Consider the following 57,214-nt stretch of genomic DNA (forward strand, 5'->3'; position numbering starts at 1 on the left):
ACCAGCCGCGATCGGCGTAGCGCTGCTCGGTCGGCAGATCCGGGATGTTGATCCCCACCATCGCCTCCCCCAACCCCCGCGACACCTTCGCCAACACATCCGGATCGTCGTAGAACGTGGTGGCCTTCACGATCGCCGCCGCCCGCTGCGCCGGATCCCCCGACTTGAAGATGCCCGACCCCACGAACACCCCCTCCGCACCCAACTGCATCATCATCGCCGCATCCGCCGGCGTCGCGATCCCCCCCGCGGTGAACAACACCACCGGCAACCGCCCCGCCCGGGCCACCTCGGCCACCAACTCCACCGGCGCGGCCCACGCCTTGGCCGCCCCGAACAACTCCGCCCCGTCCAACCCGCCCAACCGGCGAATCTCCCCCCGGATCGCCCGCATGTGCCGGGTCGCCTCCACGATGTTCCCGGTCCCGGCCTCCCCCTTCGACCGGACCATCGCCGCCCCCTCGGCGATCCGCCGCAACGCCTCCCCCAGATTCGTCGCCCCACACACGAACGGCACCGTGAACGCCCACTTGTCGATGTGATGCGCCTCGTCCGCCGGGGTCAACACCTCCGACTCATCCACGTAATCCACCCCGAGCGCCTGCAGCACCTGCGCCTCGACGAAATGCCCGATCCGCGCCTTGGCCATCACCGGGATCGACACCGCCTCCACGATCCCGGCGATCATGTCCGGATCACTCATCCGGGCCACCCCACCCTGCGCCCGGATATCCGCCGGCACCCGCTCCAAGGCCATCACCGCGACCGCCCCGGCATCCTCGGCGATCTTCGCCTGCTCCGGAGTGACCACATCCATGATCACCCCACCCTTGAGCATCTCGGCCATACCGCGCTTGACCCGTGAGGTGCCTGCCACGGGAGCTGAATCGCTAGACATCGTCAACCTTTCGAGAGGGGGTGCCGCCGGTCAGCGGGCACGATCATGGTTCGCCGGACACCGGGCACGGAGCCGACGTGCAGAAGGCCCCCCAGCAGGAACCTGGAGGGCCTTCCGCGTCTCTGGGGTCAGCTGGTGGCGAAGCTCAACGCCTGGTCGAGGTCCCAGAGGATGTCGTCGATGTCCTCCGTGCCGATGCTGAGCCGCACGAAGTCCGGCGGCGCACCCGCCGCGATCAGCTCCTCCTCGGTCAGCTGGCTGTGCGTGGTGCTGGCCGGGTGAATCGCGAGGCTCCGGACGTCACCGACGTTCGCGACGTGCTTGAACAGCCGCAGGTTGTTGATGAACTTCTCGCCGGCTTCCTTGCCGCCCTGGATGCCGAAGCCCATGATCGCGCCCGAACCGAGCGGCAGGTACTTCTGCGCCCGGGCGTGGCCGGGGTGGCTCGGCAGGCTGGGGTGCTTGACCCAGCTCACCGCGTCGTGCTCGCTGAGGAACTTCGCGACGGCGACACCGTTCTCGACGTGGCGCTTCATGCGCACGTCGAGGGTCTCCAGGCCCTGGATCGTGGTCCACGCGTTGAACGGCGACTGGCAGGCACCGACGTCACGCAAGATCTGGACCCGGGCCTTGATGATGAACGGGGGCAGGGGGAGGTCGGCGTACACCAGGCCGTGGTAGCTCGGGTCCGGCGTGGTGAACTCGGGGAACCGGCCGCTGCGCCAGTCGAAGTTGTTGCCGTCGACGATGATGCCGCCGATCGTGCTGCCGTGACCGCCCATGAACTTGGTGGTGCTGTGCAGCACGATGTTCGCGCCGTGCTCGAACGGACGGCACAGGTACGGCGAGGCGAAGGTGTTGTCGATCATCAGCGGGATGTTGTTCTCCCGCGCGATCGCCGACACCTCCTCGAACGGGAACACGCTGATGTCCGGGTTACCCAGGGTCTCACCGTAGATGATCTTCGTGTTGTCCTGGATGGCCTCCGCGAAGCTGGAGGGCTCGTCCGGGTTGACGAAGGTGACCTCGATGCCCATCCGCTTCAGCGTGTACTTGAACTGGTTGTACGTACCGCCGTAGAGGCGGCTGCTGCTGACGATGTGGTCACCGGAGTTGCACAGGGTCAGGACGGCCATGGCCTGGGCACCGTGCCCACTGCTGGCGGCGAGGGCGGCCGCGCCGCCCTCCAGGCTCGCGACCCGCTGCTCCAGCACGTCCACAGTCGGGTTCATGATCCGGCTGTAGATGTTTCCCAGCTCGCGCAGCGCGAAGAGGTTGGCAGCGTGCTCGGTGTCCCGGAACTGGTAGCTCGTGGTCTGGTGGACGGGGATGCCGAGGCTCCCGGTCGCCGAGTCGGGCTCCCAACCGGCGTGAATCTGCCTGGTCGCGAATCCCAGGGTTCGATCGCCTTCCACTTCCTCGTTCTCCTCTCATTAGGCCTCGGGGCATGAGGACCCAACTCAACACGACCTGCGGTCCTCGTCGTCATTTCGGGGCGTGCGTCTGCTGTGATGGCGACCGCGGAGACGGAATCTCCCGTTCGACCCCGTATCGAAGTTGCTGTTTGCCTCCCAGGCGACAACGGAGTTGTCCGAGCGAGGCCCTGTAGAGCCTCGCAGACCACGACCACAGGCAGCCCCACCGGGGGCGTCCCCGCGCCACAGACCAACAGTCCGGTGATCCGTACAATTGGACACAGTACGGGGCCGTGATGGCCACCACAAGGTTCTCCTGACTGCCATCGCCCAGTCCGGTGAACCGCGAGCCGCGGCTACCCGGACGCTCGGACCTTACTCAAACCTCCCCACACCGCTCGCCGCGCACCCCGTTGACCGGGACGCCGTCGCCGATCCGGCTGCGCCGCAGTCACAGCGCGCCCGAACCAGCGTGTCGTGCCCCACCTTGGGTGATCAAAAGCCCAGGTCAGACCGGCAAGGAAGGTTTTGAGAAGGTTCCTTTGCCTATGATCTGCAACACACGACCCGGTACCCTCCGGTCTGTCGTCGGATCGACCCGGCTGGAGGTGCAGCCCATCCCGTTCCCCTGGACGCCGCGCGCCAGGTCACAGTTCCGCGCGGCACGGCAGTGAGCGCTGTTGATCGTCGGCAGCAATGCGCGTCGATAGGGAGCCCATCCCCTCTCGACACATCACATCGGACGCAGACTGGACGGAGCACTCGCGATGGACGTGGATCTCGGATTCGACAAGGGGAAGCTCGGATCGCTGATCAACCGAGTGAAGGAGGAGCCCGAAAAGGGGCAGACCGTATGGACCGCGACGACGCGGTGGGACAAGGGCTTCCGCAGTGAGGCGACGATCCGGTCGCACACCGTGCCGATGGACGAGCCGATGCAGCTCGGAGGGTCCGACACCGCACCCAACATGGTCGAGATGGTGCTCGGCGCCTACGGCTGCTGCCTCACCACTGGGTTCGTCGCGAACGCAGGCATGCTCGGGATCGAACTGGAGAGTGTCGACATCAACCTGGCCGGCGACCTCGACCTTCAGGGCTTCTTCGGCCTGAAGCCCCCGGAGGAGTGCCCGCCCGGGTACACCGAGGTGCGAGCGGAGATCAACCTCAACGCCCCGAAGGCCACCGAGGAGCAGCTCAAGCAGCTCTATGACTCCGTCATCGCCACCTCTCCGGTCGGCAACATCATCACGCGACCTGTGAAGGTCGTCACCGAATTCAAGTCCTGACCGCTCCCTGAAGTAGGGCCCCGGCCGGATCGACGGCCGGGGCCCTACTTGTGTCCGGGTCCCGACGCTCGATACGTACATTTAGACATATGACCGCCGCCGCTTCAAGCCTCGCTGCGCTTCGATCCGGGTGAGCATTCAGATGAGATGATCTTGGACGTGGTTGTTCGCCGGTGAGTCGATCGGCTTCCGGTGGCGGTCCGTGCGACGCGGTGAAGGCGGGTCAGGCCGGTGCGGGGTCGGGTGGCATCCAGGGTCGGCCGAGGATCGCCTGGCGCAAGGCGGTGATCATGTTGTGGCCGTGTTCGGCGGCGGTGGAGAGGTAGCCGCGGATGGTCTGGCGGTCGCGGGCGCGTTCCTCGCTGGTCAGCCGCCCGGAGACGTTCTGCTGGACCTTGGCCGGTCGCAGGTCGCGCTCAGCCTGGTTCGAGGTGGGCGGCACCTTCAGGTCGTGGGCGAAGCGCAGCATGTCGGGCCGGGGTCGCGTAGCACCTCCAGCAGCACGCGGGCCTTGCGGTCGCCGGGGCCGCGGGTGTCGGACAGCCCGACCAGCACTCCGTGCCGGAACCGGGTGAGCGACTCGTCGCGGACCTCGTCGGCGATGGCAGGCAGGCCGTGCTCGCGGGCCAGGTTCGCCTGATGGATCAGCCCGCGCAGGGCGTCGGCGGTCTGGACCGGCCAGACGGCGTCGGGGTAGACCTGCGCGGCGTCGTCGAGATCACGCAGGAGATGAGCACAGCAGAGCTGGTGGACCAGCGTCCCCAGCTGCGCGGAGTCGTAGTCGGCGTAGCCGGTCGTGCACGACGACGGAGCCGGCGAGATCGGCGAACACGAACGCCTTGAACGTGTCCAGAGACCGGTCCCCGGGGAGGTAGTGGGTGTAGAGCTCGGTGCAGCCGGGCACGACCCCCACCGACGGCGCCGCCCCGGTCAGCGACTCCAACACCTCGACCACGCGGTGCGCGGGCACGAAATGCACCACCATCGGATACACCGCAAGGCGGGCCAGGTTCGGGCCGTACCCGCCCGGCCCGGGCCGGCGCCCTCGGGCCGGGAGGCGGTGTGCACCGCCCCGCAGCCGCACGCCACCCGGTGCAGGTCGTACTGGGTGATCTTCAAGCTGAATGGTTACCGATCCGGGATCGGGAATCCGCGAGCCCGCCGGGCGCCGCGCCCGGCCGGGTTGCCTCGAGTAGCGAGCTCATCCGCGGGATCGGAGGCCGCCGTTCCTGCCGAGGGTTCCCGCCGCCGTTCTCGACGCCCACGGCCGTGACCGTCGGGAACGAGCCAGGGAGGTTGCAGGGAGGATCCAGCCGTTAGGGTGTGGCTCCCGACACACCGAAGCTGGCCCATGGCGCTCCGCCCGGAGCGCCATGAGAGGAACAACGACCATCCCCCGGCTTTCCTGGCACGGGTAGTTAGTCGACGAGACCGCCACCGACTGGGTGCGCGGAGATGGATCTCGCCATTCGGTGTTCGTCAGCAATGTCGTCAATGTCGTCGACCATCGGGAAGGCGCATACCGAATATGAGTGCTGCTGACCTTCAATCATCCATCCACCCGGAAACCCCCGTCTCCGAACCGCAGCTCAAGTACGCCCGCTCGCGGTCCGTGTGGGAGGGCAAGATGAAAAGCCGCCTGCAGATCCGACACTTCCCCAACTTTTACACAGGAGAGCCCGAGCACGTGGGCGGGGATAATTCGGCGCCCACCCCCATGGAGGTTGTGATCGCCTCCTTCAACGGCTGCCTGACGATCGTCATCGAGCTGGTGGCAAAGGAACTCGGGGTACCACTCGAGGCCATCGAGATGGAGACCGAGGGCGCCATCGACCAGCGCGGGGTGTTCGGCACGGCGCCGGTCTCCCCGCACTTCAGCCGGGTCGTCAACCGCACCCGGGTGCGCACGCCGGCCGGCCAGGAGGACCTGGACGAGATCCGGCGCAGGGTCATGCGCCGGTGTCCGGCGTTCAACCTGATCAGGGACGCCGGGGTGCCGATCGAGCTGGATTGGACCGCGGAGTCCGCGGCGTCGGAGTCCCTGCGCGGCGATCGCTCACCGGGAGCGGCGCGATGACCGCCGCGGGGGCGTGGACCCTCGGGCTCGCGCTCGTCTACACGCTGGCCCTGATCGCCGCGGGACAGGTCGCGAAACGCCGGGCCGGACGCGGTGACAGCTATTTCGTCGGCGGCCGGCAGTTCACCGCGCTCACCGTCGCGCTCTGCGTCACCGGGCTGTTCTCCGGATCCTCCTTCATCGCGATCCTGGAGCTGAGCTATCACACCGGGATATCGGCGATCTGGTACGGAATCGCCGAGACGGTACAGATTCTGCTGATCGCGCTCGTGTTCATCGGCCCCTTCCGCCGGCGGATGGTGGTCACGATCTCGGGAATGATCGGCGACCGTTTCGGCCGGGCCGCCCGCGGCGTGGCCGGGGCGATCACGGCGTTTGCGTTCCCGATGTGGTCGGTCGCGACCGCCATCGCGTTCGCCTCCGCCCTGCACGCCTTCACGGGTTTGTCGATCCACATCGCGGTCGTCTTCACCGCGCTGCTCCTGCTGCTCTACCTGTCCTCCGGCGGGATGTGGTCGATCGCGTTCACCCAGGCGGTCAATTGCGTGGCCTTCCTGCTGATGCTCCTGGTCGGGCTGGTCGCGTTTTTCATCGAGCCCGGCTGGGGCGGCTTCATGGCCGCGGCCGCGAGCCGACCGGAGTCCTTCGACATGGGGGCGGTCGGGCTGCCCTTGATCATCGCCTGGTTCGGCACGTTCATCGTCAACGTCATCCTGGCCCAGGCGACCTTCCAGATGGCCGGCTCCTGCAAGACCCCGGCGGAGGGCAGGCGCGGCCTGCTGCTCGCGGCCCTGTTCGGGGTCCCGCTGATCATCGGGGCCGTCGGCTTCGGGATGGCGGCGGAGTTCGTGCTGCCCGACCAGCAGCTCGGTCTGGTCGCGGTGCCGCTCTACATCTCCCAGGTGCTGCCCGCCCCGCTGGTCGGGGTGTTCTTCCTCGGCGTGTGGGCGTGCACCCTCGGCTGGGCGGCGCCGTGCCAGTTCTCCGGGGCGACCAGCCTCGGCCGCGACGTCGGCCAGGCGATCAACCCCAAGGCGAACGGCAGCGACCTGGTCCGCTACACCCGGTGGTCGCTCATCGCGATGACCGGTCTGATGATCGTCTTCGGGTTCCTCCGGACCGAACAGTCAGCATGGTGGAACGTGCTGGCCTGGACCCTGCGGAACGGGGCGACCTTCGCCCCGGTGCTCGGGGTGCTGCTGTGGCCGCTGGCGACCCGGCGGGCCGTGCACGCCTCGCTGATCACCGGGTTCCTCACGGGGATCCTCTGGTACCAGCTGGGCGACTGGCGGCCGGACAGCTTCTTCCTCGGCGTGCATCCGGTCTGGGTGGGTATGAGCGTCAACCTCTTCACCATGGTGGCGGTCACCCTGCTCGGGACCGGCGGGTCGGCGCGGCTCGGGGCGGAGAGCCCGGCCAGGCGCAGGGCCGGTCTCGGCTCCCTCGCCGCGTCGGTGGCCCTCGCGCTGGTGACCGGGTTCGGCTGGACATGGCTGCACCCCACCGGGATGTCCGGGCTCGCGGTGTTCTGCGTGCTCGTGACGGCCTCGCTGGCCGCCTTCCTGCTCATCCGGCGCGCGGAGGAACCGCCCGCGGACGTGGCGCCGGTCGAGAACGCGGCGCCCGCGGCAGGTGCCGTGACCTGACCCCGGGTGCGGTGGCCGCGCGGGATCTCGCGCGGCCACCGCACTTCCCCCGGACAGCTTTCCCGGATTGGATGGCGTGACCCCGAGAGACGTGAGGTGCGGTGGCCGGCGTCATGAGGATTCACATCGATCTGCTCGGCGAGTTCACGGTGCGAGTGGGCCGCCGGACGGTCCAGGACGCCTGGGAGCAGCGGCGCGCGCTGGACCTGGTCAAGGTACTCGCGATGGAGCCCACCCATCGGCTCCACCGTGAGCAGGTGGTCGAGGCGCTGTGGCCGCATCTGGCCGTCGAGGCCGCCTTCGCCAACCTCCATCGCGCCGCCTCCCACGCCCGCACGATCCTCGGCGCCAAGGAGTCGGTCGTGCTGCGGGCCGGCCACGTGCAGCTCTGGCCGGACGCGACGATCTCCACGGATGTCGAGCGGTTCGTGGCGGAGGCCGAGCAGGCCCTGCGCAGCGGCAGCCCGCAACGGTGCGTCGCCGCCGCGGCGCGCTACGGCCCCGGCCTGCTTCCCGGCGACGTCTATGCGGAATGGACGGCGGCCGCCCGGGAACGGCTGCGCCGCCTGCAGTTGCAACTGCTGCGCCGGGCCGGCCGCTGGGAGGACGTCGTCGAGCACGAGCCCGGCGACGAGGAGGCCCACCGCGAGCTCGTGCGCGCCATGGTCGCGGACGGGCGCAGGCACGCGGCGCTGCGGGCCTGCCAGAACCTGCGTGCCGCGCTGGCCGAGCTGGGCCTTGCGCCGAGCGCGGAGACCGTCCGGCTCTGGCGCGATCTGTCCCTCGTCGCGACGCCGATCGCGCCGGTGGTGCAGGACCGAGCGCCGATCGTGGGCCGGGAGCAGGAGCTCGCCAGGGCGCGGGCACTGCTGCACCATGCGGGACGGGGCCGGGCAGCCACCCTGCTCGTCGCCGGTGGAGCCGGAATCGGAAAGACGCGATTCTGCGAGTCGCTGCTCGCCTATGCGGGTGAACGCGGCTGGACCACACTGCACGGCGCCGCCAACCGGGCCGAGGGCGCCGCACCATGGGCGGCGGTCGCCGAGGCGTTCGATCGGCTGCTGATGCAGCGACCCGACCTCGCCGAGACCCTCACCGCACCGGCCAGGGAGGGTCTGGCCCAGCTGTTCGGGCGGTCCACCGCGCCCCATCCCGGGGGCCGTCCCCTGCTACCCGGGCGGCAGCCGGTCCTCTCGGCGGTCATGCAGTTGCTCAGCGGGGCCGCGCGGGAACGCGGCGTCGTGTTGTGGATCGACGACGTGCACGAGGCCGACGAGGCCACCGTACAGCTCCTGCACTACCTCGCGCGGGCCGTCCGCAGCGAACGGGTACTGATGGTGCTCGCCCATCGTCCCGAGCGACTGTCCCCGAGCGCGGCGGCGGTCCGGGCCAGCCTGCTGGCCGGGCAGGGTGCCACGGAGCTCGAGCTCGGCCCGCTGTCCGAGCCGGAGACCCGGGTGCTGGTGGACCGCCTCGCCGGTCGGCGCGTGCCCGATGCCGCGGTAGCCGCCGTCCACCGGCTCGCCGAGGGCAACCCGTTCTTCACCGAAGAGCTCGCGGCGGCGATCCGGCCCGACGGATCGCTGGAGATGTCCCGGCGTCTCTACGAGATCGTGGACGGCCGCGTGGGGGCGCTCGAACCGGGCCTGCGGGCCGCGCTGCAGAGCGTCGCCGTCGTCGGCACCCAGTTCACCGCCGACGAGCTGGCGGATCTGGCGGGGCTCGACGAGGCCGACGTCCCCGCCACGCTCGACGCCGCCCGGCAGGTCGGCATCATCGTCGAGTCCGCGGAAGGCTACCGGTTCCGGCACGCCCTCTACCGGGACGCGCTCGTCGCCCTGCTCCCGCCGCACCGCCGCCGGGCGGCCCACCGACACACGGCCGACACCCTGGCCGCGTGCCGGGCCGCGCCGGGGCGGGTCGCGCACCATCTGCTCGCCGCGGGAGCCGGAGACGAGGCCGTCCCGTGGCTGGAGCGGGCCGCGCGTGACGCCGCCGCCGCAGGCGCGGTGGCCGTGGTCCGCGGTCTGGTGGAGCGTGCGCTCGCGAACGCGCCGCGCCGTCCATCGTTGCTGGAGCTTCGGGCGGACTGCCTGTTCGCCTCGGGGACGCCGTCGTCGCTGGCCGCCTACAGCGAGGCGATCGCGGCGGCCCGAGGTCGCCGCCGCCGCGGCCTGCGCATCCGTCAGGCGCGCGCGGCGGTCGTGCTCGGGGATGTCGCCACCGCACGCCGTGCCCTCGAGGGACTGGTCCCCCAGGGCGCCGTCGAGACGGTCCGGCTGCTCGTCGCGCGCGGCTACGTCGCGCTGGCCCAGGCGGATCTCCCGGCCGCCGAACGCGACGCCACCGCGGCGCGGCGGATCTCGCTCGACGAGGGGCTGGTCGTCGATCTCACCGAGGCCGCCACGCTGCGCGCACTGGTCGCGCACAGCCAGGGAACCTGGCCGAGCCAGATCGAGGCCGACCTGCTCGACACCAGCCGCACGCCGCAGCTCGCCGCGAGCATTCACGACGGGCATCTCTGCGTGGTGGAGCACTACCTCTACGGCGACCGGTCCTACCAGAAGCTGATCACCTTCGCCGAACGGCTGCGGGAGACCGCGCGGCGCAACGGCGCCGAACGGGGTGAGGCGTTCGCGACGCTGGTGTTGGGCGAGGCCGAGCTGCTCGCCGGGCGAGCGGGCACCGCCGAGACTCACCTGCGGGAGGCCGTTGAGCTGCACCGCCGGATCGGGTCGTCGGCCGGTGAGGCGCTGGCGCTGCAGCGACTGGCCGAGGCGAGCCTGCTGCGCAACCGACCCGAGCAGACGGCGCAGGCCAGGGCGCTGCTGGTCCGGGCCCTCGATCTGGCGCGGGAGTCGTCGCTACTGGTCCGGCACCTGCTGCCGCGCATCTACGGCACCATGATCCGGGCCGCGAGCGGGCGCCACGATGCGCTCGCGGTCATCGACGAGGCCGAGTCGGCGACGGCCGAGGCCCGGGAGGCCTGCCGGATGTGTGCGATCACCTTCGCCGTCCCGGCCGCCTTCGCCTGCGTGCGCGCGGACGCTCTCCAGCGGGCCCGGCACTACCTGGCCGTGGCCAGGGATGTCGCGCCGCCGCTGGGCCGGGCCCAGGCGTGGAACGCGGCGATCGCCGAACTCGAGGCGGCGCTGGCCACCGCGGAGGGGGATAGCGCGGTGGCGGTGAACCGGTTGCAGACCGCCGCGGACCTGTTCGCCGCCGCGGGCCAGCTCCGCGACGCGCGACGCTGCCTCGGTGGGCTCGCGCTGTCCGGATAGCGGCCCACCCCCACCGTCAGCCACCTCCGTCGAGTACCAGACCTGCACCATTGACATAGGACGCAGCCGCCGACGAGAGCCAGAGCACAGCGTTGGCAACTTCCTCCGGAGTCGCAACGCGGCCGGCGGCCACACCGTCTCCGAACACCTCCACGAGCCCCTCGTCGCCGCCCACCATGCGGTCCAGCATGGGCGAGCGCACCGCACCGGGGCAGACCGAGTTGATCCGGATCCCCTGCCGCGCGTACTCCTTGGCGGCAGCCTTCGTCAGGCCCATGATGCCGTGGGCTGCAGCGCAGTAGGACGAGTACCCGGGGAACCCGACGAGCCCCCAGTTCCCGGCCATGTTGACCACGGCGCCGCCGCCATCCTGCCGCGTCATCTGCCGCAGCTCGTACTTCATGCACCGCCAGACGCCACTGAGCTTGGTGTTCACCATGCCCAGCCAGTCGGCCTCGTCGATATCCGCGGTCGGGGTCGCCGGCCCGTCCCAGCCGGCGTTGTTGAACGCGATGTCGAGCCGCCCGTACTCGGCCACCACCGTGCTCACCATCCTGCTCACGCTGTCCGGATCCTGCACGTCCGCCGGGAGGTACCGGGCGGATCCGCCCGACCGGGTAAGCAGACCGACGGCCGCTTCCCCGGCCGCGGCGCTGCGGCCCGCGACCACGACCATCGCACCGGCCCGGACGAACGCCTCGGCCGTGCTGAGCCCGATCCCCGCGGTACCGCCGACGACCAGCGCGACCTTGCCATCCACGCCATCCACCGTTGCCACGGAACCCCTCTCTTGGTTTCATCCGGCTCGTGCCGGGCGCCGACCGGCCCCTCAGTAAGCCATCCGGTACAGCACGCGGGCGAGCATGGTGGCCCCGCGGACGCAGTCCTCGAGCGGGGTGTACTCCGCCTCGCAGTGCGACCGGCCGCCGACGCTGGGCACGAAGATCATCGATGTTGGGACGTGCCGGGCCCACAGCTGGCTGTCGTGCGCCGCCCCGCTGGGCAACGACGACCAGCTCACCCCGCTGTCGTCGGCGGTGTCGGCGAGCAGCTGTTGCAGGCCGGTATCCATCTGGGCCGCCGGTTCCTCCCAGCGGTCGGTGATCTCCACAGCCAGGCCGTGCCGGTCGGCGATGATGCGGCAGTGTCCGGCGATCTCGGTGAGCAGCCGGTGCCGCACCGGATCCGACGGGTGCCGCAGGTCGAGGCTGAAGGTGGCCCGCTCCGCCACGGTGTTCACCGAGCCCGGCAGCACCTGCAGCTGGCCGATGGTGGCAACCGCGGGGCTCCCGGAGCACCGGGTGACGTCGTCGATCATCAATGCCATCGCCGCGGCGCCTTGCAGCGCGTCCCGGCGCCGGTCCATCGGCGTCGCCCCGGCGTGGTCGGGCCGGCCGCACACGGTCAACAGCTGGTGGCGCAGGCCGGCAATGCCGGTGACGACGCCAATCTGCACACCGGTGTCGTCCAGCACCGGTCCCTGTTCGACGTGGAGCTCGACGAAGTGGTCGACATCGCGGCGCGCCGCGGTCGGCACGCGGGCCGGATCCAGTCCCACCCGGGTCATCATGTCGGCCACCGCGATCCCGTCGGCGTCGGTGAGCTGGGCAGTCTCCGCGGTGCTGGTCAGGCCGAGCATTCCGCGGGAACCGAACAGGTTGCCGGCGACCCGGCTGCCTTCCTCCTCGCAGATCGCCACGACCTCGAGGGAGCGTCGGGGCCGCCCCGCCCGTTCCTTCAGCGCGGCCAGCGCGGCGATCCCGCCGATGATGCCCAGCGCACCGTCGTACTTGCCGCCGGACCGGACGGTGTCGATGTGCGAGCCGGTGAGGATGGTGCGCTCCCCGTCGGTCGTGCCCGGTAGGCGCCCGAAGACGTTGCCCACCGCGTCCCGGCGGACCTGCAGGCCGGCGTGGCGCATCCACCCCTCGACGAGGTCGGTGGCCGCGCGCCACGCGTCGTCGTAGAGGAAGCGGACGAGGCCACCACCGGGCCCGCGGCCGACCACACCGAGCCGCTCGATCCGGTCGCCCATCTCCGTCGACGACACCGCGATGTCGTTGATCGTCGTCATCCCGCCCTGTCTCCTCATCCGCCCCGAGCGGTTCACCTGATGCCCAGGAACTCCAGGACCACGTGGTCGTGCTCCTCCGGGTTCTCCCACTGGGGCCAGTGCCCCGCACCCTGCACGACGTGCAGTTGGGCGCCGGGAATCAGCTCAGCGAGTCTGCGGGCGGCGTCGACCCCGTGGAACGGGTTGTGCTCGGTCCACAGCACCAGGGTGGGCGTCCCGATGCCGCGCAGGCTGTCCTCGTCGAAGAGGTAGGGGTCCATCTCCGGGGAGAACACGTGCTCGTAGTAGGTCGTGAGCGCCGTGCGCACCTCCGGCCGGCTCCAGAGCTTCAGACGGAGCGCGACGAGCTCGTCGGTGACGTGGGCAGGGTCGTGCACGAGCCACTCGAGCCGGGACCGCAGCGCCGCCTCGTCCAGGTTCCGCAGGCCTTCGATGGACCGTGCGCGCAGGTCCGACAGGTCCGTGCTCCGCTCGTCCACCGAGTCCGAGTCGAACCGCATACCCCAGGCGGTGTTCAGGATCAGCCGCTCCAACCGGTCCGGGTAGTTGATCGCCATGTCCAGGCCGATCCAGGCTCCCAGCGACTCGCCCTCGACACTCGCCTTGTCGATGCCCTCGCAGTCCATCAGGTGCAGGATCTGCTCGGTGAACTGACGCAGCCAGTTGCCCTCGCGGTACGCCGGCGTGGCCGAGAGGCCGTGCCACAGGAAGTCCGGGGCCAGCACCCGCAGCTTGCTGCCCAGATGCACGAGGTTGCGGCTGTAGGTCTCGGCGTGGCCGCCGCCGCCATGCAACAGGATCAGCGCATCGCCCTCACCCGCCTCGAGGACCCGGCTGCGGAGGTCGGGGTCCCGGCCCACGTAGCGGGTCTGCGTCCCGAGCAGGTCGTAATGGATGGTGCGCACGATGAGCTCGCCTCTCGAATGGTCGGATTCAGCCGGTGGGCAGCGGGCGATGTCCCCAGAAGGAGATCGACCGGTACTGGTCGACGTCCCAGGTGGCGTCGTCGACGAGCCGGCCACCGGTCCCGAACTCGATGTCGAAACCGGACGGGGTGCGCAGATAGAACGACACCATGCGGTCGTTGGTGTGCCGGCCCAGGCTGTACGAGATCGGGACCTCGGCCTGGACGCAGTCGTCGTGCGCCCGGCCCACGCTGTCCAGATCCGGCACCTCGAGCATGAAGTGGTGGAACTCGCTCTCCTCGGTGTCCGGCGCCGACCGCAGCAGCGCCACGGTGTGGTGGCGTGGGTTGCAGCGCAGGAAGATCGCTTCCATGCCGCCCGTGGTGATGTGGTCGCTGACTCGGAAGCCGAGCTGGTCCTGGTAGAAGCGCAGCGTCTGCTCGTACTTCGGGGTCGCGATCACCACGTGGCCCAGTCCCAGGGCGCCGCTGACGAATCCCGGTATCCCGAGCGCGGAGACGAACGGCCGCTCGTCTCCGGTGGGGCCGTAGTAGAACTCGACGCGGTACCCGGCGGGATCCACCGTGTGCGACAGGCCGAGCACCTGACGGTCCGCGAGCTCCTCGGCCGTGCCCGCGACGACGTGGTGGCCGGCGGCCCGGAGTCGTTCGACGAGCTCGGTATGGGCCGCGGCATCCGCCACCTCGAAACCGAGGTAGTCGATCCGCTCGGCGTCGCTCGCCTGGATGGCGATGCGGTGGCTGCGGTCGTCGATGCGAAACCGCAGCCTCTCCGGCGATGAGCCGACCGCCGGCTGGCAGCCGAGCCGGTCGACGAGCAGCCTCTGCCAGGCCGCGGTATCCCGGACGGCCAGTCCCAGGTAGCCCAACTGTCTGACGATCACAGGTGAAACCTTCCGATCTGTGGCTGGCGACAAGGTCGATCCCGGCGGCGGTTCACTCCTCACTGGACACGAACCGCTCACTGTGGATCTGCTCCGCGGGCAGGCCGAGACCGCGGAGGCGGTGCCGGGCGGCGTCGATCATGCCTGGAGGCCCGCACAGGTAGGCCGTGGTCCGCTCGCCCACGTCCTGCGGCTCGATCAGCGACACCGGGGTTCCCACCCGGCCGGTCCAGGTTCCGGCGGCGCTCGGCTCCGTGATCGCCAGCCGGGCCTCCATCCGCGGCATCCACAACGGGCGGAGACCGACCTCCTCCGCATAGTAGAGGTCGATCTCCGTCCGGCAGGCGTAGCACAGGGTGACCGGGGTCCGCCTGCTGCCCTGTTCCCGCAGATGGTCGATCATCGAGAGGATCGGTGCGAGGCCGGTGCCACCGGCCACGAACAGATGGTGGTCCTTGCCGGGCCGCAGGACGAACGACCCGTAGGCGCCGTCGACCTCCAGCTGCGTGCCCACCGTGCAGCCGTCCCGCAGGTACGACGAGAACCGCCCGTCAGGCAGCAGCCGGACGTGGAACTCCAGGTCGGAGCCGTTGTCCGGGGGGCCCGCCATCGAGTAGGAGCGCCACTCGTGGGTGCCGGGAACCCGGATGCGGGCGTATTGGCCGGCCCGGAACCCGAGTGGCTGCCCCTCGATCCGCACCCGCAGCCCGAGCACGGTCTCCGACAGCGGAACCAGTTCGGTGACAGTGGCGGTGTGCACCTTCGGCCGGTCACCGAAGAGGACGTCGCTGGGGTAGGGCAGCTGGAACTCGGCCGGGGAGTGCAGCAACGTCGAGCAGAGCAGCCGTCCCCCCTCCCGGTACTCGCTGTCCAGCAGGGCGCTCGCCCGGCCGGGGACCGTCTCGGTGTGCCCGTCCCGCAGCTGCGCCACGCAGGTCCCGCAGCTTCCTGACTGGCACTGCGAGGCCAGCCCGATTCCCGCGTCCAGGGCGGCTTTCAGTACGTTGCACCCGGACGCGACGTCGACGGTCTCGACGTGCCCGTCGGAGAACCGAAGGCTCGCGTTGTACATCGTTTCGGACTCCTCCGAGGGGAATCGGGCCGGCCGGCGGTGTGGGTCCGGGTTACTCCGCGAGCTTCGGGCTGGGGTTGCGCTGCGGCTTCTGGATCTCACGAGCGTGCCGCGAGACCAGCTTGCGCCAGGCCACGATGATCGCGTCCATCCCGCAGAGCTGCTCGTCGTCCCAGCCCGGGCCGCCCTCTTCGTAGAAGTTCTCCATCGCCTCCCGGGCGAAGACGTCGTCGGCGTTGAACGCGATCAGCGCCTGGTCGCGCCACAGGTAGTCGAAGTCGTACTGGAAGCGCTTGCGCTCCTCCTCGGTGCTGGCCTTGGCCGCGATGACCGACCAGTACTCGTGGGTCTTGTCATCGATCGGGACGAACCACTCGTATTGCGCCAGCCCGTATGCCGGCCAGTTCTCCACCATCAGCACACCGGGCAGATACATCGAGGTGCGCAGCCCCACCGTCGGGTTATTACCGGCGGCCTTGATGTTCAGCCGCTCATTGGCCATCACCAGGTCATAGAATCCCGAGTTCCACTCGTTCATCATTCCCTTCGGGCCATCCTCGTCCTCATACGCGGTGATGGCCCGCGGATCCGTCGGGTTGATACCGAGCGGCAGGGCCGTGTCCCGTGCGAGCACGATTGCGGCGTCCCGGTGCAGCATCTGGTGTCCCGGGTCGAAACCGTTCTCGACGCCGAGCCGCCAGTTCGCGTTCGCGGTTCGGCGGACACCCAGGATCATCGTGTCGGTGTCCAGCGGGTGCGCCACCGGGTGCACCGGGTTCTCCAGCTTCGGGGGCAGATCGAGCCGCAGCTCAGGAATCGGCTCGTATCCCGGCTCACCCACGAAGACATAGATGAGGTTGTTGACCTCCTCGACCGGAAACACCTGGATTCCCGTCGTTCCGACGATCTCGTCGTCGGGTGCCGCGATGATGGTCTCCAGTCGGCCGGTCTCCATGTTGTAGGTGTAGCCGTGGTACCAGCAGGTGATCGTGTCGTCGGTCAGGCACATCGGCCGGATCGACATCCTCACCCCGCGGTGCACGCACTGGTCGCGCAGCACGTGGACCTTTCCGTGCACTCGGCGCAGGATCAGCGGAACACCGCAGATGGTGACTCCCTTGACCTCGTTCTCACCGAGCTCGCTGCTGAACAGTGCCGGATACCAGTGGTTGAGCAGCCCCCATGACGCCTTCAGGTACGGCTCGTACTGGCGCTTCGACACCTTGCTCACCGCGCTACCGACGTCCATCGAGTTCGCCACCGACATCGCACACGCCCTTCCGATTCATGTCCTCGTCGGCCGCTTTGACGGCCGATCCGACCTGCACCCATCACAACCCGAACAGCGATACGCCCACCAGTGGCCTGATGACCTGACTTGGCCCCGCCCAGGTGGCCGCTGGGCTCCGCACGCGACTGGCCATCTGGCCACGCTCGCCGTTCCCCTTCGCCGGCATCAGTTCCCGCGGGCCATTCGGCCAGGAAGAGGAGGGCCACGGCAGGGCCGGGTAGGCGGGGTGATATCGGCCGATGGGCCATTGGTGCACCCCATCGGGCCGTGCTGGACTTTGTCGTCCACATCACTCGACGACAGAGGCGAAATGGGTGAAATGCAGTCCGACCCGGGTCCCGACAGCCCGACGACGGGCACAAGCAGTCAGCGCGTTGCCATCATCACCGGCGCAACGGGTTCGCTCGGACGGGCGATCGCCCACCGGCTTGCATCCGCCGGCTTCCGGCTCGCACTCGTCGGCCGCCGGCAACCGGTTCTGGACGAGCTGGCGGCCGAGCTCGACGCTGCCGAGAGCGGCATCGTCACCACAGTCGTGGCCGACTTGGCTGAGCCGGGAGGCGCCGCGCGCGCTGTCACCCACGCCCACGATCGGTTCGGCCGGATGGATGTCCTGGTCAACAACGCGGGTGGCTGGAGCGGATCGGCTCTCGGGCCGTTCGCCGAGAAGTCCGAGAAGGACCTTCGGGCGGAGCTGGAGGACAACCTGATCAGCACGGTGCTGGCCTGTCGTGCCGCGGTCCCGCACATGCTCGAACAACGCTACGGACGCATCGTCAACATCTCCTCGGTAGCCGGGATCATCGGGCTGGACGGCCACGCGGCGTACTCCGCGGCCAAGGCGGGCCACATCGGCCTGGCCCGCCAGCTCGCGTTCGAACTGGGCAAGGACGGGATCACCGCCAACTGCGTCGCGCCCGGCCCGGTGTCGACCGTGCAGGTACGTCAGATGATCGAGCAGGGACACCCCGGGATTCAAACGATGCTGGAGGCCACCCCGACCGGCCGACTGACCTCGGCCGAGCAGATCGCCGATGCCGTGGCGTTCTTCGCCTCCGAAACGGCCGGACAGATCAACGGTCAATTCTTGGTAATCGACGGCGGAATGTCGTCCGCCTGACTCACCACGTCCTGGGCGGTCTCTAGGGAGATGGAGGACACAACCATGAGCACAAGAGCACCAGTGGGCGACGGGTCGACGCCGCAGATCGTCGAAGAACACCGGGACGACGACTTCGCGACCCAGGTCGTTCCTGCCGAGGCTCGGCTGAGTCGTGGCAAGGTACACATGGCGAGCTGGGCGATGCTCGTCGGCATGATCTACTTGTTCCAGGGTGCGCTCGCGGCGACGCTGGCAGGAACGAAACAGGCCATCATCGGCCTTCTCGTGTCGGCCGCACTGATGGCGCTGTTCAACATGCCGATGGTACGACTCGGCATCAGTACCGGGAAGGGCAGTTCCCTCGCCTCGGAACAGGTCTTCGGCAAGCTGGGCCGGTTCCTCATCATCCTGCTGCTCGCGATCGCGACGATCTACTTCACGGTTTTCGAAGGAAGCGTCATCGCGGTCAGTTTCCAGCACTATGTGGGTGGCGATCTTCGGATCTGGTATGTCGTTGCGGTGGTCGGGATGCTGCCGCTGATGATGGGCGCCGTCCTGACATGGCTGGACAAGATCAATGCAGTGCTGCTTCCGCTGTACGTCGCCGGCGTGCTGGCGGCAGTGGTGCTGGCGGCGATGAACGGCAACCCGACGGGTTGGCTCGAGTATCCAGGGGTCGTCCCGGCCGCGGCGCAAGTGATCCCGGGCTGGGTCACCACCGTGGTGATCTATCTCGGCGTGTGGCTGATCATTCCGGTGTCGAACGACTTCTCACGATTCGGCAGGAACGAGGACGCGCGCTACCACCGGTGGGTGACCTTCGGTCCGGTATTCACCACGATCACTCTGGTGGTCAACGGCATCATCGGCATGTTCGTCGTCCAATCGGTGCTGCCGCGCTCGGAGGCCGCCTCGGAGGTCGGTGTCGCGATCGCGCTGGTCCAGTTGATGGGTGTAGTCGGTCTGGTGTTCATCGTCGTGACCCAGATGCGGATCCAGACGCTGAACTTCTACCTCTCATCGCTCAACATTCAACGTCTTATCCAAGAAGCCACCGGCCGGCGGGTGCGGCGCAAACTGTTGGTCGCCGTGGTGGCGGTCGTGGCGGTGGTGCTGATGCTCACCGATGTCTTCTCCTACCTGCTGCAGACATTGCAGTGGTTTGGCATCTTCTTCGTCGGCTGGGGTGGCATCATGGCCACCTGTGTCGCGTTCGGTGGGATGCGGACGAACTTTGCACCGGCTACGGAAACAACCAAGCCACGCCTGTTGACTCCGGCGACGGCGGTGTGGCTCTTCTCGGCAGCCGTCGGCATCGCGCTGCTGCAGAGTGCTGAGGCACTACCGCTACTCGCCCAGCTGGCTCCGATCATCTCACTCGGGATCGCAGTGGTCGGGTACCTGCTGGTCGTACTCGCGCAACGGTTCACAGACAGGGCTGAGCCCGGATCGAACGGTGTGGCTGTCATCAGCCGAGGCTCTTCGTGAGCATCGGGGCGGTAGCCGCACGCACAGCCGGGGGAAGATCGACCGTGTCGCGCAGCTATTCGCGGATCCGAGTCCGAGCCCGGACGTCGCGCAACCCCTGACTTGACGACGTCCGGCCGACGGGCGGTGCGGCCGTGATGACCGCACCGCCCGGTCTCACAGTCTCCGGGCCCTCGCCCCTGCTTCAGGAGGTGCCGGTGGAGCGCCCGTCCGGTCCGTCGATGTCGATGAGACCGCGCGCAATGGCGACGCTGACCGCGGCCGTCCGGTCATGAACCTCCAGCTTCTCGAACGCCGTCGCCAGGTGTGCCTTCACCGTGCGCGGCGAGAGGAACATCTTGGACGCGATCTCACGGTTGGTGTGCCCGCGCATCACGTGGGTGAGCACCTCGCGCTCCCGCGCGGTCAGCGACAACCGCTCGGCCGGCGTCTCCGGCTTCGCCGGCTCCCCCGCCGCGAGCCGGGTCACCAGGCGGCGGGTCAGCGCCGGGGTGAGTGAGACCTCGCCCTGGTGAACCAGCTTGATCGCGTGCAGTACCTCATCGATGGCCGTTCCCTTGAGCAGGTAGCCCGCCGCCCCGGCCCGCATACACTCGACGAGCCGGTCGTCGTCGTCGATCACGGTCATGATCAGGACTCGGGCGGAGCAGACCGCAGCCAGCGCGTGGATGAGCTCGGCCCCGGCCGGCGGCGGTATCTCCAGGTCGAGGAGCACGACCGCGGGGTCGGACTCGGCCGCCGCGGCGAGCGCCTCGGTGCCGGTCGTCGCCGTGGCGACAATGGCGATCTCGGGGGCCCGCCCGAGAACGGCCTTCACCCCCTCCATGACGATCGGATGGTCCTCGACCACCATCATCCGGATCTGCGCACCGTCCACAGCGTTCGACCTACTCGTGTTCTCATCGATGAGCGAATCCGGCCGGGCAGGCGATTCGAGGCATCCCGCCGGCAACGTTGCCCCCACGCTAACACCCGGCCGGAACAACCGATGTCCGGTCAGAGGCCGAGCTCCGCGCGCGGCCGGGTGAGCGTGTCCACCACCGCGTACGCGACGGCCCGGACGCCGCGCATCACGTCGTCGACGGACGCGACGCCCATCCCGCCCAGGCCCTCGCGGAACTCGACCGGCGTGGACGCCGGTGGCCACGGGTAACCGATCCGCGCGCACGGGATCCCGAGCCTGCGGATCAGCGCACCGTCGGTCTGTCCGCTGGCCAGCGGAGTGGACGTGTACGGCCGTCCCTCGACCTCGGCCCAGCCCCGCTGGCAGGACTGCACGATCCAATGATCGGGATCGGTCCATCCCCCGGGGAGCGAACCGACCATGGCCCAGTCGAGTTCGATGTCGGGATGCCGTTCCCGCAGCTGGTCGATCATGTCGGCGAACTGCTGCCGCACCCCGGCCGGGGTCATCCTCGGGTTCACCCGCAGATCCAGGTAGATCTCCGTGGTCGCCGAGGGGAATGCGGGTTTCTCCGGGTTCCCGGCGCGTACCGCGGAGATCCACCCCTCGGGCGCGGTGGTGCCCATGGTGTTCCGGGCGGTGTACGTCGGCATCCAGGCCTCGATCTCCTGGATCACCGTGGCAGCCGGCACGATCGAGGAGCGAAATCCGGGAGTTCCTCTGGGTATGCCCGCGTAGCCGAACGTGCCGCGGACCGAGACCTTGAACCAGCACATGCCCGGTTCCTCGGCGAAGACGGCCCACGACGGCTTGAGCACGACCGCCACGTCCGGCGCCATTCCGTGGGCCAGCAGGTGGTACACGCCGTTGCTCAGGCCGGAGTGGTATCGCCCGCTGATTGACGCCGGCATGCCACCACCAGCGAACCCGACCGCGAGATCGCCCAGCAGCGGGACGCCTGCGTCCCGCACCGCGTGCAGCACCTCGGTCAGCCCGGCCACCATGCACTTGGGGTTGGCCGCGCCCAGACCGACGACGAGGTCGCCCTCGACGCGTGCCCGGGGAAGCATGTCGGCGCGCAGCGTGGGACCGACCCAGGGCACGTCGGCCTCCGGGTCGATGTGGGTGTCGATCGGCGCGTAGAGCAGCAGCCGGGCGCCCCCGCCGCTCCCGGGCAGTTCCCCGGTCACGTTCCCACTGGTATCGGTCATCGGCTGGTACGCCGACCGGACACCCACCTCATTCGCCAGGTGGCCGGCCATGAACTCCGCGGCCGCCCGCTCCGCTCCCGTCGGGCTGTGGATATCCACCAACCGGGCCAGCAGATCCCGCAGCCGGTCCGGGTCGAGGTGGCGGCAGATCCGCTCGTAGAGATCGCGCTGCTCGGCGTCCAGTGGCATCTGCCGCGTGGTCACCGGAACCGAGCGATCGCCCGGCACCCGCTCCACTCGCGCGGTCACGATGCGAGCGCGCGCGCGAACGGATCCGGCTTGACCCCGGCGGAGCGGATCATCTCCCGGATGGACCGCGACGAGAGGTTCGTCTGGAGGACCCGCACCCCCAGCGGCCCGAGCGCATCGTGCACGGCGTTCGCGATGGCCGATGGCCCGCAGATCGTGGTCGCCTCGCCGGCTCCGCGGAACCCGCCCAGCAGTTCTGACGGGTGCTCCCGGTGGTGGGTGTGCACCCGCGGCACGTCGGAGAACGAGGGGATGAGGTAGTCGAGCAACGTGCTGGTCAGCGGCTGTCCCTGAGCGTCGTGAACGACCTCCTCGAGCAGTACCGCGCCCAGAGCCTGCGCGAACCCACCCTGGATCTGACCGTCCAGCAGCAGCGGGTTGATCACGGTTCCGCAGTCGTGCACGATGCGGAAACTGCGGATGACGACCTGCCCGGTACCGGCATCGATCTCCACGACCGCCGCCGCGGCCGCCGTGGAGAAGGTGCTGCCGGCGTTCATCCTCCCGGTCGCATCCGGGAACGGATCGGCCAGCCCGGGGTCCAGGCTCGCGATCGTGGCCAGCCCGGGATCCATCCCCGGCGGCAGCAGGAACGTCTGCAGGTAGGCGGCGTGCGCGACCTCCGCGAACGTCACCCGGCCGGCTCCGGCCGAGAAGGTCCCCTCGCTCAGCTCCACCTCCTCGCCGTCCACCCGCAGCATGTGGGCGGCGATCGCGGTCATCTTGTCCCGGATCTGTCGAGTCCCCTTGAGCACCACACCGCCGCCGGCGGTCGCCGACCGGCTACCCCAGGTCCCCATCCCGTGCGGGAGCAGGGCGGTGTCGCCGTCGGAGACGTCGATGGCGCTCATCGGAATCGTGAGCACGTCCGCGGCGATCTGCGCGTAGATGGTCTGATGCCCCTGGCCCTGCGACTTGGTGCCGCAGTTGATGCTCACGTGGCCGTTGGGCTGCACCACCACCGACGCCATCTCGTAGCCGCCGAACTGGCTGCAGAACCCGAAGAGGTTGGCGGTGCTGCATTCGACGAGGTTCGCCAGGCCGACCCCGACGAGCCGGCCCTCGCGGCGGGCCTCCTCCTGGTCACGCCGGACCGCCGGATAGTCCAGCTCGTCGAGCAGGACCTCCATCTGCTCGTGGAAGCTCGGCGTGTCGTACCGGTTGCCGGTGGCACTGAAGTACGGGCGCGGCGCGTCCGGGACCATGTTCCGGCGGCGGACGTCGGCGGGGTCGACCCCGGTCGCGTCGGCGACCAGGTCCATGACCCGCTCGATCGTGAAGTTGGCCTGTGGCTGTCCGAAGCCGCGGTAGGCGCCCATCGGGGGCTTGTTGGTGGCGACGCCGGTGAGCCGGTACTCGAACGCCTCGATGTCGTAGGTGCCGGGCAGCATCGAGGTGGTGATCAGCGCCGGGCCGATGCTGCTGAAGTACAGCGTCGGGCTGCCGAGATCGGCGATCACGTGGGTCCGCACGCCCAGGACCCGGCCGTCCGAGCGGTAGGCGACCTCCACATCGTGCTCCTGCTGCCGGGACTGCACGGAACCGGTCAGCGACTCGCTGCGGTCCGCGGACCAGGTCACCGGGTCCGGCACGAGCGTGGCGACGACGGCGATCAGCAGCTCCTCGCGGTGGAAGTGCTGCTTGTTGCCGAAACCACCGCCCATATCGGGCGCGATCACCCGGACCTTCTCCAGCGGGAGGGCGGTGACGTCGGCGACCACGGTCCGCAGGTTGTGCGGTTGCTGGTTGGAGCTGTAGAGCAGCAGCTCCCCGCGGGTGCGGTCGAAGTGGCCGCAGGCACCATGGCCCTCCAGCGGAAGACCCACGATCCGATGGTGGGCGATGGTCTCACGCAGCACGCCGTCCGCCCGCGCGACCGCGGCGTCGAAGTCGCCGTTGGCGAAACCGCCGGCGTAGAAGACGTTGTCGCCCCATTCCTCGAACAGCAGCGGCGCCGACTCCTCGCCGTCGTCGCCCAGGCTCGCGCGCACGTCGGTCACGACATCGAGCTCGTCGAGATCCAGCTCGATGAGCTCCAGGGCATCCTCGGCGACGTACCGGCTCTCGGCCACCACGACCGCGAGGGGCTCGCCGACGTAGCGAACCTTCTCGTCGGCCAGGCAGTACCACTCCAGTGGGCGGATACCGGGAACCGCAAGCCGATGCGACAGCGGCCGGCTGTGCTCCTTCAGATCGGCCGCGGTGAACACCGCGACGACACCGGGGAGGGCCTTCGCCGCGGTCGTGTCGATGCCGTTGACCCGGGCGTGCGCCACCGGGCTGCGCAGGATCGCGGCGTGCTTCAGCCCGGCCGGTCGGAGATCCGCCAGGTAGCGTCCCGCTCCGGTGAGGAACCGGACGTCCTCCTTGCGTGTAACCCGCTCGCCGATCATCCCGACACCTCCGCCTGGGTCGGCTCGTTGTCCGGGACAGCCGCGACCGAGCTGCTCTCGGCCGCGGCATCGAGGACAGCGTCCACGATGGAGACGTAACCCGTACACCGGCACAGGTTCCCGGACATTTCGTGGCGGACCCGCTCGGGAGTCAGCCCACCGTTGGCCCGGCCGACCACGTCGAGTGCCTGCATGATCATTCCGGGGGTGCAGAAGCCGCACTGCAGGCCGTGCCGCTCGGACAGGGCGCGCTGGATCGGGGCCAGATCCTCGGTGGTGCCGACGCCTTCGACGGTGGTGACCGACCGGTTGTCGGCCTGCACGGCGAACAGCAGGCAGGACAGCACCGGGGTGCCGTCGAGGTGCACGGTGCAAGCACCGCACGCGCCCTGCTCGCACGCCTTGTGGGTGCCGGTCAACCCCAGGCGGTCCCGCAGGACATCCGCCAGGTGCTCGCGAGGATCGACCTCCACCGAGACCGGCTCCCCATTCACCAGCAGTGCGATCTCTCTCATCGTGCGCCTCCGTTGGAGAGGCTGCCGGCGGCACGCGTCCACGCGGCCGGCAGCGCCCTGACGAGTAACACCTGAAGCAGGTCGCGCCGGTCCTCGGCGCTGGCTCGCAGGTCGGCGGCAGGGCGGATGACCTCGGCCGCGCGGGACGCGACGTGGCGCAACAGACCCTCGCTCAGCTCGGTCTCGCCGACCAGCTCGCCCAGCGCGGAGCCGAGGTCGATCGGCGTCGGCCCGACGCCGCCAGCCGCCGCCCGCACCCGGACGCAGCCGCCTCCGGGGGCCAGGTCGATGCACGCGGCCACGCTCGCCACCGCGAAGTCCCCGGCTCGGGGCGCGTACTCCTGTATCACCCAACCGCGCCCAGGGACGGTGCCGGGAACCCGGACCTGACAGATGAGCTCGTCATCTTCCAGGGTCGTGGTGAAGAAGCCGTCGAACAGCTCCGCGATCGGCAGGGAGCGGCGCCCGGTCCCGCCCTGGACCGTCACCTCGGCATCGAGGGCGAGCAGCGCGCAGCCGAGTTCGGCCGAGGGGTCGGAGTGGGCGAGCGAGCCGCCGACGGTGCCACGGTTGCGCACCTGCGGATGGCCGATCAGCCCCGCGGCCTCGGCCAGGATCGGTGCGACGCGAGCCACCTCGGGATCGAACTCGAGTCGGCGGTGGCGGATCAGCGCGCCCAGGTGTAGGTCACCATCGGCGACCCGAAGGAAATCCAGCTCGGCGACCTGGTTGATGTCGACGAGCTGGGTCGGCGCGGCGAGCCGGAGGTTCATGAGCGGAACCAGACTCTGGCCGCCGGCCAGCACTTTCGCGGAGTCGTCGGCGCCGAGCACCGAGACGACGTCGGCCACGCTGGTGGGAGCGAGATAGTCGAATCGGGCCGGCCGCATCACAAATTCCGAACGCTGCTGATGGGTTGCACGCGAAGTCCTCCTTGACCGGGAATACGACGACGGCTGCACGCGCACGATCTCGTCGAGCCAGGCTAAAGATCGCGCTCCCCGGCTGCCTACTGTCCATCCAGCCGTTCTCGGCGGGCCACCCGGACCATGACCGCCCGGCTGGACGGCCGACCCACGAGCTGGGCCGTGCCCTACGGCGAGAGCAACGGCACCGGGTGCAGCAGGGGGACCCGCAGGAGCGCGGTGGTGCCCCGGCCCGGACGGCCGGAGATCGCGAAGTGCGCCCCGACCTCGGCCATTCGCTCGCGGACCCCGAGCAGCCCGAACCCGTGCTGCCGGGTGGTGTCCAAGCCACGACCGTCGTCGGTGACGGTGACCTCGAGATGCCCGGAGTCGAACCGGACATCAACCCGCACGCTCGCCGCATCCGCGTGCTTGCCGACGTTGTGCAACAGCTCCTGCACGCCCCGGGCCACCGCCCGCCGGGTCGCCCCGTCGAGCGGTGCCTCCGGACCGAAGACGTTCAGCTCGCACGGCAGGCGGAAGTTGGCCACGAACTCGTCGGCGACCGCCGCGAGGTCCTCACCGAGGCGACCGCGGCTCCCCAGCGGTTGCCGGAGGCTGCGGATCCACCGACGCGACTCCTCGACGCCCCGCTGTGCGTTGTGCAGCGCCTGGTCGAGGTACTGCTGATGGCCCTCCGGCTCGTCGGCGGCACTTGCGGCGGCCGTCAAGTTGAGCTGGATGGCATAGAATCGCTGGGCGATGCCGTCGTGAATCTCTCGCGCCAGCCGGCCCTGCTGCTCGGCGGCTCCGGCCTGCTTGCTCTCCCGGTAGCGTTGCTGCCGCCAAGCCGCGACCGAGACCAGCTCCGCGATCGCCCGGCCGACCCGCTGGTCCCGCAGGCTGGGCTCGGCGCCGCAATCGATGAGCAGCTGCCCCAGGCGATGACTGCCGACGACGAGGGGCAGCGCGAGCTGGGTGCTCGATAACGGCGTCCGGCCGACTGGTTCGTCGGACGACCGGACGCCGCCGAAGCCGTCCACCTCGCAGCGTTCGAAACCGAAGCTCCGGCAGGCGAAGTCAAGCACCCCGGACAGCGCCGTGCCCCCGTCGAACCCGTCCAGCCGACGGCCGATCTCGTACAGGTTCGCGATCTCGGCAGCGCGCGCCTGGACGCCCTCGTGCGACTTCGCCCGCTCCAGGGCGATGTCGATCTGACTGGCCACCATCGAGAAGAGCTCGACCCACTCCTCGTCGAGCTTTCGCGGGACGCCGTGTGCGCACAACGCCAGCACGCCATGCGCCGCAGAACCTGAGCCGATCTTCACGAAGGCGGCGGTCCGGATCTCCTCCGGGACAATGCAACGGCGTTCGCGTTCCGTGACGATCGCATAACCGGCCCGAGCGTCATCGGCGTCGAAGAGAAGCGGCTCGGACGCTCGGAATGCCCGGCTCGGCAAGCTTCGCGACGATTTGCCATGAACGTCGATGCCCGGCTGCAACCCGTTCCGAAAACCCTTCGCACCGCGGCCGATGAGCAGGTCTTGCTCCCGGTCGAACCAATAGATCACCCCGCTGTCGAGCCCGGTCACCGTTAGTAGCGACCCGACCGCACTGTCGATGATCTCGCCCGCACCGAGGCTGCCGTTGATCGCCGCGGCGGCGGTGTTCAGGGCCCGCAGCCGCGCCGCGGTGTCACCTCTGCCGGTCTCCGGTGAACGCCCGCCGCGGCTCTCATTGATCATGTAGCCCACACCTCGCACCCGACCGCTGTCGGCGACGCGTTGCAGCTCCTCAGCACGCCGGCCTCCACCTCACCCGCCCGTCGGGCCTGTAGCGGACCACCTTCTATTATGCAACGCCCGTAACGGTGATACGCGAGCGTCACATCGCCACGATGTGTGAAAGCTACCTGTGAGCCGAGCGTCCCACCAACCTCCGGGCAGGAATCGGCTGGAGCGTCTGCAGGCTCGCTCGAGCGCGTCAGGCACGGGCCGAGTAGCCCTTCGACGAAAGGCACCGCCAGCCGGCCCGTCCGCGGGTGTGCCGCCCCGGAGGGGTCGGCACGACCGGGCTCCGAGTGGAGTTCGGACCATCGCCAGGTGCAGGCTCAGACCTCGGGCCTGGCTCGGCTGATGCGCGCCCAGAACGACCGGGGGCCGACGGCCTCCGCGGTCGACCCCGCCGCGGCGCCGGAGGGCCGATGACCGTTGGCCGGCGCGGCGGCGGGGGCCGGGTAGATGCTCCGGGCCAGCGCGGCCTTCTCAGCCCCGCAGCGGCGGCGTACATCCGCAGGGAAACCCCCGCCGCTCGGGTGGTGCGGGGGCCCGGCCGCAGAGATCGGGTCGCGCAGCTCCCAGCCGGAGCCAAGGTCGATCAGGGACTGGTGCTTGGCCGTGTAGTAGTCCGGGTGCACGGCCACGGCCACCCCGCGGGCGCCCGCCGCAGCGGCGAGCAGATGGAAGTGGAACCGGGTGCTGATCCAGGTCTGGTCGTGGTGCAGCGGCAGCCCGCGCTCCCAGACCGCGCTGAACGGGTAGAACGTCGCGCCCGGGAGCTGGTGTTCGAGCAGCGCGTACACCTCCCGGTCCAGGCCGGGGATCCCCTCGACGACGCCGACCTGCTCGGGTGCCACCTCCCAGGCTCGCAGCACGTCGAGGGTGTCGGCGGCAAGCCGGCTGCTGCTGACTTCGGTGGCGTCCGCCTGCAGGCACAGCATGTACGACGGAGCCCCGGCGGTGGGATCGACCACGTCGGCAAGCCCCTCGGCGATCCCCAGGAACACATCGTCGCAGCTCAGCACCGCACCGCCACCGGCCAGCTCGAGCGAGTACCGGTCGCGCACGTCGACCACGTCGAAGCGCTCGACCAGCGCGCGCAGCAGCGCCTCGGTGTCGGCTGTGGCCGGAGCCAGACCCTGCCCTGTCATCACCGCACGACCCCCGGACCGGGCGGCCGCGGCGGCCGCGCCGGCCAACAGGCCGAGCCGGTCGGGCCACAGGTCGGTGATGTAGCCGCCGCCGATGAGATGCACCACCTGGGCACGAGCCAGCAGCTCGACTCCGATCACCCAGCGGGGCGCCATCCCCGGATCGCGGATCGCCCGCTGCACCCAGGCGGCGATCTGCCACGGCTCGCGGTCCGGCGCGGCACGACACAGCCGCCACAACGTGTCCACGAACCGCGCCCGCGGGTGCAGCCCGTCCAGCAGTACGGCCGCGCTGGCCGGCTCCTGACAATCCAGCCACACGTCCGCGTCGGGCGCGACAGCCGCCAGATGGCGCAGCCATGTCGCCGCGACCAGCTCGTCGCCGTAGTTCGGGAAACCAGTCGAGCCGACCAGGTAGTAGCAGGGCCGTTCACCCGCTGGCGTCATCGGTCTCCCATCGCTTCTCGCGGGCGGGCGCCCCGGGCGGAGCGCCACACCCACCGATACCCGTGCCTCGAGCCGGGACGAGGCTACGAGGTGATATTGAAGGTGGTCTTCAGCGCCTCGTCGCCCTTGGCGGTCGTGTTGCCGGTCGGGTTGGTCTTCACCTGGTCGGCACTCACCCCGGCCTCCTGCAGGGCCGTGGAGATGGCCTCGGCGCGCTGTTCGGAAAGCTCCTGTGCCTTCCGGGCGTCGTCGTAGCCCGCGTGGGTCTCCACCGTGATCTTCGCGTTGCTTCCCTTCAGCAACGTCCCGATCTGCTGCAGCGTCTTCTGGTCGGAGCCGGACAGCTCGGCACTCTCCGGGCCGAATGTCACCGGCTGAGCCTTCACCAGGTCCGCCACCTTGCCCTGCAGCTGCTGGATCGAAGCGTCGATCGCGCCGCCGGCGGCACCCACCGCATCCGAGGCCTGCCCCGCCGCGTTCTTCGCAGCGTCAGCCGCGCCCTGCGCCGCGTCCGATGCGCCCTGCGCGGCCGATTGTGCCGCACCGGCGGCGTCCTTCGCGGACGACACCGCGTCCTCCGCGCCCGAGCAGCCCGCCGCCACGGCCATCGTCACCGCAGCAGAGACAATGACACCCAGTACGGTCCGTCGCATCGTTCGACTCTCCTTCGTCATTCGCGTCTCGTTGCACCGGTCGGCCACACAGCCAGAGCGGAGCGCCCGCAGGATTTGCCGCGACGACGATCAGCCGCGACAAACCAGATTCCGGCCGCCGAGTCGGGCGAATCGGCCAGAACCCCCCTCGCCCACCGACCACAACCGATCACATGCACCAAGCACAACGGACAGTCATGCGGACGGTTACGGTGGACATTTCGCCGAACGGGGAAGGAACGGGGTGGTCACGACCCGCACGGGCAGCGAGCACCTCCCCGCGCTCCGCTACGGCGCGACCCTCATACGTGCTCCTCAGCTCAGGATCCGGGTCAGCGCGGGGGCGACATCGGCCAGCCGGCGCACCGGCTGGCTGATCCCCCCGCCGCGCGCGGCGAGCGCGGCGGCGGCGGCCTCGGCGTCGGCGGCATCCCCGCCGGGCAGCGGAACGAGCACGTGCAGCCGATCGATCCCGCCGAGCGCGGTCAACGGGTCGTCGCCCGCGGTGTGCAGGCAGTCCGACAGCAACACGACCATCCGCTCCTCGGCAACCGCGCCGGCGAGCTGGGCCGACGCCTCGCGCAGTCCCGCGGCGAGATCCGTGGTGCCGTGCCCGCGCAGCCCGACGAGCTCGGAGATCAGCTCCTCGGGCGGGCGGCGAACCCCCTGGCGCTGCAACGTCCGCACGCCGGCGCTGAACGCCAGCACCCCCGGTTCGAGCTTGGCGCCCCCGGTCTCGCCGGCCAGCACCACCCCGGCCGCCGCGGCCGCCGCGAGCGCGACGGCCAGTCCCTGCATCGACCCGCTGATGTCCACGACGAGGCAGATCGCGCGGCGATGGGCCGTCCAGGTGCGGGTGATGAGGTCCTCGGGAGCGGGCCGCCGCGTGATCCCGGGCTGCCAGCGCTCCAGGGTGCGGTCGAGGTCGAGGTCCCCCTCGCCGCCGCGGGCGGGCCCCATCCTGCGGGTCCCGCGCGCCTTCGCCGGACCAACCCTGCCCAGCTGGATGAACACCCGCCCGGCGAGCCGGCGCGCGGCGGCGCGCAGCTGCGCGTCCGTGGCCACCGCGAGGTCGGCGAGCAACCCGGCCGCGGCCTCCGGGTCGGCGGCGAGCGCCTGGTCGAAGGCCTCGGCGTCGAGCTCGCCGAGCTCCGGGGAGATGTCCTGGAACTGCTCGTGCCGCGCGCCCAGCTCACCGCGGCCGAGCGTGCGCTCGCCCCTGTTGCGGTGCGGGCGCTCCGGGGAACGGCCCGCCGCGCCCGGCGGCGGGCCGTCAGCTTTTCCCTGGTCGCCTCCGGAGTCGGGCTCCGCGTCCGGCGGCTGCGGCGCGTCCTCGGGCCACAACCGGTCGAGCAGCTCGTCGATCACCGACTCCGGGGTCCGGTCGACGCCGTCGGCGATCCGGATCCGGCCCGAGAGCGCGGCGTATGCGGCATCGCGCGCAGTCTCGCGGGCCGGGGCGCGCTCACCGCGCAGCTCCCCCAACCCGGTGAGCACGAGGCTCAGGTCGATCGCGCCGCGCACCGACGATCCCATCCGGACGTCGCGGTGTTCGCGGGTGGCCCTGGTCAGCGCGACGGCGAGATCGGTGACCGGGCCCTGCACGCCGCTGACCGAACCGGTGATCGCGCGTTCGGCGGCCTCGTCCTGGTAGCCGAGGACGATCCGGCACATCCGGTCGGCGATCGCCTGGCTGACCCGGGCGGTGCCGATCGCGTCGAACGGGTTCATCGCGGCGATGAGCCGGAACTTCGACCCGGCGCGCACCGTGCCCAGCCGGGGGACCGCGATCTCGCCCTCGGTGAGCACGGTGATCAGGACGTTGAGTGTCTCCTCAGGAACCCGGTTGAGCTCCTCGAGGTAGAGCAGTCCACCGCTCGGAGGCTTGCCGGAGAGCGCATCGGCACTGCCGCGCATCGCGGTGAGCAACGGCCCGTCGACGAAGCTCGCAGGCAGGTAACCCTCGGCGAGGACCTGCGACGGGTCGAACGCGCCGATGAGCCGGGCCGGGGTCAGCTCCGCGTTGCCCTCGACGAACACCACGTCCTGACCGGCATCGCGGGCGATGGCCCGCAGCAGGGTCGATTTCCCCGTGCCGGGCGGGCCCTCGATGACGACGTGCCGGCCCGTCGCCAGCGCGACGGTGAGCACCTCGCGCTCGCGGCGCAGGCCGACGATCGGGACGGGCGTGCGGTTCCCGAGCGCGGGCGACAATCCGGAGGACACTGCGGGCGACACGTCGTGGAGCACCTTTCCTACAAAGCGTCCGTGCCGGGTCCCGCTGCGGGACCCGGCACGGACGGGATCGATCAGAGACGGATCAGGCGTTGGGGTCGTGGATGATCACGCCACGGACGTTCACCCCGTTGATGAGATCGTCGTACCCCTTGTTGACCTCTTCCAGGCTGTAGGTGTTGGTGACCAGCTCGTCGAGCTTGAGCTGGCCCGCCTGGTACATGTCGACCAGCCGCGGGATGTCCTTGAACGGGTCTCCCGAGCCGAACAGCGAGCCCTGGATGCGCTTCTCGAACAGGGTGAGCACCGAGCCCGACAGCTCGATGGTCGTCTTGGCCGGGTCGGCCAGCCCGGTGACCACCACGGTGCCGCCCTTGCGGATGGCGTTGAACGCGTTCGTCACGACGGCCGAGTCCACCACCCCGACGGTGACGATCGCCTTGTCGGCGCCGACCCCGCGGGTGAGCTGCTGCATGAGCTCGTGGGCCTCCTCGGCGGTGGCGCAGGAGTGGGTGGCGCCCACCCGCTCGGCCATCTCGCGCTTGTTCGCGAGCGGGTCGATGGCGACGACGTTGGCCGCACCGGCCAGCGCCGCACCCTGCACCGCGTTGATGCCGATGCCGCCGACGCCGTAGATGGCGATCGTGTCCCCGGGCTCGGTGGCGGCCGCGTGCACCGCCGAGCCGAAGCCCGTCGGCACGCCGCAGCCGATCAGCACGGCCGTGTTCAGCGGCACGTCGTCGGCGACCTTGATGCAGGAGTTCTGCGAGACCGTGGCGCGCTCGGAGAACGTGCCGAGCATGCACATCCCGCCGAGGTCCTCACCGGCGTCGGAGTGGAACCGGTAGGTGCCGTCGGGCAGACATCCGTCGAGGATGGTGGCGCCCTGGTCGCACAGGTTGGTCATGCCGCTGGCGCAGAAGCGGCAGTGCCCGCAGACGGGCAGGAACGAGCAGATGACGTGGTCGCCGGGCTTGAGCCGGGTGACGCCCGGGCCGACCTCCTCGATGATCCCCGCACCTTCGTGGCCTCCGACGATCGGGAACCGCGGCACGATGTCGCCGTGCCGCAGGTGCTCGTCGGAGTGGCAGAGACCGGCGGCGACGTACTTGATCAGGACCTCGCCCTCCTTGGGCGGGTCGAGCGTGAGCTCCTCGATCTCGAACGGCTTGCCCACTTCCCGCAGGACGGCGGCCTTGGTCTTCATCACCCCTCCTGACATCGGCCCTCACGGGCCGTTCTCGGATTCTCGTGCAGCTCGACGGTGGCGCGCCCACAGCAGGTAGGAGAGCGTGTCGGCGACCGCGTTGCGCACCGCGCCACGGCCCATTCGTAGCAGCATGCGCATGCCGTTGTGAAGCGCGTCCTAACCCAAAGGACGAGCCCATCTGGAGATGCGATCTTGGTTCGAGATCTTCTACTGAACATTGCCGAAACGCGATCACGCAGTAGAGTTTTTGTACTCCAACCCGAAGCGGAGCGTCCCGTATGCCCGAACTGTTCAATGCCTTCAACGCCGCGGAATACCTCCTCGATCGCCGGGTCACCGCCGGCGACGGCGACCGCGTCGCCGTCCATCACCCGGGCGGCACCCTGACCTATGCCGAGCTCGCCGCCGAGGTCCGGCGGGTCGCCGCCGGTATGGCCGCCATCGGCGTCCGCCCCGAGGAACGGGTGCTGCTGTGCATGGTCGATGACGTCGAGTTGTTCACCGGCATCCTGGCCGCGATGTATCTCGGTGCGATCGCGGTGCCGTCCTCGACGATGCTGACCGGTCCGGAGCTGGGCACTCTCGTCCGGGATTCCCGGGCCCGGGTCCTGCTGGGCAGCCACCAGTTCACCGAGGTCGTGCACACGGCCGCGGCGGGCGCGCCCGATCTGCGCCACGTCGTGCTCACCGGAGCCGATGGCCCCGACTCCCGCGTGCTCGGCCGCGGCGTCACGGGGCTGACCTGGCGGCAGCTGCTCGCCGCCGGCGCAGACTCGCCCGTCACCACCCCGTACCGCACCTGGGCCGAGTCGCCCGCGCTGTGGCTCTACACGTCGGGGACGACGGGAACCCCGAAGGGGGCCATGCACCGCCACCACGACATCCGCCATGTCGCCGAGACCTACGGTCAGCAGGTCCTGGGCCTCCGCCCCGACGACGTCTGCCTCTCGGTGGCCAAGCTGTTCTTCGCCTACGGGATCGGCAACTCGATGTTCTTCCCGCTCTCGGTCGGCGCGTCCGCGGTGCTCGAACCGTCCCGGCCGAACCCGGCGCGGTATGCCGAGCTGACCCGCGCGCACGGGGTCACGCTGTTCTTCGCCGTCCCCAGCTTCTGGGGCCCGCTGCTCGCCGCGGGCGCGGACACCGTGCCGCCCGACGCGTTCGCGACCGTGCGCAACGGGGTGTCGGCGGGCGAGACGCTGCCGGCGCGGATGTTCCACGGCGTGCGCGAGCGGTTCGGCTTCGAGGTGCTCGACGGCATCGGGTCCACCGAGGCGCTGCACATCTTCATCTCCAACATCCCGGGCAAGGTCGTGCCGGGCAGCTCGGGATATCCGGTGCCCGGGTATCGGGTGCAGCTGCGCCACCCCGACGGCACCGTCATCGAGACGGCCGGCGAACCCGGGATGCTCTACATCTCGGGCGACTCGATCTGCACCGGATACTGGTGTCGCACCGACGTCAACCGGGCGGTGTTCCACGGCGAGTGGATGCGCACCGGTGACCAGTACGTCCGCAACGACGACGACAGCTACACCTGCCTCGGGCGCGCCGACGACGTACTCAAGGTCGGTGGGATCTGGGTCAGCCCTTCCGAGGTGGAGTCGCGGCTGCTCGAACACCCGGACCTGGCCGAGGCCGTCGTGATCGGGGTGCCCGACGCCGACGGGCTGGACAAGCCGATCGCCTACGTCGTGCCAAGGCCCGGCGCGGTGGTCGACCCGGACGAGGTCGTCGCGTTCTGCCGGGCCGGGCTGGCCGCGTTCAAGCGTCCCCGCGGGGTGGTGACGCTCGCCGAGCTGCCCAAGACCGCGACCGGGAAGATCCAGCGCTACCGGCTGCGCGCTCTCGCGGGCTCCGCGCCGCCTCCGAAACCCGCCGCCGCGGCGCAGACCTGATCCACTTCCCGGCTCATCGGGTCTGCCTCCGGGACAACGTTCTACATAACCCCCACTCCTTTGCTCCTGTATTGTAGAGTGATGGTGAATCCGACCGCGCACGAGCGCAGGAGGCTCCCATGACGATGACCGAAGGCGCGCCGGTCGACCCGGACGCGGCCCCGATCCCGAAGGTCTCCTTCGACGCGACCCCGGAGAGCTACCGGCACTGGCAGCTGGAGATCGACGGCGACCTCGCCTGGCTGCGGCTGGACGTCGACGAGTCGGCCGGGCTGGTCCCCGGCTACGAGCTGAAGATGAACTCCTACGACCTCGGGGTAGACATCGAGCTCTACGACGCGACGCAGCGGCTGCGCTTCGAGCACCCGCAGGTCCGCGCGGTCGTGGTGACCAGCGGCAAGGACCGCAACTTCTGTGCCGGGGCGAACATCCGGATGCTGGCGCAGAGCAGCCATCCGTGGAAGGTGAACTTCTGCAAGTTCACCAACGAGACCCGCAACGGCATCGAGGACGCGACCGAGCACTCCGGGCAGACCTATCTCGCCGCCGTCAACGGGAGCGCGGCGGGCGGCGGGTACGAGCTGGCGCTCGCCTGCGATGAGATCCTGCTGATCGACGACAACTCCTCGTCGGTCTCGCTGCCGGAGGTCCCGCTGCTGGGCGTGCTGCCCGGGACCGGCGGGTTGACCCGGGTGATCGACAAGCGGCGGGTTCGCAAGGACCGGGCCGACGTGTTCTCGACGCGGTCCGAGGGCATCCGCGGCCGGCAGGCCGTGGAGTGGAAGCTGGTCGACGAGACGATCCCGAAGCGGGCCTGGGACTCCACGGTGCGCGAGCGGGCCGCCGAGGCGGCGGCCCGCTCCAACCGCCCGCGCCCGGACAGCGGGGCCCGGGGCATCGCGCTCACCCCGCTACAGCGGGAGGCGACCGCCGACGGCATCCGCTACCGGCACGTCCAGGCCCGCTTCGACCGCGCGCAGGGCCTTGTGGAGATCACCATCGACGGACCGTCGGGCGGGGTTCCCGAGTCCCTGTCGCGGGTGCACGAGCTGGGTGACACGTTCTGGCCGCTGGCGATGGCCCGCGAGCTGGACGACCTGATCCTGCGGCTGCGCATCAACGAGCTGGAGCTGGGTACCTGGGTGATCCGCACCCGCGGCGACGTCGGGGACGCGCTGGCCTTGGAGCGGCTGATCGCGCAGCACAGCCGGGACGACTGGCTGGTCGGCGAGATCCGGCACTACTTCAAGCGCGTGCTCAAGCGGCTGGACGTCACCTCCCGGTCGCTGATCGCGCTGATCGAGCCGGGCTCGTGCTTCGCAGGTGCGTTGCTGGAGCTGGCACTGGCCTGCGACCGGCAGTACATGCTCGACGGCACGCTCGACGAGGATGCCGGCGAGCAGTCCGACGAGGCGCAGATCCTGCTCAGCGAGTCGAACTTCGGCGTGTTCCCGATGGGCAACGGCCTGTCCCGGCTCGCGTCCCGGTTCTACGGGGACGATGATCATGTGGCCAAGCTGCGCCAGGAGATCGGGCGGCGGATCGAGGCGCGGGAGGCGTTCGAGCTCGGGCTGGTGACCGACGCGCCGGACGACATCGACTGGGACGACGAGATCCGGATCATGCTCGAGGAGCGGGCGTCGCTGTCTCCGGACGCGCTCACCGGGATGGAGGCCAACCTGCGGTTCGTCGGCCCCGAAACCATGGAGACGCGCATCTTCGGCCGGCTCACCGCCTGGCAGAACTGGATCTTCACTCGGCCCAGCGCGTCCGGCCCCGAGGGCGCGCTGCGCCGCTACGGCACCGGACGCAAGGCCGATTTCGACCGCAAGCGCGTCTGACGCGAGCAGAGGACTGAACGGCAGTGGCTATCAACTACGGCGAGAAGATCCCGAACAACGTCGATCTGGCGAGCGACCGCAAGCTGCAGCGCGCGCTGGAGTCCTGGCAGCCCAACTTTCTGAACTGGTGGAAGACGATGGGTCCGGCCCTGCCGACCCACGATGTGTACCTGCGCACCGCGGTGGACGTGGGCAAGGAGGGCTGGGCGCAGTTCGGCCACGTGGCCATGGAGGAGTACCGCTGGGGGGTGTTCCTGGCGGAGCGGGGCGACGACCGGCGCATCGCCTTCGGCGAGCAGAAGGGCGAGCCGGTCTGGCAGCAGGTCCCCGGCGAGTACCGGGCCGACCTGCAGCGGCTGATCGTCATCCAGGGCGACACCGAGCCCGCCTCCGTCGAGCAGCAGCGTCGCCTCGGCGAGACCGCTCCGTCGCTGTATGACCTGCGCAACCTGTTTCAGGTCAACGTGGAGGAGGGCCGTCACCTCTGGGCGATGGTCTACCTGCTGCACGCCTACTTCGGCCGCAACGGCCGCGAGGAGGCCGAGGCGCTGCTGCAGCGCAACTCCGGCGACCTCGACTCGCCCCGGATCCTGGGGGCGTTCAACGAGGAGACCCCGGACTGGCTGAGCTTCTTCATGTTCACCTACTTCACCGACCGGGACGGCAAGTACCAGCTCGGCACGCTGAAGGAGTCGGCGTTCGACCCGCTGTCGCGCACCTGCGAGTTCATGCTCAAGGAGGAGGCGCACCACATGTTCGTCGGTACCACCGGTATCGACCGCGTGGTCGCCCGCACCGCGGAGCTGACGCGCGAGCACGACACCGAGGAGGTCGGCCCGCACGGCGGGATCCCGCTCGACGTCATCCAGCGCTACATCAACTTCCACTACTCGGTGTCCCTTGACCTGTTCGGCTCCGAGCAGTCCACCAACGCCGCCAACTACTTCACCGCCGGACTGAAGGGTCGCTGGCAGGAGGAGCGCCGCCGCGACGACCACCAGCTCACCGAGGACACCACGCGGATCGACCTGGTCCGCGACGGACAGGTGACGACCCAGGAGGTCCCGGCGCTGCTCGCACTCAACCACGACCTGCAGACCGAGTACGTCAAGGACTGCCAATCCGGGCTCAAGCGTTGGAACCGGGTGCTGGAGAAGGCGGGCATCGACCGGCGGCTGACCCTGCCGCACATCGGGTTCAACCGCCGCGTCGGGCTGTTCGCCGAGCACCACATCACCCCGGCGGGCGACCTCGTCGGCGCCGACGTGTGGGAGGCCGGCCACGACCGGTGGCTACCCAGCGCGGCCGACAAGGAGCACGTCCGCTCGCTCATGCGCCCGGTCTACGAGCCCGGCAAGATCGCCGGCTGGATCGCCCCGCCCTCGAACGGCATCAACGGCAAGCCCTTCGAGTACGAGTACGTCCACCTGGCCTGACAGCCCTGTGAGTGCGTAACAGTGTTAGAACACTGTTACGCACTCACAGGCAGGTCTCACCTGGGGTTATCCGGCGCAGCTCCGCCGCGATGATCACGCAGCCGACGCAGACGAGCACACCGTGCGCGATCCGCAGCCCCGGTGCGGCGAAGAACTGCGGCAGATACAGCCCGAACCCCACGGCGAACGCGACCCCGCTCCACCGGCCCAGCGCGCCGGACCGGCCCACGGCCAGCGCGGCGAGCACCGCGGCGACGGCGAGCAGCAGCAGCCCGAGTCCGAAGACCGTGAACTGGACCGGCCCCGTCCGGACGGCCTCGACGAGGTCGAACACGCCCACATCACCGGTCCGGCGGATCCGCTCGCCGATCTCGTGCAGCGCGAAGATCTCCGCGCCGTAGAAGGGCAGCACCATGCCCGCACCGACCCACCAGACACCGAGCGCGGCGAGGGCGAGCCGCCCACCCGGGGTCGAGACCAGCCGGTCGCGCAGCGCGAGCAGCCCGAACGCGACCAGGACGAAGCCGGCCACCGCCGCCAGATGGGCCACGATCCACAGCGGCGACGCGAACGCCACCGCCGCATCCGGCGCCGACGTCTCGTCGGTGTAGGGCCGCACGGCCGGGTAGAGCACGAACAGGACGCCCGCGGCGGCAAGGGCGAGGGGACCCGCGTTCGCCCGTCGGGCCAGGTTCGGCGAGCGGACGGGCACGGCGGTCGAGCTGGACATCACTGCCCCCTTTTAAGATCACTGCTCTCGCTTAAAAGCAGCGTGCACCACCGGTCGGATCTCGTCAAGAGCAGTGCTCTCGTTAGAGATCGTCGATCTCCTTGCCCGGCTCCACCCATACCCCCCGCTCGACCATCAGCTCGATCTGCCGCTCGGTCACCCGCTCACGAAACTCCGCGTGAGTGAACGGCGCCCGCTCGGCGTAGAGGTTCTTCGGGTAGATCGGCTGCTGGTAGATCAGCTGGTAGAGCTCGGTGCGCAGATCCTTGGCCCAGTTGTCCCACTGGGCATGGGTCCGGAAGTGCCGCAGCGCCCCGATGTCGATCGTCCCGGCGACGTAGGACGACCCCGCCCCGTACAGATGCTGGCCGACGACCCGACCCTTGTAGTCGATCACCATCGAGCGGCCGCCGAACGTGTCGATCGGATCCGGCGCGTCGGCGTGCAGGTAGTAGGTCGCCAGGTTGGGCGCCACGACGTAGAAGTTGTTGTCCAGGGCGCGGGCCCGGCTCTGGATCTCGAAGAACTCGTTCCCGGTGTGCGGGTGCGGATACGACGCCCGGTAGACGACCTCCGCGCCGTTGAGCGCCAGCCCGCGCGCATTCTCGGGATACGAGCCCTCGTTGGCCATCAGCACCGCGAGCCTGCCGATCTCGGTGTCGGCGACCGGGAAGAGCGCATCGAGGCTCAGCCCGTAGAGCTCCACCCAGCGGTCCCACACGTCGTGCGGGGTCACCGAATGCTCGACCGGATAGAGAGTGGACAGCTTGTAGTGCTTCAGGACGATCTCGCCCTGCGGGTCGAGCGCGAACCCGACGTTGAAGAACCGGTCCGGGAACGCCTCGTGCCGCGCCTTGGCCTGGGCCATCACGAACGTCCCGTAGGTGCGGGCGAGATCGCCGAGGAAATCGGTCTCGGGGCCAGGGATGTCGATCGCGCACTCCCGGGCGTAGCTGACATGATCGAGGTCGAGCACCTCGTCGTTGAAGGCCTGCAGCCCGCCCTCGGGAATGGCGACGAGCCGGACCGGCAGGTCGAGGCTCGACAGCCACGAGGCGGCGCGAAACAGCTGGGCGATGTGGTCAAGATTGCGGCCGATGTCCGCGCGAGTGCGGATACCCCGCACCGTGGGGATCAGGCCGACTGCGACGTACGGCTCCGGCATGAGCGGAGTGTGGCATCGGTCACGAGGGGCCGCGAGCCGTCGGCGGACGATCGGATGGGGGACGAGGCACGGTGAACGAGCGAGTCGTCGAGGTGAATGCGTTGCCGCCGTTGCGGTTCGCGGAGGCGGGCGGGCTCGCGCGGGCCGAGTATCTGCGCTTCGCCGAGCTGGCCGACACACTCACCGAGGCCGACTGGGAACGTCCGACCGAATGTGCACCGTGGACCGTGCGGCTGCTCGTCGCGCACGTCCTCGGGTCGGTCGAGGCGAACGCCTCGCCACGGGAGATGCTGCGCCAGATGCGCCACGGCCTGCGGGGCCTGACGGTGGATGTCGACCCGGTGAGCGCGGTGCAGGTCGAGCATCGGCAGCACCTCGGCCCCGCGGAGCTGACAACCCGCCTGCGGACCGCGATTCCCTCGGCGGTGCGCTGGCGGAGCCGCTGGTCACGGCTGGCCGGCGGGCTCCCGCTGCGGATCGGCGCCCCGCTGCACGAGACGTGGCGGCTTCGCTATCTGGTGGACGTGATCTACACCCGGGACGTGTGGATGCACCGCGTGGACGTGTGCCGGGCGACCGGCCGGGAGGTCGCGCTGCGCGCCGACCACGACGGGCGGATCATCGCCGACGTCGTCGCGGAATGGGCCCGCCGCCACGGCGCGCCGTTCACGCTGACGTTGGATGGCCCGGCGGGGGGCCGCTTCCTCCGGGGCGACGGGGGGCCTGCGTTGGAACTCGACGCCGTCGAGTTCTGCCGGATCCTGTCCGGCCGGAGCACCGGGGATGGCCTGCTGGCGACCCCGGTGCCGTTCTGATCCGCCGGCTCTGATCCGCGACCGAACGGGCGCCGGGACGTTCAGACCCCGGCGGTCTCCGTCCGGGGTTCGAACCCGGCGAGCAGGGCCTCCAGCTCGGCCTGCGTGACGCTCGGGACGGGATCGGCGGACGGTGCACTGCACAGGGCGTCGACGACACGGTCGAGACAGCCGTGGACCGAACAGCAGCGGCCGCAGCGCGCGCAGATTGCGGCCGCCGACGTTCACGGTCTCGCCGGGGTTGACCAGGCGCACCCGGTCCAGCGGGAACGGGCCCTCGGGCAGCATCCGCCCGATCGCCATGAACGATGTCAGCACCGGGCCCGCGGGGTGCGCTCGAGCAGCCGGCGCTCAGCGCGGCGGTTCCGGTGTCGACGAGCACCGGTTCCGCGGCGTGCACGACGAAGGCGTTCATTCCGATCACGCCGGTGTTCGGCACCGGCCAATGCGTGGGGATGACGTGGGTGTCGGGGCTGGCCGCGAACGGCTCGCCCAGGGCGGGTTCCATCGGGCTCCTCCTGCACGCCGGGGACTGGTCGGCGTGTCGGGAGCCAACGTGTGCCGCCGCCACCGCGCGGCACAGCGCGGCACAGCGGTGCGCCGTCCCCGGTTAGGACGCCCGCGCACCCACTCAGGAGAGTGCGTCGACCGGCGGCAGGGCGGCGGCGAGCCCGCACCAGTGCCCCGGCAGCCGCGGATGCTCATCGGCGACGACCGCGAGCACGCGCCGGGCCAGCGCCGCGGCGTGCAGCAGCCGCAGCAGCGCCTCGGGGCCAGCGCAAGCGGGGACGGCGCCACACCACCCGCGGGCGTCCTCGCCGGCCAGCCGTCCGAGCAACCCCGCACCGGGAGCAGCGCCGGATCCGCGGGCCATCCGGAGCGGAACGCGGCGGCGACGGCCTCGGCGAACGGCCCGAACGGGGTCGCCGCGGCACTTTCGGTCACCCGGCCGCGCAGCACCCGCACCCCGCTGTCGTGAGCCCGCGCGCGGGCCTCGTCGAGCAGCCGGGACTTGCCGGTTCCGGCTGCTCCGAGCAGGACGACGCTGGTGCCCGCGCCGCGGGCGGCGGCATCGGCCGCCTCGTGGGCGATGCGCAGCTCGGCATCCCGGCCGACGATCTCCGGGCACAGGAGCTGGTCCATCCGGCGAGGGTGGCGCGGTGCGGACGCACGACAACCGCCACCGGGGCGCTATCCGGGTCGGTCGCGCCCCGGCGTCTCCGCGGGGAGGATCAGACGGCATGACCCCGACCGACCGCGTCTGGCGGAGTGTGCTCGACGACCCGCTCGCCGCACTGGAGAGCGGCCTGCCGCCCACCGACCTGCAGACCCTGCTCATCGACGTCGCCCGGTCCCGGGCCCGTCGGGTCAGCCCGGCCCGCGTGCTGCAGCGGTGGCGCGACGACCGGTTCGTGCGGCCGTCGACGACCGACCCCCGCCAGCTGGCGGCCCTGGAGGCCCGGCTGTGGGAGCTGCTGCCCGGCGCCTTCGCCGGCGTCGAGCTGTCCCCGGTCGCGCCGCTGGGGGTCTGCTCGGCGGTGGCGACCGTGGACCAGAACCGGGTGGTGACCACGGTCCGCGGGACCGAGGTGGTCAGCGACCCGACGAACGCGCTTGCCGTCGAAGCGGCCCGCCGGCGTGCGGCGGGCGAGCGGAGCAGCCGCGTCGACCTCGCCGCGTGTCATCGCGTGCTGCGGGCCCAGGCCTTCGACGGCCCCGGCCTGGCCGCCCACTTCCGGCTGTTCGCCCTCGTCTCCAGCACCCGGGACCGGGGCTCGGGGACGGTCGAGGCCCAGATGTTGCGCGACCACCTGGCCGTCTGGTCCACGGTTCTCGCCGAGTGCGTCCCCCGGCGCCGGCCGCGGCTGACCGTCACCTGGTTCGGCGCCCGCCCGGTCGCCGAGCGCTTCCACGACGCGGTCCTGCCCGCGCTCGCCGCCCGCTCGCCGATGGTGCGGGTCGAGGAGGACCCGGCGCGGACCCACGGCCGCGGCTACTACGCCGGCGCCGCCGTGGGGATCCGGGCCCACAACGGCACCGACGAGATCGACCTCGGTGACGGCGGGCTGACGACGTGGACGGCGTCCCTGCTGGGCGATGCCAAGGAGCGCTGCATGGTCTCCTGCATGTCGACCGAACGCCTCGCGGCCTTGAGCGGGGCGAAGCCCGTGGCGTGAGCCGTCGGGCGCGCCGCCGCGTCGTTAGCTGGGTCGTTCGCGCCGTCAGGTGGGGTCGCGCCCCCGATCCCGGGGCGGGCCCGCCGAGCACGCTCGGGTCCCATGGACGGAAGGAGCACCATGACCGCCACCGCCGCACGGGATTCGGGTCCGCGGCCGGACGCCGCGGAAGCGACGCCCATCCGGCGTCGATCGAGGTCGCCCGCGCCCGCGCCGCCGCGGCGGGGGTGGCCGACCGGGTGCACTTCGAGGTGGCCGACGCCGCGGGCTACCCGGCGGCCGGGTTCGACCTGATCTGCCTGCTCGACACCCTGCACGACCTCGGCGATCCCACTGCCGCCGCGGCCACCGCCCACCGCGCGTTGCGCCCCGGTGGCACTCTGCTGGTGGTGGGGAACCGCAGGCGGCCGAGGAGCTGGCCGAGAACCTCGCCAACCCGTTCGCCGACGTCCGCCGCATCGCCGACATCCCGGCCAACGCCGTCTACGGGGCGCGGCGACTCTGAGCCGTCAGCGTCCGAACGTGTCGATGATCGCGTCCAGGCGGTCGGTGAGCTCCGCGCCGCTCAGACCGTAGCTCGGCGCGTAGCACAGCAGCCGGTCGTAGCGGCCGCGACACCGCACGAGTTGGTCGCGGGCCTCGTCGGGGGTGCCGGCCACCGCGATCCGGCCCAGCATGCCGGGGGTGACCGCGGCGATCATGGCGTCGGCGTCGCGCTGCGACCAGGCCTCCCGGATCGCCGCGACCGAGGCCTCGAAGCCCTCCAGTTCGATGAGGCGGCGGTAGGTGCGCACCACCGAGTAGAACGCGATCTGCGCGGCGGCATCGCGCCGGGCCCGGTCACCGTCCTCGGCGACGCTGCAGATGACGTACCCGGCGATCGGGATGTCGGGGTTGCGCCCGGTCGTCGCCGCGCCCTTGTGCAGCGCGGGCCGCACCACCTCGTCGACGTAGCGCCGGGTGAAGATCGGGTGCCCGACCAGCCCGTCGGCGACCGCTCCGGCGGCCGCCACCATGCGCGGGTTGAACCCGGCGAGGTAGACAGGGACGGGCTCGCGCGGGGTGACCTCGACGGTGGGCTGCAGCGCCATCCGGTAGAAGCGGCCCTCGTGCCGGACGCCGGAGGGGCCCATCGCCCAGATCCGGCGCAGCAGCCCCACCAGCTCCTCAACGCGCGGCGCGGGCGCGGAGCCGTCGGCCCCATGCCAGTCCTGCTGCATCCGGCGGGTGCCGGTGCCCAGCCCCAGGATGAGCCTGCCGCCGGACAGCTCGTCGAGGTCGCGGGCCTCGGCGGTGAGCACCAGGGGGCTGCGCCCGACGGCGTAGGCGATGCCGCTGGCGATCGTCACCGTGCTGGTCGCGGCGGCCATCGCAGCCAGCGACACGGTGGCCGAGCGGTCGTAGAACTCGGTGGTCCACACCGGCTCGAAGCCTCGTTCCTCGGCACGGCGGGCGGCCAGCGCCGCCGTCGCCAGTGTCCCGCCGTGCACCGCGACGCCCAGCCGCTCCGTCACATCCGGCCTCCGCTCCACCCGGAAAGTGCCACACTAACCCGGACGGCCGCGAAGGCCGTGTCGCATCAGCTCGCTCGCTGCCCGCGCACGACCAGCCCATCGAGCAGCGCGCGGGTCGCCGCCGCCACCGCCTCCACCGCGGTGTCGAACACCTCCGCGTTGTGCGGGGCAGGCGCCCGGAATCCCGAGATCTTGCGGACGTACTGCAGCGCGGCGGCGCGCACGTCCTCGTCGGTCACCTCCGGGGCCATCGGCGGACGCAGGGTCTTGATACTGCGGCACATGGCCTCTTGACCTCCCCCTCCGGGCACAAAATGATCGGGCATATGACGCTTCTGCCCGGGGTTCGTTCCGCCACCGTCGATACGGACCGGCTGCGGATGCACTACGTCGAATCAGGTCCCGCCGACGGTACGCCGATCGTGATGATCCACGGCAATCTCTCCACCGGCCGGTTCTACGAGCATCTGTTCCCCGACCTCCCCGACGGGTACCGGGTGATCGCCCCGGACATGCGCGGTTTCGGTGACACCGAGCCGCTCCCGCTCGACGCCACCCGCGGCCTGGCCGACTGGGCCGAGGACACTGGCGCGCTGCTGGACGCGCTCGGCGTCGAGCAGCCGCCGCATCTGGTCGGCTGGTCCACCGGCGGCGCGGCGATCGCGCGCTATGCCCACGACCGGCCGGTGGCCTCGCTGACCTTCATCGATCCCGTCGCGCCCTATGGCTTCGGCGGCACCCACCGCGACGGCAGACCGTGCTTCGCGGACTTCGCGGGCACCGGCGGCGGCACTACCGCCCCCGAGCTGGTGTCCCGGCTGGCCGCGGGCGACGCGTCGGCCGACAGCCCGTTCTCCATCCGTTCGGTCATGCGCGCGGCGTACTGGGCTCCGACCCACGTCGAGCCGCGCGAGGACCTGCTCGTCACCGAGGTGCTCAAGACCGTCGTCGGCGACGACGGCTACCCCGGCGACAGCACACCGTCGCAGAACTGGCCGGGGACGGCGCCGGGCACCCGGGGCATCCTCAACGCACTGTCCCCCAAGTACTGCGACTGGTCGGACATCGTCGAGCTCGATCCGAAACCGCCGGTGCTGTGGACCCACGGCGAGGCCGACGTCGTCGTCGCCGACAGCTCGGCGCTGGACATGGGGACGCTCGGGGCGGCCGGAGAGATCCCGGACTGGCCCGGCGACGGCGTGTTCCCCCCGCAGCCGATGGTCGGCCAGATCCGCGACATCCTGCGCCGCTACGCCGACGCGGGCGGCCGCGTGTGCACCGAGATGTTCCCCGGCTCCGGCCACGGCCCGCACTTCGACGCCCGCGACCGCTGGGTCGCGGTCTTCACCGACTTCCTCCACTCCGCCTGACCCCCCGCGAGTCGCGGTATTTCCGAGCGCGAGTCGGGGTATTTCCGCGCCCGGTCACCACGGGACGGGGCCAGCCGTTGCTCCGATCCGGTGAGGAACCGTCGGACTCCGGCGCCCGGGACCGATGGAGGGACATGAACGGCGGCGCGCGGGTCCGGCCCGACCCGGGGCTGGCGCTGCTCGATGTGTACGACGCCGCGCTGCCGGAGGTCTACGGCTACCTGCTCGCGCGGTGCGGGCGCCGCGCGCTCGCCGAGGACCTGACCGCCGAGACGTTCCTGGCGGCGCTGCAGACCTGTCGCCGGCATCCGCCGGCCGTCCTCACCACCGGATGGCTCATCGGGATCGCCCGGCACAAGCTCGTCGACCACTGGCGGGCGCTCGACCGCGAGGAGCGCGGGCTGCGCGCCGTCGGCGGCGACGCCCCCGACCACACCGATCCGTGGGATGACGAGCTCGACGTCCTGCTCGCCCGCGAGGTGCTTGCCGCGCAGAGCGCCGTGCACCGCGCCGTCCTGACGTTCCGCTACCTCGACGGTCTGTCGGTGGGCGAGGTCGCCGACGTTCTCGGCCGCAGCGTGCGCGCCACCGAGGCGCTGCTTGCCCGCGCCCGCGCCGCGTTTCGCCGCACATACCTGCGGCACATGGAGGGAGGCCCGGCATGACCGATCCGCTGGACGACCTCCGCGAACCAGTCCGGCCCGTCGCCCCGGACCCGGCCTTCGCCGCCCGGCTGCGCGCCCGCCTCGAGCGCGCCGTCCTGCATCCGAACGCGTGGGAGAACGCCATGCCGACCGCATCCGCCGCGCCGTCGACCGCCGAGTCGCTCGCGCTGCATACCGTCACCCCATACCTGACCGTGCCCGACGCCGCCGTCGCGCTCGCGTTCTACGCCGACGCGTTCGGCGGGGTGCGCCGCGGCGAGCCGATCCGGATGCCCGACGGACGCATCGGGCACGCCGAGATCGCCCTCGGCGACAGCGTGCTCATGCTCGCCGAGGAGTTCCCGGACCTCGGGCTGGTCGCCCCGGCCCGCGGCGCGGTGACCCAGTCGCTGCGGCTGGAGGTCGCCGATCCCGACGCCGTCGTCGATCGGGCCGTCACCCACGGAGCCCGGCTGGAGCGCCCGGTTGCCGACTCGCCGTACGGGCGCGGCGGAGTGGTCGTCGACCCGACAGGGCACCGCTGGATGGTGTCACGGGAGACAGCCGTGCTGCGACCGGGCGACGTCGGATACGCGTCGCTGTGGACCTCCGACGCGGCGGCCGCCGCTCAGTTCTACGGTGCGGTCCTGGGGTGGACGGCCGCCGCGCCCCACGGATCTGCGCCGGCGATCGTCGGCGGCCAGGACCGACGGACCGCGTTCTGCTGCTACGCCGTCGCCGACGTCGACGCCGCAGTGGAACTGGTGCGTGCGGCAGGGGGCACCGCGGCCGAGCCGACCGTCCGGCCCTACGGCCGGGTCGCCGACTGCGTCGACGACCAGGGCCTGCGGTTCGCCGTCTTCACCCCGCCTGCGGGGACACTGGCGCTCGACATCGCCCGGCCCGGCGCGCTCACCTCCCTGGCGATCGAGGTGCCCGACACCGGGCGCGCCCGCGCCTTCTACGGAACGGTGCTGGGCTGGGGGTTCGCGCCGGGCCCGGAGACAGGTGCCTGGATCGTTCGTATCGATGACCGCGACAGCCATCCGACGACCGGCGTCGCCGACGGCCGGGATCCGGTGATCGTGCCGACGTTCGCCGTGGCCGATATCGCCGCAGCGGTGGCCGCCGTCCGGACGGCGGGGGGAACCGCCGAGGAGCCGGCGTTCGCCGGGTCCGACACCTATGCCGCCTGCGTCGACGACCAAGGCTGCCGGTTCTCGCTGGTGCAGTACTGATCGACCCGTCAACTGTTCCCTCGTCCGGCCGTGTCGCCGACGGCCTCCACGGTGTCGATCCGAGGACCGCCCTCCCCGGGTGAGGGTCGGCGCATCCGCCCATCATCTCCCCGCCGGCGCACCCGCTGATGTCCAGACGTGTCGGCCCGGCCCACCAGAGTGAGGTAGGCCGGGCCGAGTACTCGCCGCGTCAGCGGATTGCGGGTGAGATCGCTATCGGCTCGCGGTGGGCCTTGTGGTGGTTGGCGTCGCGCGGCACGGCCATCACTTCACGGGTGCGGTCGTCGAGCGCGACGTCGGAGAGCACGCCGTTGTCGGCCAGCACCGTCTCCAGCGCGGTGAGCCAGTGCTCGTAGTAGCTCCACGGCTCGCCGCCGTTGCCCTCCTCCCATTGCCTGATCGAGTGGCTCAGGGAACGCTGGAACTCGCCCCACTCGTACTTGCCGCTGTGGTAGGCGGCGACCGCCATGGCGAACGCGCGAAGCTCCCACGGTTCGTTGAACATGCGTTCGTCGATCCCGCCTCCGGGAAGGCCACACACTAGTGTTTCCACACGGCGGCGTGCGTCGCCGATCGTGGTGGCGTCAGGACGCACGCCGGTCTCCGAGGCGGTCATGACGACGGGGAGGCGGCCGGGCCGACGCCGATCATCGAGTCCCGGGTGACGAGCGCTGCGAGGTCGAACGTGCCCATCTCCTCGGTCCCCTCCGGTCGCTTCGGCAGCACCCAATAGCGCAGCTCGGAGCTGGAATCCCAGACCCGGATCTCGACCGAGTCGGGGACCACGAAGCCGAAGTCCTCGGCCAGCACCTTCCGCGGCTCCCGCACGATCCGCGCGCGGTAGGGCGGGGCCTTGTACCAGTTCGGCGGCAGTCCGAGCACCGGCCACGGGTAGCAGGAGCACAGCGTGCAGACGACCAGGTTGTGCACGTCGTCGGTGTTCTCCAGGGCGATCATCTCCTCGCCCTGCAGGCCGCTGATGTCCATCTCGGCGCATGCGGCGGTGGCATCGGCGAGCAGCCGGGCCTTGAACTCGGGGTCGCTCCAGGCCCGCGCGACGACCTTGGCGCCGAGCTGCGGGCCGACCTCGTTCTCGTAGATCTCGGCGAGGCGGTCGACCGCCTCGGTCGTCATGATCCCCTTCTCGATCAGCATCGCCTCGAGCGCCTTGACCCGGGCGGTGATCTCCTCCTGGGTGTTGAGGCGGGTGTCGGTCGGTCCAGCCATGAAGAAAACTCCTCGAAGATTCGGTGGGGAGGGAAGGTCAGGAGGCGAGGGTGAAGTAGGGCTCCCACACGTCGAAATAGACGACCCCGTTCGGCTCGGCGGTCTCGGCGCCCCAGAGCTCCTCGTTGGTGAACCTGACGGTGTAGAGGTGCTCGGGGGCGTCGGGGCCGCCGTTGCCCGCGCTGTCGGGATAGAGGTAGGTGCCGTGCGCGGCGGTGATCTCGCCGGTGCGGCCGCGGACGTAGCGGGCCCGTCGGGTGTGGCCGAACGGGCTGTCCGCCTTGATCGTCACCCGGTCGCCCACCTTGAACTGGGCGACCTTGTCTGAGTCCCGGTTCGCCGGAGCGCCGTGCTTGACCGCGGCGTCGACGAAGGCCAGCAGCTCGGGATCCTCGCGCTGCGGAAGCGGCGCGTCGGGGTTGTCGAGGTAGAACCGCGTGCGCTCTTCGAGCTCGGCCATGTCGAGCAGGCCGCTTTTCTCCCCGTAGTGCTCGACGGTGTGCACCCAGTGCTCGTAGTAGTTCGTCAGCAGGTACTCCGCCGGGTCCATCTTCTCGATGCCGTGCCGGAATTGGTCCACGTTGAACAGGCCGGCCCGGAAGCAGGAGGCGAACATGGCGAACGCGGGCTTTTCCCACTCCGCCCGGAACACCGGCTCGTTCTCTTGAGTCACGACGGGGCCCAGCCCGTCCGTGCCGCCGAGGTCGAAGACTCCGTTCATGCGTTCCTCCCGATCGTCGCGGTGACCGGCGGGTGGGGGAACCCGCCGAGGGCCTGTTCGTAGGTGTGGGCGACACGCAGCACGGTGGCATCGTCGAAATGCCTACCGATGATCATCATTCCGGCCGGCAGGCCGCCGACCAGCTCGGTCGGGACGCTGCAGGCCGGATGCCCGGTGACGTTGAAGGGCGCCGTGTTACCGAGCATCGACAGCGCGGTGTCGAGGTAGTCGGCCAGACAGGCGTCGACCGGCGGGATCTCCCGCGCGGTGTAAGGCAGCGTGGGCATGACCAGCACGTCGTGGTTGGACAGGGCAGCGTCGTAGGCGGCCCGCATCGGGGGTGCGACGTTGCGCGCCATCGCGTAGTACACGCCGCCTCCGGTCAGGAAGGTGTGCCGTCCCGACAGCCCGACGAGCTTCACGGTCTTGGACAGCTCAGCCCCGCGCGCCTTCCGCCCCTTCGCGTAGTGCGCGATGAGCTCCGGGTCGTACAGGCCCTGCCAGTTCATCCCGTGGCCGTTGCCCTCGATCATCTGGTAGGCGGCGCCCTCGGTGGCGATCACGTTCCACACGTGAATCGCGTCGAGGTGCCAGGGCACGGAGACCTCTTCGGCGACCAACCCCGCCGAGCGGAGCACCTCGATCGCGGTGCGGACCGCGGCGTCGACCGCGGGATCGGACACGGAGGTGCCGAAGCCCTCGGTCACAATCCCGACGCGCAGCCCGGTGGCTGGCTCGGCGAGTGCGGCAACGTAGTCCACCGACGCGATCTCGGTGGGCTGGCGGGGGTCGAGCCCGTCGACTCCGGCGAGCACCGACAGCATCAGCGCGGCGTCGGCGACGGTGCGGGTCATCGGGCCGAGGTGGTCGAGGGTCTGCTCGATCGGGAACGCCCCGGTGTAGGGCACGAGCCCGTGCGTCGGTTTGTGGCCGACGATGCCGCAGAACGATGCGGGGATCCGGATCGATCCGCCCTGGTCGCCACCGAGCGCGAGGTCGACATCGCCGGTGGCGACCAGCACGCCGCTCCCGCTCGACGAGCCACCCGCGTTGCGGGCGGGATCCCAGGGGTTTCGTACCGGCCCCGGCTGGGACGTGAAGCTCGCCCCGGAGAAGCAGAGGTTCTCGCACACGGCCTTGCCCGCGATGGTCGCGCCCGCCGCGAGGAGATGCGACACGACCGTCGCGTCCCGGCGGGGGACGAATCCCTCGACGGTGACGGATCCGTTCATCATCGGTACGCCGGCTACGGCGACGTTGTCCTTGATCGCGACGGTCCGGCCGGCGAGTGGGCCGCCCGCCACCTCCGGGTCTCGGATCTCCGTGGTGACGTACCAGGCGCCCAGTGGGTGTTCGCCCGGCGCCCACTCGCGGGCGGGGACCTCGGGCACGGTCTGTGCGTAGAGCGTCTCGACCGCCTCCGACGAGGCGAGGGTCGCCGCGACAGCCGGGGCGAACTCCGCGAGCGCGGCCTCCGACAAACCGAACGAGAAATGCTCGGACAGCGCCGCGAGCGCGGCGGCATCGGGAACCGGTACGGGCATCAGCTCTCCTGTCGATGTCGGGGTGGCCGAATCTAGGGAGAGCACCTACAAACGTCAATAGATGCTGACGCATTGACGCAATATTAACCGGACCCGGTGACCCTCAACTCCGTGCCGACTGCCTCGGACAGGTAGAGCCGCTGTACCACGCGGTCGGACCCATCCAGCACGACCGTGCCCCGGGGCAGCTCGTAGCGACCCGCCCGCATCGCGTCCGCGACGACGCGAGGATCGTCGGTGCCTGCCCGCCGCACGGCACACCACCAGATGTGCACCCCCTCGTACACCGACTCGGTCAGCGTGGAAAGCGGTGGGGCCCACCGGCCGAATTCCTCCCGGTAGCGGGCCACCAGATCGGAGTTCCCCTCGGTTTCGAGCGTCTCTAGGTATCCGGAGATCGTGTGGACGCCCGCCGTCGCCGGGGAGCCGATGCGGGTCAACGTCGACTCGTCCAAGGCGGGGGCCAGCGTCAGGCACCGCTCGTGCAAGCCCAGCTCATGCGCTTGCCGCTGGAACGCGGCGGCATCGGCACCCACGAACGTCGAGAGCACGACGTCGGCGCCGGACCGGGCGATCGCGTCGACGACCGGCGCGAAGTCGGCTGTGCCGAGGGCCACGTACCGCTCCCCCACCAGCCGGCCGCCCAGCTGCGGCAGGATCTCCTTCGCCGCGGCGTGGGTGCTGCGCGGCCAGCAGTAGTCGTTGCCGGCCAAGAACCACCGCCGCCCACCCGCAGCGCCCATCATCGGGCGGGCCGCTTGGGCCAGCTGGTCGGCGGGGCGCTCGCCGAATTGCACACGCAGCCGCCCGTGGGCGCCGCCTTCGTTCATCAGCGTCTGGACGACGAGCACCTCCGCATCGGCCAGCGCCTCGGACACCGCGAAGAACGTGGCCGATGTGGTCGCCACCAAAATGGTGCGGCAACCCAACCGTACGAGCCGGCGCGCCTCAGTCACGCCGACCGCGGGATCCGTCGCGTCGTCGCCCACGACCAGCTCGACCGGCCGCCCGGCGACCCCGCCCTCGGCGTTGACCTCGGCGAGAGCGAGCGCCGCCAGGCTGTCCGTCGCAGCAGCGAACAGACTCCCAGGACCGGACTTCGACGTCAGCAGACCGAGCCGGGGATTGCCGGTGGCCTGCTCCCGCACCTGGTGCCCGCGGCGGCGCATCAGCCACTCCAGGCCGTCCCTGTCGATCTCGGCCTGCAGGCTCACCCGAGTGCCACCACCGCGCGCCGCGAACCGCAGCACGATCCGGCCCCGCCACGGCTGCACGTGGACGATCTCGATCCGCGACGGCGGGATGACCGCGCCGATGCGCCCCAGGATCTCCACCGGCTCGGCCGCCGGCCCGTCGAGCGGCGCGCGCAGCGTGACCGCGGCGCCCGGCGTCACCCGGTCGCAGAGCGCGTCGAAGATCCATCCCGACCCCGCGCCTGCGCCGAACAGTCCGAACGTCACGGCCGGCGGGGCTTCGACATACTCCTTCGCGGTCACGGTGAGCACGGGCATCAGCGACCCCGGAGCCGCTCACGAGTGCGAGAGTGTGTCCAGAACAGCAGAACCGAGCACATCGATGACTCCGGATTCACGACGGTGGGAACGAGCCGGAACTTTGTACTACGGGTTGTTCACCGTCGGCATCCGGTCGAGATGCGTCCGGGAACGATGAGGGCCAAGCGTACCGGTGTCAGGCGGTGTGGTTTTCCGCCTCGGCGTCGGGTGCGCCGGAGCCGGCGATGTCTCCCGCCGCCCGGACCTCGCCCAGGCCGGCTTGGAACAGCTGATGCAGCAGCGCCAGCACGTCACGGGCGGATCCGGAGGAATCCACCGAGTAGAACCGGTAGCGCCCGTCACGGCGCTCGGTGACCAGACCCGCCGAACGCAGGATCCGTAGATGGCTGGACACGGCGGTCCGCCCCACCGAGGGGACCCGGGTCGCGAGGTCACCGGCACTGACCTCGTCGCACTCGGCGAGGATGCCCAGGATCTCGCGCCGTACCGGGTCGGCGAGGGCGTCGAACGCCAGATCGGCCCCCATGGCGATCCACCTCCTCGGCGACGCGTCAACACTGCTCGACATATTGCCGGAAGCGTAGTCGATCCCGCCATCCCGAGAGGACACCGTGCCACGTGACCGGCTGCGCACTCGCCGAACCGCGGGCCGTGCTCGACGCCGGCCGGGCCGTCCGGCAACGCTCCGGGCCTCTCCGCCACCTGCTCGGCACATATCAACGAGCCACAACACATTGACCTGTTATCTGGGTCTCAATAGGGTCGGTCGCGGCAGGCTCCGACCCGAGGAGACCCTCGATGGTGGAACTCCCTGATCCCGATGCCATCTCCGCAGCCGCACGCCGTTACGGGCTGACCCTCACAGCCGCCGATCGCGAGTCGTTCCAGCCCTTCGTACACGGTCTGCTCGGCTCGTGGGACGTGGTCGAGGAGCTCTACGCCCAGATCGCCCCCACCGCCCCGGAGCGGAAATGGACCCGTCCCGCCAACCTGGAGAACCCCTACAACGCCTGGTACGTGACGACCGAGATCCGCGAGGCCGCTGACGGCCCGCTGGCAGGCCGGACGGTGGCGATCAAGGACAACACCGCGGTCGGCGGCGTGCCGATGATGAACGGCTCGAAGACGCTGGAGGGGTTCACCCCGAGCCGGGACGCGACGATCGTCGCCAGGCTGCTCGCCGCGGGGGCGACGATCGCGGGCAAGGCGGTCTGCGAGGACCTGTGCTTCTCCGGCGGCTCGCACACCTCGCGCACGGGCCCGGTGCGCAACCCCTGGGACGAGACGCGCTCCGCGGGCGGCTCGTCCAGTGGCAGCGGCGCGCTGGTCGCGAGCGGGATCGTCGACCTGGCCACCGGCGGGGACCAGGGTGGTTCGGTGCGGATCCCGGCGGCCTATTGCGGCATCGTCGGGCACAAGCCCACCCACGGGCTCGTCCCCTATACCGGCGCCTTCCCGATCGAGCAGACGCTTGACCACCTCGGCCCGATGACCCGTACCGTCGCCGACGCCGCGCTGATGCTCGGCGTCATGGCCGGGCGAGACGGGTTCGATCCGCGCCAGCCCGCCGACCTGACCGTCGACGACTACGCCGGTGCGCTGTCGCGTTCGGCCGAGGGCCTGCGCGTCGGCGTGGTCACCGAGGGCTTCGGGCATCCGAACTCCGAGCCGGGTGTGGACGACCGGGTGCGCGAGGCCACGGAGACCCTGCGCGAGGCGGGCCTGACCGTCGAGGAGGTCTCGGTTCCCTGGCATCTGCACGGCCCGCGGATCTGGGACGTCATCGCCACCGAGGGCGCGGCGGCGCAGATGGTCGAGGCCAACGGCTATGGGATGAACTGGCAGGGGCTCTACGACCCCGAACTCATCGAGCACTACGGCGGCCAGTGGCGGGCCAACCCGGACGAGTTCTCCCAGACCGTCCAGTTCGTGCTGCTCACCGGCGGCTATTCGATGAGCCGCTACCACGGCAAGCACTACGCCATGGCCCGCAACCTGGCCGCCCACCTGCGCAGGGCCTACGACGACACGCTCGCGAGCTACGACGTGCTGGTCATGCCGACGCTCCCGGTCACCGCGACGGCCATCCCGGACGCCGACGCCCCGCGCGAGGAGGTCATACCGCGCGCACTGGAGATGCTCGCCAACACCGCCACCTTCGACGTCACCGGGCATCCGGCCACGTCGGTGCCCGCGGGGCTCTGCGACGGCAGGCCGGTCGGAATGATGATCATCGGTAAGCATTTCGACGACGCGACCACGCTGCGGGTGGCCCACACGTTCGAGCAGGCGGTCGGGGGGTTCCCGACGCCGAGCACCACGACAGGGGGGAGCCTGCCATGAACGGAGTGCACGATCTGGGCGGGACCGACGGGCTGGGCCCGGTCGTCATCCCGGAGCACGAACCGGTGTGGCGCGCGGAGTGGGAGAAGACCGCGTTCGCACTCTTTCCCACCAATTTCCGGGCCGGGCTGTTCGGCGTGGACATGTTCCGCTTCGGCATCGAGCAGATGCATCCGGCGGTGTACCTGCTCTCCCCGTACTACGAGCATTGGCTGCACTCCGCCGAGCACTACGCCACCAGAGCGGGCGTGATCGACCCGGCCGAGCTCGACGCGAAGACGCAGTACTACCTCGATCACCCCGACGAACCGCTGCCCGACCGGAAGGACCCCGATCTGCTGGCCTTCGTCGACGCCGCCGTCAAACAGGGCGCGCCCGCCCGCCGCGAGTCCAGCAGGCAACCGAAGTTCCAGGTCGGTGACCGCGTGACCGTGGTCGACGACAGCCCGCGCGGGCACACCCGCAAGGCCCGATACATCCGGGGCAAGTCCGGTGTCGTCGAACTGGCGCACGGCACCTTCATCTATCCCGACAGCGCCGGCAACGGCGGCGAGGACGACCCGCAGCACGTCTACACCGTCAAGTTCACCGGCGAGGAGCTCTGGGGCGCGGACGCCGCCGAACCCGGCGGCGTCGTCTACGTCGACGTCTGGGAGCCCTACATCGTCCCCGCCCGGGAGGAGTCCGCGGCATGAGCACCCCGACCAATCCGAAGGTCCGCAGCCAGGAGGAGATCGCCGCCCGGGTCAAGGCGCTCGAGGCGCTGATGATCGAGAAGGGGATCATGACGACCGAGGCGGTGGACCGCCTCGCCGAGATCTACGAGAACGAGGTCGGCCCGCAGCTCGGCGCGGCGGTCGTCGCGAAGGCGTGGACCGATCCGGAGTTCAAGGCCCGGCTGCTCGCCGACGCCACCAAGGCCTGCGCGGAGCTGGGGATCGGCGGGCTGCAGGGCGAGGACATGGTCGTTGTGGAAAACACAGCGAACACCCATAACGCCATCGTCTGCACGCTGTGCTCCTGCTATCCGTGGCCGGTGCTCGGGCTGCCGCCGAACTGGTACAAGGAGCCCGCCTACCGCTCCCGGATGGTGCGCGAGCCACGCACGGTGTTGCGCGAGGCGTTCGGCCTCGAGCTGCCGGATTCGACGGAGATCCGGGTGTGGGACTCCTCGTCGGAGATGCGGTACTGGGTGCTGCCGGTCCGCCCGGCAGGCACCGAGAATCTCGATGAGAAGGCCCTCGCCGCGCTCGTCACCCGCGAGTCGATGATCGGCACCGGAGTGGTGGAGGCTCCCTGATGGGATACCGGGTCGACGCCACGGAGCTCGGTGATGCCCGCAGACGGGTGGAGGCGCTGATCTCCGGCCTGCCCGGCGGCGAGTGTCCGTTCGAGCAGCCGTGGGAGCTGCGGGCGTTCGCGATGGCGGTCGCGGCCTACCACAACGGGCAGTACGGATGGTCGGAGTTCCAGCTGTCGCTGATCGAGTCGATCCGCAGGTGGGAGGCCGAGGGCGGGCCGGATCCGTGGCGCTACTACGAGCACTGGCTGACCGCGCTGGAGACCGTGCTGGCCGGTAGCGGCGCCCTGTCCGAGGCGGATCTCGACGAGCGGACGAGGGCGGTGCTCGCCACCCCGCGCACCGCGGGTCACCACGAGGCCCACCGGGAGCCGGTGGCGGTCGATCCCGGCCGGCGCTGAGCCGCGTCATGGCTCCATAACGTTCAGGGCGACGCATCCCAGACCGCGTCATGGCTCCATAACGCGTTGGGGGCGCGGGCGCTTTGCACGTTATGGCTCCATGACGTGCTGAGGTGGCGAGCCGCACTGGCATGCTCGGTGTCAATCGATCTCCGACGAGCGAGGAGCGGGCGATGGACACCGAGGTGATCGTGGTCGGCGCGGGCCTTGCCGGACTCGTCGCCACCGCGGAGCTGGCCGACGCGG

At 70.5% G+C, this 57,214-nt stretch carries 51 protein-coding genes and 1 pseudogene (1 of these 52 cut by a window edge); 21 read left to right on the forward strand and 31 right to left on the reverse strand.

What is annotated here, in order from left to right; translation table 11 throughout:
- The coding region (pdxS, locus tag G567_RS0111935) for a pyridoxal 5'-phosphate synthase lyase subunit PdxS (RefSeq protein WP_028930168.1) at window positions 1–898 on the reverse strand (898 nt) is incomplete at its 3' end.
- A gap of 128 nt (window positions 899–1,026) precedes the next feature.
- Window positions 1,027–2,313: an O-acetylhomoserine aminocarboxypropyltransferase/cysteine synthase family protein gene (locus G567_RS0111940; RefSeq protein WP_037056977.1), complete on the reverse strand. Its 1,287-nt coding sequence runs from the start codon at window positions 2,311–2,313 to the stop codon at window positions 1,027–1,029.
- 767 nt (window positions 2,314–3,080) lie between these two features.
- On the opposite strand from G567_RS0111940, the gene G567_RS0111945 reads away from it, so the two are divergent.
- A complete protein-coding gene (locus G567_RS0111945; RefSeq protein ID WP_028930170.1) occupies window positions 3,081–3,599 on the forward strand; it encodes an OsmC family protein in 519 nt (172 codons plus the stop codon).
- A 223-nt stretch (window positions 3,600–3,822) separates the two neighbouring features.
- On the opposite strand, the gene G567_RS36170 is transcribed toward G567_RS0111945, so the two are convergent.
- Together G567_RS36170 and G567_RS32025 are read right to left on the reverse strand one after the other, a co-directional pair.
- The gene (locus G567_RS36170) at window positions 3,823–4,281 is read right to left on the reverse strand and encodes an IS66 family transposase (RefSeq protein ID WP_261763832.1); all 459 of its coding nucleotides are present in this window, start codon (window positions 4,279–4,281) and stop codon (window positions 3,823–3,825) included.
- Window positions 4,282–4,317: 36 nt separating this feature from the next.
- Window positions 4,318–4,584, reverse strand: coding sequence for a hypothetical protein (locus tag G567_RS32025; protein ID WP_147201023.1), 267 nt, complete (start codon window positions 4,582–4,584; stop codon window positions 4,318–4,320).
- 642 nt (window positions 4,585–5,226) lie between these two features.
- Between G567_RS32025 and G567_RS34825 the strand changes: the two genes are divergently transcribed.
- The 3 genes from G567_RS34825 (at window position 5,227) to G567_RS32035 (ending at window position 10,603) form a co-directional block, all read left to right on the forward strand.
- Entirely contained in the window at window positions 5,227–5,676 is a 450-nt protein-coding gene (locus G567_RS34825; protein WP_261763830.1) for an OsmC family protein, read from the forward strand.
- A complete protein-coding gene (locus tag G567_RS0111970; protein WP_028930172.1) occupies window positions 5,673–7,322 on the forward strand; it encodes a sodium:solute symporter family protein in 1,650 nt (549 codons plus the stop codon). The genes G567_RS34825 and G567_RS0111970 overlap by 4 nt, the downstream gene beginning before the upstream one ends.
- Window positions 7,323–7,435: 113 nt before the next feature.
- Window positions 7,436–10,603, forward strand: a complete 3,168-nt coding sequence (locus G567_RS32035; protein ID WP_147201022.1) for an ATP-binding protein — start codon at window positions 7,436–7,438, stop codon at window positions 10,601–10,603.
- Window positions 10,604–10,619: 16 nt separating this feature from the next.
- On the opposite strand, the gene G567_RS0111980 is transcribed toward G567_RS32035, so the two are convergent.
- The 6 genes from G567_RS0111980 to G567_RS0112005 are packed head-to-tail and all read right to left on the reverse strand — an operon-like array spanning window position 10,620 to window position 16,807.
- Window positions 10,620–11,372, reverse strand: a complete 753-nt coding sequence (locus G567_RS0111980) for an SDR family NAD(P)-dependent oxidoreductase (protein WP_037056982.1) — start codon at window positions 11,370–11,372, stop codon at window positions 10,620–10,622.
- 60 nt (window positions 11,373–11,432) lie between these two features.
- Entirely contained in the window at window positions 11,433–12,677 is a 1,245-nt protein-coding gene (locus G567_RS0111985) for a M20 family metallo-hydrolase (RefSeq protein WP_028930174.1), read from the reverse strand.
- A 32-nt stretch (window positions 12,678–12,709) separates the two neighbouring features.
- Window positions 12,710–13,582: an alpha/beta fold hydrolase gene (locus G567_RS0111990; protein WP_051232854.1), complete on the reverse strand. Its 873-nt coding sequence runs from the start codon at window positions 13,580–13,582 to the stop codon at window positions 12,710–12,712.
- Between the two features lie 28 nt (window positions 13,583–13,610).
- Window positions 13,611–14,486, reverse strand: coding sequence for a VOC family protein (locus G567_RS0111995; RefSeq protein ID WP_028930176.1), 876 nt, complete (start codon window positions 14,484–14,486; stop codon window positions 13,611–13,613).
- Between the two features lie 52 nt (window positions 14,487–14,538).
- Entirely contained in the window at window positions 14,539–15,558 is a 1,020-nt protein-coding gene (locus tag G567_RS0112000; protein WP_028930177.1) for an FAD-binding oxidoreductase, read from the reverse strand.
- Window positions 15,559–15,610: 52 nt separating this feature from the next.
- Window positions 15,611–16,807 (reverse strand): Rieske 2Fe-2S domain-containing protein, encoded by a 1,197-nt coding sequence (locus G567_RS0112005; RefSeq protein WP_028930178.1) that lies wholly within the window; start codon window positions 16,805–16,807, stop codon window positions 15,611–15,613.
- A gap of 292 nt (window positions 16,808–17,099) precedes the next feature.
- Here G567_RS0112005 and G567_RS34175 point away from each other — a divergent pair, with 292 nt between their 5' ends.
- Window positions 17,100–17,969, forward strand: a complete 870-nt coding sequence (locus G567_RS34175; protein WP_161631697.1) for an SDR family NAD(P)-dependent oxidoreductase — start codon at window positions 17,100–17,102, stop codon at window positions 17,967–17,969.
- A gap of 45 nt (window positions 17,970–18,014) precedes the next feature.
- The gene (locus tag G567_RS28395) at window positions 18,015–19,439 is read left to right on the forward strand and encodes a purine-cytosine permease family protein (RefSeq protein ID WP_147201018.1); all 1,425 of its coding nucleotides are present in this window, start codon (window positions 18,015–18,017) and stop codon (window positions 19,437–19,439) included.
- Window positions 19,440–19,623: 184 nt separating this feature from the next.
- Here the strand turns inward: G567_RS28395 and G567_RS0112020 are convergent, their stop codons facing one another.
- The 10 genes from G567_RS0112020 to G567_RS0112065 form a co-directional block, all read right to left on the reverse strand.
- Complete coding sequence (locus tag G567_RS0112020; protein ID WP_028930180.1) at window positions 19,624–20,316, reverse strand: LuxR C-terminal-related transcriptional regulator; 693 nt, start codon at window positions 20,314–20,316, stop codon at window positions 19,624–19,626.
- A gap of 119 nt (window positions 20,317–20,435) precedes the next feature.
- Window positions 20,436–21,803, reverse strand: a complete 1,368-nt coding sequence (locus G567_RS0112025) for a M20 family metallopeptidase (RefSeq protein WP_211223907.1) — start codon at window positions 21,801–21,803, stop codon at window positions 20,436–20,438.
- On the reverse strand, window positions 21,800–24,196 hold the full coding sequence (locus tag G567_RS28400) for a xanthine dehydrogenase family protein molybdopterin-binding subunit (protein ID WP_051232860.1): 2,397 nt from the start codon (window positions 24,194–24,196) through the stop codon (window positions 21,800–21,802). Before G567_RS28400 ends, G567_RS0112025 begins: the two co-directional genes overlap by 4 nt.
- A complete protein-coding gene (locus G567_RS0112035) occupies window positions 24,193–24,711 on the reverse strand; it encodes a (2Fe-2S)-binding protein (protein WP_028930182.1) in 519 nt (172 codons plus the stop codon). Before G567_RS0112035 ends, G567_RS28400 begins: the two co-directional genes overlap by 4 nt.
- Window positions 24,708–25,601 carry an FAD binding domain-containing protein gene (locus G567_RS0112040; RefSeq protein WP_028930183.1) on the reverse strand — a complete coding sequence of 298 codons (894 nt, stop codon included), beginning with the start codon at window positions 25,599–25,601 and terminating at the stop codon, window positions 24,708–24,710. Before G567_RS0112040 ends, G567_RS0112035 begins: the two co-directional genes overlap by 4 nt.
- Before the next feature lie 203 nt (window positions 25,602–25,804).
- Window positions 25,805–27,361 carry a GAF domain-containing sensor histidine kinase gene (locus G567_RS0112045; RefSeq protein ID WP_147201017.1) on the reverse strand — a complete coding sequence of 519 codons (1,557 nt, stop codon included), beginning with the start codon at window positions 27,359–27,361 and terminating at the stop codon, window positions 25,805–25,807.
- 365 nt (window positions 27,362–27,726) lie between these two features.
- Entirely contained in the window at window positions 27,727–28,992 is a 1,266-nt protein-coding gene (locus G567_RS28405) for a polysaccharide pyruvyl transferase family protein (RefSeq protein ID WP_084796088.1), read from the reverse strand.
- Between the two features lie 83 nt (window positions 28,993–29,075).
- A complete protein-coding gene (locus tag G567_RS0112055; protein ID WP_147201016.1) occupies window positions 29,076–29,666 on the reverse strand; it encodes an OmpA family protein in 591 nt (196 codons plus the stop codon).
- 294 nt (window positions 29,667–29,960) lie between these two features.
- Window positions 29,961–31,883 (reverse strand): AAA family ATPase, encoded by a 1,923-nt coding sequence (locus tag G567_RS33140; protein WP_245585638.1) that lies wholly within the window; start codon window positions 31,881–31,883, stop codon window positions 29,961–29,963.
- 82 nt (window positions 31,884–31,965) lie between these two features.
- Window positions 31,966–33,087: an NDMA-dependent alcohol dehydrogenase gene (locus G567_RS0112065; protein WP_028930186.1), complete on the reverse strand. Its 1,122-nt coding sequence runs from the start codon at window positions 33,085–33,087 to the stop codon at window positions 31,966–31,968.
- 281 nt (window positions 33,088–33,368) lie between these two features.
- Here G567_RS0112065 and G567_RS0112070 point away from each other — a divergent pair, with 281 nt between their 5' ends.
- From G567_RS0112070 to boxB, 3 genes are all read left to right on the forward strand, one after another.
- Window positions 33,369–34,988 (forward strand): benzoate-CoA ligase family protein, encoded by a 1,620-nt coding sequence (locus G567_RS0112070; RefSeq protein ID WP_028930187.1) that lies wholly within the window; start codon window positions 33,369–33,371, stop codon window positions 34,986–34,988.
- Between the two features lie 119 nt (window positions 34,989–35,107).
- Window positions 35,108–36,829, forward strand: a complete 1,722-nt coding sequence (boxC, locus tag G567_RS0112075; protein ID WP_186814199.1) for a 2,3-epoxybenzoyl-CoA dihydrolase — start codon at window positions 35,108–35,110, stop codon at window positions 36,827–36,829.
- A 23-nt stretch (window positions 36,830–36,852) separates the two neighbouring features.
- A complete protein-coding gene (boxB, locus tag G567_RS0112080; protein WP_028930189.1) occupies window positions 36,853–38,265 on the forward strand; it encodes a benzoyl-CoA 2,3-epoxidase subunit BoxB in 1,413 nt (470 codons plus the stop codon).
- A gap of 43 nt (window positions 38,266–38,308) precedes the next feature.
- Here the strand turns inward: boxB and G567_RS0112085 are convergent, their stop codons facing one another.
- Both G567_RS0112085 and G567_RS0112090 read right to left on the reverse strand, forming a co-directional pair.
- Window positions 38,309–38,995, reverse strand: coding sequence for a hypothetical protein (locus tag G567_RS0112085; protein WP_028930190.1), 687 nt, complete (start codon window positions 38,993–38,995; stop codon window positions 38,309–38,311).
- Between the two features lie 82 nt (window positions 38,996–39,077).
- Window positions 39,078–40,160 (reverse strand): nitrilase-related carbon-nitrogen hydrolase, encoded by a 1,083-nt coding sequence (locus G567_RS0112090; RefSeq protein ID WP_028930191.1) that lies wholly within the window; start codon window positions 40,158–40,160, stop codon window positions 39,078–39,080.
- 71 nt (window positions 40,161–40,231) lie between these two features.
- Here G567_RS0112090 and G567_RS0112095 point away from each other — a divergent pair, with 71 nt between their 5' ends.
- The gene (locus G567_RS0112095) at window positions 40,232–40,975 is read left to right on the forward strand and encodes a maleylpyruvate isomerase family mycothiol-dependent enzyme (RefSeq protein ID WP_028930192.1); all 744 of its coding nucleotides are present in this window, start codon (window positions 40,232–40,234) and stop codon (window positions 40,973–40,975) included.
- A 420-nt stretch (window positions 40,976–41,395) separates the two neighbouring features.
- Here G567_RS0112095 and G567_RS37155 read toward each other — a convergent pair whose 3' ends face one another.
- Window positions 41,396–42,067, reverse strand: a complete 672-nt coding sequence (locus G567_RS37155; RefSeq protein ID WP_373865889.1) for an AAA family ATPase — start codon at window positions 42,065–42,067, stop codon at window positions 41,396–41,398.
- Here G567_RS37155 and G567_RS36180 point away from each other — a divergent pair.
- The 3 genes and pseudogenes from G567_RS36180 to G567_RS37160 all read left to right on the forward strand — a co-directional run.
- On the forward strand, window positions 41,951–42,220 hold the full coding sequence (locus tag G567_RS36180) for a hypothetical protein (protein ID WP_028930195.1): 270 nt from the start codon (window positions 41,951–41,953) through the stop codon (window positions 42,218–42,220). The genes G567_RS37155 and G567_RS36180 overlap by 117 nt on opposite strands.
- Entirely contained in the window at window positions 42,217–43,152 is a 936-nt protein-coding gene (locus tag G567_RS0112115; RefSeq protein ID WP_028930196.1) for a hypothetical protein, read from the forward strand. Before G567_RS36180 ends, G567_RS0112115 begins: the two co-directional genes overlap by 4 nt.
- Window positions 43,149–43,529 (forward strand): annotated as a pseudogene (locus tag G567_RS37160) (methyltransferase domain-containing protein); the annotation flags it as partial. The gene G567_RS0112115 and the pseudogene G567_RS37160, both read left to right, overlap by 4 nt.
- A gap of 132 nt (window positions 43,530–43,661) precedes the next feature.
- On the opposite strand, the gene G567_RS0112120 reads toward G567_RS37160, so the two are convergent.
- Window positions 43,662–44,666 (reverse strand): LLM class flavin-dependent oxidoreductase, encoded by a 1,005-nt coding sequence (locus G567_RS0112120; RefSeq protein WP_245585639.1) that lies wholly within the window; start codon window positions 44,664–44,666, stop codon window positions 43,662–43,664.
- A 65-nt stretch (window positions 44,667–44,731) separates the two neighbouring features.
- Window positions 44,732–44,950, reverse strand: a complete 219-nt coding sequence (locus G567_RS0112125) for a DUF2277 domain-containing protein (RefSeq protein WP_028930198.1) — start codon at window positions 44,948–44,950, stop codon at window positions 44,732–44,734.
- A 42-nt stretch (window positions 44,951–44,992) separates the two neighbouring features.
- On the opposite strand from G567_RS0112125, the gene G567_RS0112130 reads away from it, so the two are divergent.
- From G567_RS0112130 to G567_RS0112140, 3 genes are all read left to right on the forward strand, one after another.
- Complete coding sequence (locus G567_RS0112130; protein ID WP_028930199.1) at window positions 44,993–46,036, forward strand: alpha/beta fold hydrolase; 1,044 nt, start codon at window positions 44,993–44,995, stop codon at window positions 46,034–46,036.
- A 134-nt stretch (window positions 46,037–46,170) separates the two neighbouring features.
- The gene (locus tag G567_RS0112135; RefSeq protein WP_028930200.1) at window positions 46,171–46,701 is read left to right on the forward strand and encodes an RNA polymerase sigma factor; all 531 of its coding nucleotides are present in this window, start codon (window positions 46,171–46,173) and stop codon (window positions 46,699–46,701) included.
- Window positions 46,698–47,918, forward strand: a complete 1,221-nt coding sequence (locus G567_RS0112140) for a VOC family protein (RefSeq protein WP_028930201.1) — start codon at window positions 46,698–46,700, stop codon at window positions 47,916–47,918. The genes G567_RS0112135 and G567_RS0112140 overlap by 4 nt, the downstream gene beginning before the upstream one ends.
- 190 nt (window positions 47,919–48,108) lie before the next feature.
- Here G567_RS0112140 and G567_RS0112145 read toward each other — a convergent pair whose 3' ends face one another.
- The 6 genes from G567_RS0112145 to G567_RS0112170 form a co-directional block, all read right to left on the reverse strand.
- Window positions 48,109–48,534: a nitrile hydratase accessory protein gene (locus G567_RS0112145; RefSeq protein WP_028930202.1), complete on the reverse strand. Its 426-nt coding sequence runs from the start codon at window positions 48,532–48,534 to the stop codon at window positions 48,109–48,111.
- On the reverse strand, window positions 48,531–49,145 hold the full coding sequence (nthA, locus tag G567_RS0112150; protein WP_028930203.1) for a nitrile hydratase subunit alpha: 615 nt from the start codon (window positions 49,143–49,145) through the stop codon (window positions 48,531–48,533). Before nthA (G567_RS0112150) ends, G567_RS0112145 begins: the two co-directional genes overlap by 4 nt.
- Before the next feature lie 37 nt (window positions 49,146–49,182).
- Window positions 49,183–49,866, reverse strand: coding sequence for a nitrile hydratase subunit beta (gene nthB / locus G567_RS0112155; protein WP_028930204.1), 684 nt, complete (start codon window positions 49,864–49,866; stop codon window positions 49,183–49,185).
- The gene (locus G567_RS0112160) at window positions 49,863–51,410 is read right to left on the reverse strand and encodes an amidase (protein ID WP_028930205.1); all 1,548 of its coding nucleotides are present in this window, start codon (window positions 51,408–51,410) and stop codon (window positions 49,863–49,865) included. The genes nthB (G567_RS0112155) and G567_RS0112160 overlap by 4 nt, the downstream gene beginning before the upstream one ends.
- A gap of 83 nt (window positions 51,411–51,493) precedes the next feature.
- Entirely contained in the window at window positions 51,494–52,921 is a 1,428-nt protein-coding gene (locus tag G567_RS0112165) for a substrate-binding protein (RefSeq protein ID WP_028930206.1), read from the reverse strand.
- Window positions 52,922–53,099: 178 nt separating this feature from the next.
- Entirely contained in the window at window positions 53,100–53,450 is a 351-nt protein-coding gene (locus G567_RS0112170) for an ArsR/SmtB family transcription factor (RefSeq protein ID WP_028930207.1), read from the reverse strand.
- Window positions 53,451–53,722: 272 nt separating this feature from the next.
- On the opposite strand from G567_RS0112170, the gene G567_RS0112175 reads away from it, so the two are divergent.
- The 5 genes from G567_RS0112175 to G567_RS0112195 form a co-directional block, all read left to right on the forward strand.
- Window positions 53,723–55,267, forward strand: a complete 1,545-nt coding sequence (locus tag G567_RS0112175; protein WP_028930208.1) for an amidase — start codon at window positions 53,723–53,725, stop codon at window positions 55,265–55,267.
- Entirely contained in the window at window positions 55,264–55,962 is a 699-nt protein-coding gene (nthB, locus tag G567_RS0112180) for a nitrile hydratase subunit beta (protein ID WP_028930209.1), read from the forward strand. Before G567_RS0112175 ends, nthB (G567_RS0112180) begins: the two co-directional genes overlap by 4 nt.
- On the forward strand, window positions 55,959–56,567 hold the full coding sequence (nthA, locus tag G567_RS0112185; protein WP_028930210.1) for a nitrile hydratase subunit alpha: 609 nt from the start codon (window positions 55,959–55,961) through the stop codon (window positions 56,565–56,567). Before nthB (G567_RS0112180) ends, nthA (G567_RS0112185) begins: the two co-directional genes overlap by 4 nt.
- On the forward strand, window positions 56,567–56,968 hold the full coding sequence (locus tag G567_RS0112190; protein ID WP_037056984.1) for a nitrile hydratase accessory protein: 402 nt from the start codon (window positions 56,567–56,569) through the stop codon (window positions 56,966–56,968). The genes nthA (G567_RS0112185) and G567_RS0112190 overlap by 1 nt, the downstream gene beginning before the upstream one ends.
- 173 nt (window positions 56,969–57,141) lie before the next feature.
- Window positions 57,142–57,214, forward strand: partial view of an FAD-binding dehydrogenase gene (locus G567_RS0112195; RefSeq protein WP_028930212.1) — the beginning only. It continues 1,604 nt past the right edge of the window; only the first 73 of its 1,677 coding nucleotides appear in the window; the start codon lies at window positions 57,142–57,144; its stop codon lies off the right edge, out of view.

The sequence above is a fragment of the Pseudonocardia asaccharolytica DSM 44247 = NBRC 16224 genome, from assembly GCF_000423625.1.
In the GTDB taxonomy this organism is placed as follows: domain Bacteria; phylum Actinomycetota; class Actinomycetes; order Mycobacteriales; family Pseudonocardiaceae; genus Pseudonocardia; species Pseudonocardia asaccharolytica.

Coding starts and splice junctions, on each gene's coding strand:
- G567_RS0111945 (WP_028930170.1), top strand. CDS start 3,081: ATGGACGTGGATCTCGGATTCGACAAGGGGAAGCTCGGATCGCTGATC.
- G567_RS32025 (WP_147201023.1), bottom strand. CDS start 4,584: ATGGTGGTGCATTTCGTGCCCGCGCACCGCGTGGTCGAGGTGTTGGAG.
- G567_RS34825 (WP_261763830.1), top strand. CDS start 5,227: ATGAAAAGCCGCCTGCAGATCCGACACTTCCCCAACTTTTACACAGGA.
- G567_RS0111970 (WP_028930172.1), top strand. CDS start 5,673: ATGACCGCCGCGGGGGCGTGGACCCTCGGGCTCGCGCTCGTCTACACG.
- G567_RS32035 (WP_147201022.1), top strand. CDS start 7,436: ATGAGGATTCACATCGATCTGCTCGGCGAGTTCACGGTGCGAGTGGGC.
- G567_RS0111985 (WP_028930174.1), bottom strand. CDS start 12,677: ATGACGACGATCAACGACATCGCGGTGTCGTCGACGGAGATGGGCGAC.
- G567_RS0112000 (WP_028930177.1), bottom strand. CDS start 15,558: ATGTACAACGCGAGCCTTCGGTTCTCCGACGGGCACGTCGAGACCGTC.
- G567_RS0112005 (WP_028930178.1), bottom strand. CDS start 16,807: ATGGACGTCGGTAGCGCGGTGAGCAAGGTGTCGAAGCGCCAGTACGAG.
- G567_RS28395 (WP_147201018.1), top strand. CDS start 18,015: ATGAGCACAAGAGCACCAGTGGGCGACGGGTCGACGCCGCAGATCGTC.
- G567_RS28400 (WP_051232860.1), bottom strand. CDS start 24,196: ATGATCGGCGAGCGGGTTACACGCAAGGAGGACGTCCGGTTCCTCACC.
- G567_RS0112035 (WP_028930182.1), bottom strand. CDS start 24,711: ATGAGAGAGATCGCACTGCTGGTGAATGGGGAGCCGGTCTCGGTGGAG.
- G567_RS0112040 (WP_028930183.1), bottom strand. CDS start 25,601: ATGCGGCCGGCCCGATTCGACTATCTCGCTCCCACCAGCGTGGCCGAC.
- G567_RS0112045 (WP_147201017.1), bottom strand. CDS start 27,361: ATGATCAATGAGAGCCGCGGCGGGCGTTCACCGGAGACCGGCAGAGGT.
- G567_RS28405 (WP_084796088.1), bottom strand. CDS start 28,992: ATGACGCCAGCGGGTGAACGGCCCTGCTACTACCTGGTCGGCTCGACT.
- G567_RS0112055 (WP_147201016.1), bottom strand. CDS start 29,666: ATGACGAAGGAGAGTCGAACGATGCGACGGACCGTACTGGGTGTCATT.
- G567_RS0112065 (WP_028930186.1), bottom strand. CDS start 33,087: ATGAAGACCAAGGCCGCCGTCCTGCGGGAAGTGGGCAAGCCGTTCGAG.
- G567_RS0112070 (WP_028930187.1), top strand. CDS start 33,369: ATGCCCGAACTGTTCAATGCCTTCAACGCCGCGGAATACCTCCTCGAT.
- boxC (WP_186814199.1), top strand. CDS start 35,108: ATGACGATGACCGAAGGCGCGCCGGTCGACCCGGACGCGGCCCCGATC.
- G567_RS0112085 (WP_028930190.1), bottom strand. CDS start 38,995: ATGTCCAGCTCGACCGCCGTGCCCGTCCGCTCGCCGAACCTGGCCCGA.
- G567_RS0112090 (WP_028930191.1), bottom strand. CDS start 40,160: ATGCCGGAGCCGTACGTCGCAGTCGGCCTGATCCCCACGGTGCGGGGT.
- G567_RS0112115 (WP_028930196.1), top strand. CDS start 42,217: ATGACCCCGACCGACCGCGTCTGGCGGAGTGTGCTCGACGACCCGCTC.
- G567_RS0112125 (WP_028930198.1), bottom strand. CDS start 44,950: ATGTGCCGCAGTATCAAGACCCTGCGTCCGCCGATGGCCCCGGAGGTG.
- G567_RS0112130 (WP_028930199.1), top strand. CDS start 44,993: ATGACGCTTCTGCCCGGGGTTCGTTCCGCCACCGTCGATACGGACCGG.
- G567_RS0112135 (WP_028930200.1), top strand. CDS start 46,171: ATGAACGGCGGCGCGCGGGTCCGGCCCGACCCGGGGCTGGCGCTGCTC.
- G567_RS0112140 (WP_028930201.1), top strand. CDS start 46,698: ATGACCGATCCGCTGGACGACCTCCGCGAACCAGTCCGGCCCGTCGCC.
- G567_RS0112145 (WP_028930202.1), bottom strand. CDS start 48,534: ATGACCGCCTCGGAGACCGGCGTGCGTCCTGACGCCACCACGATCGGC.
- nthA (WP_028930203.1), bottom strand. CDS start 49,145: ATGGCTGGACCGACCGACACCCGCCTCAACACCCAGGAGGAGATCACC.
- nthB (WP_028930204.1), bottom strand. CDS start 49,866: ATGAACGGAGTCTTCGACCTCGGCGGCACGGACGGGCTGGGCCCCGTC.
- G567_RS0112160 (WP_028930205.1), bottom strand. CDS start 51,410: ATGCCCGTACCGGTTCCCGATGCCGCCGCGCTCGCGGCGCTGTCCGAG.
- G567_RS0112165 (WP_028930206.1), bottom strand. CDS start 52,921: ATGCCCGTGCTCACCGTGACCGCGAAGGAGTATGTCGAAGCCCCGCCG.
- G567_RS0112170 (WP_028930207.1), bottom strand. CDS start 53,450: ATGGGGGCCGATCTGGCGTTCGACGCCCTCGCCGACCCGGTACGGCGC.
- G567_RS0112175 (WP_028930208.1), top strand. CDS start 53,723: ATGGTGGAACTCCCTGATCCCGATGCCATCTCCGCAGCCGCACGCCGT.
- nthB (WP_028930209.1), top strand. CDS start 55,264: ATGAACGGAGTGCACGATCTGGGCGGGACCGACGGGCTGGGCCCGGTC.
- nthA (WP_028930210.1), top strand. CDS start 55,959: ATGAGCACCCCGACCAATCCGAAGGTCCGCAGCCAGGAGGAGATCGCC.
- G567_RS0112190 (WP_037056984.1), top strand. CDS start 56,567: ATGGGATACCGGGTCGACGCCACGGAGCTCGGTGATGCCCGCAGACGG.